The organism is Bartonella saheliensis, assembly GCF_902162175.1.
Genome location: NZ_LR607203.1, coordinates 1 through 57,671, shown reverse-complemented (window position 1 = coordinate 57,671; position 57,671 = coordinate 1). Strand labels below are relative to the sequence as shown.

The following is a 57,671-nucleotide window of genomic DNA, read 5'->3' as shown; positions in this document are numbered from 1 at the left end:
AATAGAGGGAGAGTGACTTCGAGTTGTATGTAAAAAAAGGTAAATAAAAACATAAAAAACACAATGCAAAGCATCGTTTTATTGGTAAGCAATTTTCTAAAATCAGAAAAATGTATTTTATTGCGTGTGTTGGTATCGGTATTGTCTTTTAAGGTACAGTTGAGAAGGAATAACAAACAAAAGAGAAAGCCAACAAAACTAAACAATAAAGGAGGATGAATTTTAAAAATCAGCATTCCAAGCAAGGGGCCTATGGCGGTCCCTATGTTGGAAAAAATGAGTCTTGTCGATAAAATGTCGACTTTGTCAGCTTGAGAGACGTTTTTTACTAAAAAAGATTTTGCAGCAGGAAAATAGATACTGCTTCCTAGTCCAATGAAGACACAGGAGAGGAGCAGGAGGTAAAAATTATGCGTAAAACCAATGAACAGATAGCCTGGAATTCTTATTGCTAAACCCAAAAGCATGGTTTTTTTGATATGGACATAATCGGAAAGTATGCCTCCTAAAAGAGAGCCTGCTCTTTGACACCAAAAAGCAATACCAATGATGGTCCCCACTTCTATCGCACTGAGAGAATTCAATTTGCTTAAATAGATCGCCAAAAAAGGAACGACCATAAAAACACCAACATTGCTCAAAAGTATGGTTATGAGAATGAGTTTTATGCTTGCCTTGAAACTGAGGATTTTCCGTAACATTTCATTTTTCGATTATAAGATTTATTTTATTTGCTCCTGAGAGTGCCTTTCATAGCGCTGTTTTTGAAGTTCGACCAGTGGTAAAAAAATTCTGATACCGATTTTTCATGAGGTTGACGATCTCTTGTTCTTGTAAGGCGCATGGGGGGAGAAGCATTTTTTTGGTATACTGCATGTTTTAAGTATATATGCTTTAATGTTTCTGTTGTTTGGAGGGCGAAAAATATTTGACTTGAGAGTTTTTTTGCTCCAATTCTTTGCCAAAGTCTTGAGGTTTTTTTTCCTTTGTGTGTAGCATATAAGATGATAAATGTTCTCATCAAATTTAGAACATTGGAAACCTATGAGGCCCGTTTCTTGAGTGGTAAGCTTTAAGGGGTTTAATAGCTAAGTCAGGGATTATCTCTTTTATTTTCAAAACAGATTCAGGTTGAAAGGTTTCTCCAAGATAGAATAGTTTTTTTAGAGATTTTAATTTTTACTCCCAAGATACGATAATAAGTTTATCCGCAAAACTTGACAGGCAAATGATGGTATCGATAAAAAATTCTTCGATAGCTGCACTTAAAGTCTCAAGATCAACCATAGAGGCAAATGAATAATATGGTACTTTGAGAAGGCGACAAATTTCATGGGCAAACAAAAATCCGCCCCATAATCTTTCCGCTGTGAGACAATTGGCAACAGATTTTATAGAGAAATCTTTAAAAACAGTTTCGAGTTTTTTTGCAGCAGAGTGTGTTACAAACTCATAATTGAGCACTTATGGCGAAGTGTTGTGGGTACTCTTGTTGTGCCACCCGGTTGCAAAAATGATATATGACATTGTCGCTCATTATTTTTTCGTTTGCATGAGACAGAGGCAAGAGGTAAAAGCTGAGACACCAACAATCATGCAAAAGATGAAAGCAATGTGATTGTTGCAATAGCTGATGATCCATCCACTTGTCCATGAGCCTGTCGCTTGACCAATATTTGAAATAACAAGGATATAACTAAAAAGAATGCTGGCAGAGAGGGAGGCGGTTGTTTTTCCTGCTTGATAGTATATTTCTGGAATCATAACAGATTCATAGATACTGTAGGCAATTAGTGCAGTCACAGCGGTAAGGACTCCACCCATGAGGAAGAATGAAGCGAAACTTCCCATAAGCCATAATAGGTAAAAAGTTGTTTTATCGGAAAGGCTAAGGTGTTTATTGATTATTCCTTGCCAGATACAAATGCTGATTCCAACAATGGAAAAGAAAATTCCACTATAAGGGGCCAGATTGCTGTCAAATTTATTGAGAAGTGTTGTGGTGGTGATAAAAATTCCCATGAGGAATGCACAAAGAAAAGCTGTGACCAGCAAATAAATAATAGAATGATTATATCTTATTGTTTTTAAAGAAGAAAGAAGAGAGGTGTTTGTTTTTTTATTCTTTTCAACGGATGATTTTTTATGGGGGTAGTGATAAACAATTTGAATCGATAGAACACAAAGATACAAACTAATGATTGCAAAAAAAGCCATTAGAAAAGCTGATGCGTTATATTTTATGGCAATTGTTGCAACAAGTGGGGCGATAACAACCGCAGCGTTTTGAAAAAAAGAATAGAGAGTTAATGCGCGTTTAAGAGCATTTCCATTGAGATGTTTTGATAAAATTTCTCTTAAAAATGGCTTTGAAATTGCTTTTGAAAAAGCCATTAAGGTAAAAAAGATCAACCATGCAGAAGGTGTGGTTGACAGGATAATGCACAGGAAAGCGGTACTCCTTAAAATAAAGGCGGTAGCCATTAAAAGTTTGCGCGAAAATCTCTCTAATAAACCCGTTGTGGTTACCATGAGAATGCTTTCGAGGATTACTGATCCAGCGAGATAAAAAGCAACATTTGCAGCAGTTATGAGAGAAGAGCTTCCAAGGATAGGGAGGACAAAGAAATAGGAAAATTCAGAAAGAAAAACTGCGCTATAGATGAAAAAAATTATTTTATTTGTGCCCATGGAATTTCTATAGAAGTGTTGTTAAATGATCAAAGACATTTTGTTGTATCTTTTGAGGAAGTTTTGTCAGCTCTGTTTTTGCTGTACACATTTCATTGCAAGAGTATCCTTCCTGATTTATCAGCCAGTCCACTGCAAGAATATTGTTTTTTCTACGACGTTTTTAGAAACACTGAGCATTTCAGGATAGAACTTTTTTTGCCATATACGCTTATAAAGCAGCTGTTGTTAGGATCGTTTTGTGTCCCCGCGTGCACCATTTCCAATATAGTTGTTTTCTTGAGGTTTGCGGAATTTCATAAACACAGCTTTTCTAATAGGAATTAAATATGACAGAAGGGAAATTGAGAAAAAGGGTGTTTAATTTTAACTCAAGTTCATCAAACAATATACATTTTGCACGCGTTCGCGCAGCTGCATATTGCACACCAAACCTCTTTAGGGAAGATTTTACGGCATCACTTAATGCTGGATGACGTTTTAATCCTAGATTAAGAACATGACATAAAATCAATGTAAGCTTTCCTTGACTTAGCAACAATACTGCGTCCTGATGTTTGCCCAATAATCGTGAGATCATTGAGACCTTGATTTCAGATTTTTTCCTGATAATTTTGACTGTCTCTAATCCACTTTGATAACCAATTGACATCCCGCATTCTTGTTCCTCCCATGAAACTCTTACAAAGAGGATGTACAAATTCCTATAGATTGTCAATATATGAATGATTTTATAAGTTTTTCACGAAATTATATTTTTTAGTGGAAGGTTATTCATGCTCTTGAAATAGAGAAGAAAAATGATTGCGTTCATTAATCATCATTCAATTCTTTCTTAGCGCATGCGTTGATATTTGCCCCCATGGCGTTGTAAAAATCCTCTCTCAATGAGGGTGCGTCGTAATCTAGCAAAATCTACCGTAAAGAGATTGCATATCTTGGAGACTTCTGTTTCGCTATAGATTTTTTCCCTTTGAAAAGTTTCTACAATTTTTATAAGCATCTCTTCTGTTTCTAAGTGGCGGTCGTTTAAATTTTCTCTCTCCCGCACATTTTTATCTTCTAGTGCTTGCCAAAGTGTTCCTTCCGCTTGAAATCCTGTTGGTGTGTTTTGAATAAGACCAAGATTTAAAAGACGGTTGATGGATTTGTGAATGGTTTTGGCATCACAATCGACAGTTTTGAGGATATCAGAAAGATTTTTCGCACCAAGGATAATGGTGGCGTAAATAGCGCGCAATGTCGGTGAGGTCATGGCAGAAATCAATGAATTGCGGGTATTGCGTTTGTGAAGTGCTTCTTTTCCCATAGGCAAAAGATCATTGCGAAGGGGTAGTTCATTGACCTCTAGGAGTTCTGTTTGGAGCGATTGTGTGCGGACAATTTGTTCAGCAGGGGTTCGTTTGCGAATAATACCAAGACCACTTTGGCGATATTTGTGGTTTTCGGGGAGTGTTAAAGCTTCATAGGATCCATCAAGGCGGTAGAGAATTTCCTCCCACAAAGGGGTTCTGACTCGTCGCACCCGTTGCTCTCCATCAACAGCAACGGTTGTGGTCATGGTTGGTTCATGCAGACAGAGATAACCACCAGCGCTGATATATTTCCAAAGCGTGGTAACAAATCGCACATCATCTGCAGGCGTTCCAGCATCAAGCCAAGCAAAATCTATGGGTCCCCAAGATTGGAGCATTTCATCATCAAGAGAGAAGAAATTTTCATGGATAAATGTTACCATGCCTTTTTCAATATGCTCGTCTTGGAGCAGTTTTTGCCATGCTTCTTCAGCGGATTGTCCTTCTACTGAAAAATCATCAATGGTGATCAATCGTGGTTGATAATTCTCAAGGACCCTTGAGGGATCAAGCAAAGCTGTACGTTCTTCCCACGTGGAGGATTCTAAAAGTTTTTTATCCTGTTGCCATGCTTGTTTTGCTTTTTGCAGTGCTTTCGCAATCATGCGTGTGCTATCACCTGCACCGATTTCAAGGACTGTGCGCGGTCTTGCCATTTGAATGAGTGTGTAAATGAGTTCAATACTGTTTTCTGTTCCCATACCAGGTCTTATCAGGGGCATCTTTTGATCCTTATTCTTTTACCAAGCGCAGCATTCCTGTTTTGACAAAAAAAGTGGTTGTTTGTTCCATGGGGTGTTGTTGCATGATGTTATCGTTTTTTGCTTTTAAATATCAAATTTTTGCAATGATTGTTTGCTGTTCCACACCAAGTGGTTTAGCAAAATCCCATTAGTTGATATGGGGGAGAAACAATGATGTTGGTTGGGATTTTATTGTCATGTCCTTTTTGTGCATGGTTTGTGTGAGAGAAAAGATGGCAAAATCTGTTAAGCATGATCACCTTCCTTTTTTTGTAGAGTGTTGTTGACGATAAAGCCTAATATGCCTGTGATCATAGTGGCGATGCCGATGATAAAGAGTGTGTGTTGGGTATGATACACTTTTACAAAACCTGCACTGATAAAACCAATGCACACAGCTGTTTGTATGATGAAAATATAAGCGGGCATTTGGCTGTTTCGCTGTTCTTTTTGGATGGCTTTCATCATAAAACTTGCCATGAGGGCATTTTGCACACCATTGGCAGCCCCAAGAATAAAAAATGACAGCATCATCAGCCATATGAAGTTTGTTAAGGAAAAGCAGAAAATGGCCAAGCCAATGGTTGCAGCAGCCAGTGATGCTCCAGCGGCATTGCCAAGGCGGTGGAAAAGGCTGGAAAAGCAGAGTGGACCAACCACAAGACCAAGACTGAGCATGCTGCTAATTATTCCATAGGTTTGTGCACTGAAGGAGAGTTCGGTACGGATGCGGACAATCGACAACACATTAAGAGCAGAGGTGAGGATGATGGTGATAATAAGGGGGGCAAGAGCATAGACAACCGTTTTTTTACGCAAAAGCCCTGGTAAGTCTAGCCCTTTTTTGCTTTGCTGTGCTACGTTTGTTGTTGGCGCATGCATTTTAAAACTTTTGAAGCAGTATGTGGTGATCAAGGCTGCACAGAGAACCATGATTGAGAGTGCAAAGAGCCCTTTTTGCCCGTTTGATAGACCATATAATACACCCCCTAATAGCGGTCCGGCAATATAACCAAGATTACGAAACGTTTGGATAATACGATTGATGCGGTCTAATTGCTGATCGTTTTTTGCAAAATCAGGCACAGCAACAAGGATAGCAGACCAAAAGAGTGAACCCGCACAGCCCAGGGCAAAAGAAAGGGCAATATAAAGCCAAAACTGGTTGGCGATTGCGGCTGTGGCTATGAAAAGTGCTTCAAACAATAAAACAACAGTAATTGTGTGCGCTGGCTGGAAATGATGCAAAAGACGTGGGGCAATAGGGCCTGCGCAAATTCCTCCCATAAGCCCTGCAAAAAGCAGCATGGAAATGGAGGCTGTACTTTCGGCTAAGTGTAAAGCAAATGTCACTTGAGCCGTTTCATCAGCAAAGCTGCAAACCCCCAAAAGGAGAAAAAGTCCTATTTGGGCGAAAATCATGGATTTTTTCTTTGTCACAATGCTCCCCAACATGCTAAAGCTTTTACAGCTTTTAAAATTTCCTCCCATTCATATTTTTATATGTTTATCATGTTATTTTGTTCTGTCTAGTTTTTTCCTCATGCTTCAATTGAGAAAAGAAGCTTTTTTCATAAGTAGTTTCTGTAGAACGGGTACAATATTCATTTGCGGAGATGAGGCGTTCTTTGATATTAAGTAAGGGCAATGTGAGAGGATTAGAGGTGGGAAAAATGTCTCATATGAGAGACGGTAATACAAAAGAACAGTCAGGAAAGAGTATAAAAAAAGCTGTACAGTCTGTACAGCTTTTTGAAGTGTTTGTTTTATAGAACATAAGCTTTTAAAGGGTGAAAGAATCCTTACGGCTTCTGTAACCATAATAACCAAGAACACTGGAAATTGCAGCGCCTATCAAACTGCCTAAAAAGCCCCACCATCCCATATTCGAGGCTGTGTTTGTGACTTTTGTAGCGGTGTTTTTGGCTCCTTTGATGGCATCCTCCAGATTATCAGAGAGGGTTTCAGCCCGTTCTTCAAGCACTTTTATCGCTTTTGCAGTTTTTTCCTCTGCACTTTGATAAACATGAATGGCTTCGTTGGCGGCTGTTTGTGCATCCGCACGGCTCATGCCATCTTTTGTGAGGGCGTTGATGATATCACTTCGATTAAATTTTTCTGTCAAATCTTCTACACGATCAGAAAGGCGTTCCTCTAGATTTTTCAGAGTGGTACGGTAATGCGAAGGATTCTTTTTAAAAGCTGTGATTGCCTCCCCAATATCACTGAGTGCTGCCTGATAGGATATTTTTAAGCGCTCAGGGTTGAGGGCAGGAATGTCGCTTTTGTTGAGAAGGGTACGCAACTCACTGCCAAGTTGGTCAAAATTGATACCACTGTCGCTGTTTTTGGTTAAAAACTGTGCAAAATCCTCGCTGTTTAATTTTTCCAACAAAGGGGAAATGTTTGTTTTGAAACTATCTATAGTCTTTTCGATCATTGAGCTATTTTCTAGGGCTGCTTTAGCCCCTATTTTTGCGGTGCTTGAAACCACGTGGATGGCTTGAAGGGTCATCAGCAGTGTTAAGAGAGCCCAAGTGAGAAAGCCATGCAGGGTTCCTGAGGATTCAGCAAAACGCCCGGCAACAAAACCGCCCAAGGCAAGGCTTATCAGCATGACGATGAGAGAGCTCATACCAAAAGAAAAGAAAGAACCTTCAAAAGGGTTTGAAGAAGTGAAATCCATTTGGCTCAAGCCTAATGCTGCCACTAGAAAAGAAAGGCAGATTGATGTGGCAAGAGCTGTTAGAAGTCCGGCAAAGATAGCAGACCATGAAATGGGTGGTTGAAAAAATGGATAGTCTGTCTCGAGGGATGTTTTCCCAAGAAAATGTGTATCGAAGGGTGTGTCTTCAGGAATGCGGGTTTCCATATTTTATCTCCTTTACTGATGCTGGAGATAGAATGCTTGCTGCCCCATTATGTTCCAAAATAGATGGTGAGATGCTAAAATGAAGAGAAAAACACTACAATATTTTATGAGAGGAAAAATGTTGAATATATAAACTCTAAAGATCTAATTTACGCCTGAAGAAATGTATGTTTATTCCTATGCTGTATAGTATCATTGAATCTCTTATGTGAAAAATATTTTAAAAATAGAGTTAAAGAGTTAAAAGGTCTGGTGTCAGAGAAAAATAAATATCAACTCAGCACATCATAAGAGCTCACGGCTTAAGTTAAATAAAAAAGCGTATTTATTTTTTATTCTATAATATTTTCACTAAATTAGACGCTAATTTTTATTATGTTTGTCTTAAGTAGAAAGTTTTATGAAATAAGTGCAATATATTGGGTTTTGGGTGTGTTGTAGAAGTCTCATTATGCTCTATGAGCTGATAGAGTTAAACTCTTTACAATAATGATTTATGTTGATACGGTTTTTAAATTATTGTCGTATACACTCTGTTTGTACTATAGCGATTTTGGGGTAGAGGCGTGTGAGGTTGTTTTTCTTCTTTGTGTTTTATCGATCAACTTTGATGGATTGTGTATAAAAAGTTGGATTTCTGCTGTGAAGAGGAGGAGTGCTTTTTCTTATGCCATCAATGGAAAAAACAGCGGAAGGCTGTGGTAGAGTGTGTGTAAAGGAAGATTCTTCATGGATTGAATTTTTGCATGTGAAGCATGGAGAATAGAATTTTATTTATTAAAAAAATAATTGAAATTTTATTTCAAAAAGTAAAATAATAATACTTTTCATCATGATTATTTATCTATATAAGAAAAAATATCATTATATTTTTTAATTTTCAATTAAATACTATTTAATATCTAACTTTAAAAGTGTGATTTTATTTATGAATCGTAAATATACTTTGCCATTTATTATACTTATTGTATGTTTGTCGACAGGGGGATTAATCTCTACTGATATTTTTTTACCAGCACTGGGGGATATGCGTCAGTATTATCAAGTGACACAATCTCAAATTCAAAGCGCAGTGGCTGTTTTTTTGTTTGCATTGGCACTTGGACAGCTTATTTATGGACCTCTAAGTGATAATTTTGGGCGTAAAAAAACACTTCTATTAGGCTTATTCTTGTGGTTATTCACGACAATTGGTGTGATTTATACAGTTCATATTCATGCTTTTCTTGTATTACGTTTCTTGCAAGGTCTTGGAGCTTGTGCGGGGCTTGTCTTAAGTCGCGCGATTATCAATGATTTGTTGGATAAAAAAGCAGCAGGAAAACTTTATTTGATTGTTTTCCCTTTTATTGGAATGTCGCCAGCACTTGCACCTTTCATTGGTGGACTTTTGATACAAGCTTTTCATTGGCAAGCCACTTTTATCTTTTTAGGTTTTTTTATATTTTTAACCATTTTATTATGTTTTTTTGTGCTAACCGAAACTCTCCCCCCCCAAAAGCGACAGCCTTTTTCTCCAGTAGGATTTATGAAGGTATATCTAGACGTTCTCAGAAATAAACAATTTATTTTTTATGCACTTATTCCGTGTTTTTCTTATGCGGCCTATTTTGCTTATATTGTGGAGTCGCCTTTTTTACTCACGACTTTGGGGTTATCGCCGATCTATATTAGTTATAGCTATATTGGTGTCTCATTGCCCTATATTTTGGGAAATTTTTTGGCGCGGTGGTTTTTCGAACGCGAGTCTATGGAAAAGACTGTAGGAAGAGGCTACATTATTTTTGCTATAGGAGGAGGGCTCTTTGCTTTGCAAATGTATCTAAGCCCATGGCCTCTTGTAACAAGTTTTATGGCTATTGCTGTTCTTACTTTTGGCAATGGTTTTTTATTACCTTTAGGGACAGCATTGGCTATTTCATCGCATCCGCAAGCAGCAGGAGCAGCCTCAGGAGTTATGGGCTCTTTGCAATTAGGAAGTGCTGCACTCAGTGCGGCGATTATCGGAGAAATCTCTGGTCATAGCCCACGGGCTATGGCAACTTTATTAGCAGTGTGTTGTATGATTGGTTTTATCATTTATATTCAAAAAGCGCGTCATTTTATGACTTCAGAAATAAGTTGAGTAAAATGATAGAGAGTATTATGCAGGAATATTTCTGATGTTTTACACGCTTTTAAACTCTGTTATTGAGTTATTTTTTATTCAGTTGTTTAATTGAGCGGGATTAAAATTGATCATAAACTTTGTTTGAATTTAACAAATTGGTTGTTATGGGGCAACATAAAGTTTTAACATACCTTTGTATTTTCATGACATTTAGGAGAAAGAGTTTGGGCTCTGATGTGCGTTGAAGCAAGAGGAGGAATAGATCAATGAGCTGTCCTGTTGTTATTCTTTCTCCTGTGATGCCCATTTGGGATGAGGGGGCTTTTTGTGCTCCATTGACAAAGCTCTGCGCAACAAAAGGATTTCAAGTAACGCCGCTGGATACACTCTCGCTTTTTCCTAAGAGTTTTCATTTTTTCAATCATTCTGCTATCGAAATTTTATCTTTTATGATAGAAGAACTCAAAGAGTATTTTAAAGAGCCTGCGGTGTTTGTGGGATTTTCTATGGCTGGAATGTTGGTACAAATATTGGCATCACGGCTTCTTAATGTTCGGGCTGTACTTGCTGTCAATGCACCAGGCTATCCAGATAAGCTTTTGCAACGGCGCCTTGGAGATATTTTGTTTCACTTAGAAAATAATGATTTGGCGGGCGCTTTGGAAATACTCAATGTTTTTATGCATTCTTATGGAGGCACTAAAAAAAGAGTTGCCTTGGAAATTCCGAAAGATCAAAAAAGCATAGCTATTGAACGGATGACAAGGGGATTTAAACTCTTATTGGCATTGGATGCTAGAAATGAGATTGTTAAGTATAGGGGTAAGTTTTTAGCATTGGTGGGTGAAAAATCGCAACTTGCAACAGTTGATAATCAAACAAAAAGCCAATGTGTTAATCATGAATATCGAATAATTTCTGGGGCTGCTACGCGTTTGTGGGATGATAATCCTGTTATGACGAATGCAATCGTTAGCGAATGGATGGAGGGATTATGAAAAAAAGTTCTTGTGCTCTTGGGTAATGGGCTAGGACTAGAAATCGGCAAGGGGCATTGAAGGTTTTAAAGCCCATAAAAATTGTTCATTGAATTCACTTATAGTGATATGGGGCGGGAATGTTGGAAACATGAAGGAAGTTGTCTTCCTTAAACGATTTGGTGAAAAATTTTGGTAAAAATTACTGGATTTTATGCTCTTTTGCTTGCTGTTGTTGCCAGTTAAGGAAATGTCGCAAAAGAGTTTGTTTTTCATTTAAGAGAGTATCGATTTCTATATCTTTTTTCCGTTCTTCTTTAGTGCTAAAAGTTAGGTCTGTTTGCTGATAGATATTCTGTAAGATACATCATTGGTTTTCAGCGGCCTTTTCATTTTTATGTTATCGGAAAAAATATTGAAGGCTTATAGGCTGAATTGGATTTTTGCGGTGTCACTTTTCTAGCACACAATGTTGCAATAAATTTTGCACTTTAGATGAAGAGGATGAGATACAGGCATCATACGATGTTGTTTTTATCTCGCCATTAATCTCTGCTTTTGATGTTAAAATAAATAGTTTTGATTAATTCAATAGAAGAGGATTTATCTGGTTATTCCATTTAAAATACAAAACAAAGATTAATAGTCATTGTAAATTAATATATTATCTTTCATTAGGAGGATATGAAGGAAATTCAGAGACTTGGTGTTCCTCAAGCGTTTTAAATAATCGTTACTTTTTATAAATCAGGAAGAGATAGTGTGAAAAGATAGGAAACAGTATCATTGACAGAAACGCTTTGCAAATTTTATTAAAAAATATGTCCGTGAAAAGTTGATTGCAAATATGTGCTGTTTAGTTATTTGGTCTTAACTTGCTGTAAAAATTTCATAAAGTGTTTCTTTTATGCTTTTATTTAGATTGCGTAATAGTTGTGTGCTCGCTTCGAGAAAATGTTTCTCAATTGGATAGCAGGAACAGCTCTTTTTTCTGTAAGATGTGAAGATTTAAGAGGTGATCATTTTATGCTTTTATTTTCTTTTCAATTAATCATTATGTGGAAAATAATTTGATATGGTGTGTGGGGGTGGAAACAAATTTTTGACGTAATTCATCTTGATAGAAGATTCATTGTAATTTTTTCAACAACTCGTGTCCTAATCTGTTGTGATACGCGGTAATTTTTAAAGCAAAAAAGAAAGGGCTTTTATGTATCGGATTGATTACAACAGTTATCGTTCTGTTAAGAGTTTTAATCGTCGAGTTCGTTTTCTTGTCATGCATTATACGTCTATTGATTTTAAAGCCTCTGTCATGGCTCTTACAGGGGAAAAGGTTAGTGCACACTATCTTGTTCCTGATCCTTCAGAGCAGACATATCGTGAGGCTGGATTTAAGGATATGCGTATTTTTAATCTGGTTGATGAAAACGAGCGTGCGTGGCATGCGGGTGTTAGCGCATGGGCTGGGCATAGTCGTCTCAATGATACATCTATTGGGATTGAAATCGTTAATTTAGCAACAGGTCATTCTGAGTCTTCAGACGAGACCACTGATTTAATGAATCATAATGGCGAGGAGTTTAGCTTTCCTCCCTATAATCCAATACAAATTGATGCCGTTAAAGAGCTTGCATTGAATATTCTGCAACGATATCCTGATATTATGCCAACAGATGTTGTGGGGCATAGCGATATTGCTATTGGAAGAAAAAGTGATCCAGGAGCAGCTTTTCCGTGGAAAGAACTTTATAGGGTAGGGATAGGGGCATGGTATGATGATGAGACCAAAAATCACTATCAAGAACAATTTTCTAAGAGTTTTCCATCTAAGGAGGAGGTTTTGGCAAAGCTGAAATGTTATGGGTATGATATTTCAGCGGCATCTACGGAAATAGGATATAAAAATTTAATTCGAGCTTTTCAGCTTCATTTTCGTCAAGAGAACTATGACGGGATTCTTGATGTTGAAACAGCGGCAATTCTTTATGCATTGGTTGATAAATATTTTTCGTGAATTCAGTTCGTTTGAATTAAAAGATATTTTATGATAACATATAAACGCTTATTTTTTATTGATTGGTTTCATATAAAAAAGAGCGTTCATCGTTTTTTAAATTATATATTATGATATAAGGTGTTTTGTGGAAACATAACTCTATGGAAGACTTTATGATTTATATAGATGAAGTTTTACAGTTTCATTCTGCTTCCTTTAAAAGCATCCAAAGTTAAGATGTTGTGTATAATGGGATCATGCAAGATAGAATGCCTCAAACAAAAAGGGCTTCTATCGCGTGTTTACCTGTTTGTTTCAGCTTTTTTGGGTGTGTATTGCACATATATTTTACAACGGTATTCTTAAAGAGTATAGAATTCTCTGTGAAGTGTATCATCTATTGTGCATCATTATTCTTATGCTTAAATAAAGGAGAAGGTCGGCACCATTCTACACTTTTCTTGCCCTTAATGTTGAGTCGATAACCTTTGACATTTGAAACGATTCATAGGTATTTATCGTTTTTTTATTCAGCTTTTATTGCTAATCCTCTTTGTGATGTGCAAGGGAATAATTTTTCTTGATTCAACACGGAGGAATTGGGAATAAGAGAATCTGATGGTATTCAGGTTTCTTATTCAAGTTGAATAAAGATAAATTATCATTATAAATCAATATGTTGTCTTGCTTTAATGTTTTATTCTATTATGCTGCAAAATACCATCATTGAAGGTCATGATACAAGCGACATAAAGAATACAAAATTTAATTGAAGTATTTTAAAAATAAAGATAGGCAAATATTTAGGATGGGATTTTTCTGTCGTCCTTTATACAAATGAATCATAAATATCCCCTTCAAGTTTCTTCCTAGAGCAATTGAATTATTTACAAACTGATGCTGGTAGGTATTTTTGTGCTTTGAGAGGAGTGAGGTTTCTTGTTCAGTGCAGTTAAACTGAAAATTTGGGATAGAGCTCATCTAAGAAGATCATGCCTTAAATTATAGAGATTAGACTATAATTTACCAAAAGAAAGATCAATTAGATAATAAAGCAGTGAAGGGCACGCTTTAAAGAGCAAGAAAAAGATTGTTTGAATTGATGGCTAACATTCTATGAAGTCTTTTTTATCAAGCTTATAAGGTTAACCATTCTAAAAATATTTTTGTGCAATTAAGTCACCTTTTGTCAGAAGGATTAAGAAAATAAGTATCCGGAAAGGTTGCTTATGATATTTGATTGCAAAAATAAAAACTGGCGACTTATGTCGCCAGTTCTTCAAAGCTCTAGCTTATTAGAATTAGAATGAACGCTGTAAACGGATCATACCTTGGAATGCACTTTTTCCATGAAAGAAAGGTTTTTCATTATCATGTGCATCCTTTATAACGCGATCATCGTTCCAAGAAACGTAGGTCAATTCAGGTGTAATCACAAGACCTGGAACCAGCGTGTATGCAATATTGACAGATGTTGCAAAGGTTTTTACAGCACTATAAGAAATTTGAGCATTTAAATCTGCTTTTGGCGTAAGTTTGTAAGTAGCACCAGCCCAAGCAGCCCATTTACCGCCCCAGTTTGCATAGATCGTTGTGCTGCGTCGTGATAACTCACCATCTGCATTTTCGGTGTAGTAATCAACACCATTTTTATAACCAGCCATTACCCATAGGTTGAAACGGTCGTTAACATTGAAATCTGCACGTATTTTGCCAGCCCACTTTTTATAGTAAGCATCATATGCTGCAACGGCTGAAAAACCACCCCATTTTTGCATAAACTTTATACCCAAAACCACATTAGGGGTGTAATTCTTAATTGCTTTACTTGGAAGCGTATCGTTTGTGATAGGAACAAGTTTCCCATCTTTCTCAATATAGCTGTCTCCTATTGTTCTTTCCTTTGGTGCTTCAGGAAGAGAATCTGCATTATTGCCTACTTCAACTCCGATAATAGCAGAAAAGCCGGCATCACCGTTAAAGGTATAAGAAATAAAATTGGTGCGTGTTGTACCGGCAGGTGCTACGCTGTCGTCATTGAGAACATTTCCATAACCACCAGTCCAGCTGCTGAAAATGGTATCGTCAAGACCTACACGAAATCCACCAAGTTCAATATAAGCGGCTGAAAGTCTTGCACCAGCGCCATTTTTACCATCACCCCAGCTTGAGAAAATTCTCGCATATGAACGAAGGGTTCCCATTTCTGTTTCAGAGGCTGCTTGAAAAACAAGAGTAAGCCGTGATGATGAGCCGTAGGTTTTTCTTTTGTTGTTTAGTTCAGCTTCGGTTGTTGCATCAATATTACCACCGCCAACAAAATCAGCACGAACACTTCCTGACAAACGCATGCAGGTTTCTGTTCCAGGGATATAGAAATATCCTTTTCCGTAGGCATCACAAACGCGAACATATTCTACGGGTTCAGGTTCGGCAACAACTTTTGAAGCAGCATGTGCTCCAGAAATTGCTAAAAAAGCTGCTGTAGAGCTTAAAAAGAGGGATTTAATATTCATATGGGATCTCCAAGGTCCGTTTAATTTTCTTCTAAAGAATATCATTTGCCTAATGCATTAAAGACAAAGGCATAAGTAAAATACGCGGTACTTATTATTCTAGCTATACTAATATTTTGAGAGTTTCAAATATGAAATGAACTTTTTGTAATGTATTCATGTACTATTCGAGAAGATGTTGTAAAAAAGACACAATTTTTGTTTCATTAATTTTTGCTTCCTATGGAGTCAATCAAGAAAAAATTTCAGATAGTTGGGAAAAAAATAGAAAATGTCTTGAACTTTCTATTGATACCATTTATGCAACTCCTTGGAGAGGTGGCCGAGTGGTCGAAGGCGCTCCCCTGCTAAGGGAGTAGGGCTCAAAAGGCTCTCGAGAGTTCGAATCTCTTCCTCTCCGCCATTATTCAGTAAAATCAGTATTTATATAATAAGTTAGAAAACTTTGGTTCTTTTGACTTATCTTTCTTTTTATCCTATCCCAATTTCTGTTGTTTTTTAATTGTTTCTATTGTTAGACACTTTCTATCAGTTGTTTTGATATAGAGCGATGCTCTTTTATTTTTAGTTCAACCAAACAGTGCTTTTATTCGCAAAACCTTATTAGCATTTACATGAACCGTGCGTAGAGCCATAGGTGAGAGCAAGAGTGCGTGGTCTGTTCATTTATGTTGTTCCACAAACCTTACAGTGAGGATTTTTCTTGAGAGAGCGTTCTTCTATGAAGAGCTGGCTGCTCCATATTCCCACGCGGCGATCAGTGGAAAGAAGGCTTCCATAACCACCCAAAAATTTAAGAGCATCATTAGCACACATGGCGGCTGAAAGAGTATTCATAGGAGGAAATGTAGCAACTTTGAAGTTATTATTAATCATAACACAAGCATCATAAATAAGATGGTCACTTTTTGCCGGAAGATTGCCTAGGGATGAGCTGCATGCGTAACAACCAGTTTGCTCGGGTATGTAAAATGGACCAAAGACAGCTATATCATTAACATAGCCAGAATTTATATAGGCTTGTTTATTTTTTACACACCATTCATTGATCCATACTCCTAGCTGATCAGGAGAATCAGCAAAAATAATCCATAAATCAGCTTTGGGTAACTTTTTGATATCTTTTTTTACGCTCATCAACACTTGTATGTCCCCCATTCCTCTTTAACTGTTTCTCCGTAGCAATTTACGTCTAAAAACAGTTGTTTTCAGAACTCATCTTTCTTTATTTATTAAAAAATTGTCTGGCAAGGTCGGTTACTTCGATTACATTATTACGATTAAGAATTAAATTTCTCATCCATAAGGAGTATTGCATGATACATCGTGACTCAATATATAAATCTCACCATATCCGTCAAATGACGATCCTCTTTTGCAAACCGGTATCCTAAATAGAAAATCAATAACCGTTACTTTTATCATAAAAATGACAACCTAAAAGAGCGCTTATTGAAGATATTCTTTAGAGATTACAGATAGAAAAAATGAAGAAGTCAAACATGAGATGAAAGCTTTTATCTCATGACAAATAATGGTGAATTTTAAACTTCACCTACAGTTTTTTGATTCACTGCGCTGTAAGAGAAATCAAATTCCCTCATTTTATGAGAGGAAGTATAATTACTAATTAAAATATTACTTTTGAGTGATTTATAATATTATATAAATTCTTTCTAATTCACGTATAAAGTGATTAAATTTTTTCTATGGATATATAGAACTAAACAGACAAGTTTATAAACACTCTGTTGAATAAATTAGTTTTTATAGATTTATTTTTTGTATAATTTATCCTTTTTATTTTTATCGTAGATTATTCTAAAGAGATTGAATAAATTTCATTTCGAATCTTTTGATGATAATTTAGGTATTTATTTTAAGGTATTTTGTACGAGAAAATAGAAAAATGTTTACAAAAAAAATTCTGTTGAGAGAAGGCTTATTGCTTATCATATTTTTGCTGACATATCTTGTTTCCTCCTCGTATGGTTATACGGGCGTGGATAAATTATTTTGTTCCCAAGTCGTTAAGGAGCGGGATGATGCTGTTCAGAGGCTGGATTCCGTTGAGTTTGAAAAGGAAAATGCGCAACGGGGATGGAATGATACAATGAAGGTATTAGGGATAGCGGTAGAAGATTTGAAGAGAGTAGCTCTTGAACAGCAGGAACTCTATTTGGCATTGCTGAAAACGATGCCAAACAACAAACAACTTACTTATAAATATGAGATAACGCAAAGACGAAACGCTGCAATTTTTGAGCGGCTTGAGAAGGTTTTTACGCTATTTGAACATGTTGAGAAAAGAACAGAAGCCTTTCGCGCTTTAAACAAAATCGATCAATTTAAGGATCAATCTCAGTCATTACATACTTTAGAAGTGGTTTCTAAACATCATGGGCATATTGATGGACTTAATAAAGAACTTGAAAGGCTTAATCACGAAGTTGATCGTTTAAACAAGAAACTTCAAAGTCTGAAAAAAATATCGCGATAAAGAAACAGAAAGTTGTTTATTGATGCAATGGGGAAGAATGCATCAGATGATTAACAACGATGTCATTGAAAAAGGAATAAACGGTGGGATTTGCAATAGTACTTATCATATCCGTTATGATTATTATAGGAACTCTTTGTTTTTTGTGTAACAGGAACTGTGAAAGAGCGGAAAAAGATCGATGGAAAAGATATGGAAAGGCGCGAGAAATACGCTCTGAAAATGAAGAATCAAATGAGACCAGCATAAAAAGAAACACGACCAAAGAAACACAACCATTGCATGAGACACTTCAAAATCTAGATCATAAAGTTTCGAGAGTCTCTTCAGCATTTGACACAGAATCTAGAGTTTTAGCGTTTAAAGAAGCTATGGAACTTTCATTGAAGGATTATAAAATAATCTTCTGCATATTTATAATCAATGTGGCTTTAGGTTCTGTTGTCCGGATGTTAGGTGAAGCCGATAGAGAGTTCGATATTCTTACTCTTATATGTATTTTTATTGCATTCATTTTCTTATGTTTTTTTATAGCTTCTCCGATTATTTTAATTTTACACATACGATTGACAAAGAAATTGAAAAAACAACTTCAGCAATTAGAAGATACTTTTGAGCAGCGAGATAAAGCACTTACAGTACAAAAAAGGAGAAAAAAATGACGGTTTTTATAATATTGTTTTTTCTCGCTACAATAATTATTAGTTGTGTTTTAAACATAGCAATTATCACGCTTTATTATTCTTTTTTTAAGTGTTCGAAATTGTATAAAAAGGTCGTGGCAGAATTAGAAGAAGCGATTAAAGAACGAGATGTGGCACTCGAGGGATTATTCGAGAAAGAACAATAAAAGCAGTACAGAGTTTCAAATTTTTTTGTAGTACCCGTTTTTTAAACATGAAGATGTTTCATACTGATGATTGAATAGATTGTTTCATGTTTTAGATAGAATAAAAAAGAGGGTTTTAAAAATAGAACTCAGATGCGTCTTTAGAATTTTTATCTTCTGTTGCAGATTGGTAAAAGTCTGTACCTATTGATATGGAAACCAAAATCATAGAGCTTTTAGAGCAAGAAAAGACTTTTTTAAAAAAGGAGTTTCTCCTTCTCGAAACAATTCTACAATCGAACTTTCTACTCTGCTGCAACATGAAACTGTTATTATGTGTATGAGCGTTTTAGATGGTTTGACACAAGAGAGCTTTCTAGCACTCAAAAAATTATTAGAATTTATCTAAAATGTATTTTTTAGAGGCATTGAGAAAAATTATTTTCTCAATTTTGTTATAGCATCTCTTGCGTTTAAAAATGGCAAATTACACACAATAAAAAAGAGCATACTGCTCTAGAGAGATCTTTAAATATTTTGATTTTTGAGAAGTATAAATCCTTTGCGTATTAAGGATAATAAAAATATCTTCAAAAGAAGTCTTGATTTAAAATAATTGAGGGACGTATTAAAAAATCCTATACCCTTATGTTTATTTGAATGGCCTTCACATAAAAATGTGTATAAAACAAATAAATTACTATTATTGTTGATGTAAAGTTAAATGGTGCCCGGAAGAGGACTCGAACCTCCACGCCTTGCGGCACAGGTACCTGAAACCTGCGCGTCTACCAATTCCGCCATCTGGGCTTATGAAAATCATCTAAGCGTGTGAAGCAATTCTGTCAATAAAATTATAGAATTTATTTTCTCTATTTAAAATGATTGAATTAACCCTTTGGAGGACATCATGATTTTGAAGGTTTAAGGTGTGATGATTGTCTTTGATGCAATGGTTGAATCGGGATTAAAGGTGTAAAGAATAGGAATACCGGTTGCTAATTCTTGAGATATAATTTGCTCACTAGTGAGACCTTCAAGCGCCATAATAAGAGCACGAAGAGAATTTCCATGTGCTGCGATCAAAACAGTTTGAGAGCGTAAAATATGAGGCTGGATATGATAAAGATAATAAGGCCAAATACGTGCACCAGTATCGCGTAGACTTTCTCCATTCGGGGGGGCAATCGTATAGGAGCGGCGCCACATTTGCACTTGCTCTTGCCCCCATTGTTGGCGTACTTCATCTTTGTTTAAACCAGAGAGATCTCCATAGTTACGTTCATTTAATGCAGAGTTTTTGATCACTTCTAAATTTGATTGTCCCATTTGCTCTAAAATGTGTTGAGCTGTTTTTTGGGCACGCTGTAAAGCAGATGTATATGCGATATCAAACTTTAAACCAGATTCTTTTAGTTTTTTTCCTGCTGCTATCGCTTCAGCATGACCTTTTTCTGTTAAATCAGGGTCTTTCCAACCCGTAAAAAGGTTTTTGAGATTCCATTCGCTTTGTCCGTGACGGATAAGTACAAGTGTGCGTCCCATTATGAATTGCCTCTATTTTATTGATTGTTTAAAATTCATCGTTTAATCCCAAGACATCGAGCATTGAATAAAGACCATTTTCATGGTTTTTGGCCCATAAAGCTGCTTTTAATGCGCCATTGGCAAAGATGGAGCGTTCTTGCGCTGTATGGGAAAGAACAATGCGCTCATGGGAACCGGCAAAAATGACATTGTGTTCGCCAACAACTGTTCCACCCCGTGAACAAGAAAAGCCAATGGAGCCTTTTTCGCGTTTCCCTGTATGGCCAGTGCGTTCGTTGACACGTACATCTTGCAGTATAACATTTCGACCTTCAGCTGCTGCTTGTCCAAGAAGAAGGGCTGTTCCAGAAGGGGCATCAACTTTGTTCGCATGATGCATTTCGTAAATTTCAATATCAAAATCATTGGCTTCTAATGCTTTGGCTGCTTTCTTTACAAGGTTGGCTAAGAGATTTATTCCAAGGCTCATATTTCCGGATTTGACAATTGTTGTATGTTTCGCAAACTCTGCAATTTTTTCTTCTTCTGTTTTGCTAAATCCTGTGGTGCCTATAATATGGACAAGTTTTCTTTGAGCAGCATAGTGAGCATAAAGAATACTCGCTTGGGGTTGTGAAAAATCTACAATCCCTTCTGTGTTTGAAAAAGCTTTTTCGGGATCATCTGTGATGCAAACCCCAAGAGAATCTGAACCAATTAAGGTAGAGGCGTCTTTTCCTACAAAAGGCGAGCCTTTGCGCACAAGAACGGCACAAAGCTCTACATCTTTCCTAAGCTCGGTTGCTGTAATGAGTTCACGTCCCATTCTTCCATTTGCACCAACAACTGTAAGGCGCATTTTTATCTCCTTATGATGCTTTACTGCTCCGTAGTATAGGCAAATTCTTGTCTTCTTTCCAACCGTTCTTTTTCTTAATATAGGGAAAAATTTTTTCCTACTTTAATTTATCCTTTTGTACTGTAAAATTTTATCGTTTAAGGTAAGTAATATAAGATTTACAAATTTACAGAGAGATATTTTTTGTTAGATCATGTGATGGATAGAGTAAAGCTTGCTTGAAAAGCCTAAGAGTAGGTGCACATTGCTTGATACTTTTATTTCTCCCGTTCCTTAATGGGGCACGTTTTTCATGTAAAATAGAATATTTCAAACAAAATACACTTAACTTATGCGCTCGTCTTAAAGAAATAGGGGGTCAATGCTCTTCAAGCTCGTTTTATGATGGTGCGCTTGAAGGGTATAAAGAGAAAATCTCCATAAATAATATAAAATCTATTCTGTACGGTTACTTTTCATAAAAGCATAAATTGGGGGGCACCATCATACGCTTTACTAGCCCTTGGAACTTAAAATGTTCATAGGTATTTTTATACAATTTTTTACACACCAAATATTATCTATCAATAAAAACACATAAAAGGAGGAAAAAGCAGGAAGATGTCTGAAAAGTTGGATTGTTGATACATGGGGGTTGGTTGGATTATTCATTTTTTAGGAAAGCTCGTTGGCAAAAATTGTTATTTTGTAAAAATACATGATAACGCTTTTTTAGTAAGAGTAAGCCGTTATGTATGAGAGTATGTTTTTTCATAGATTGGGAAGAATGGAGGGAAATCTAAGCATTAAGCATTGTTATTTTATTGCCCTCTCTTTCTACTGGTCCTGCAGCTCTTATCTTTAAAGAGGGACTTTAAAATTTTTTGTGAAATATTTTTATCTCTATACTAATCTTTTTATAAAAATGATTTTGGGAGAGCATGATAAGAGGGGTTGAAATAAGAGAGTATGATGGGTTCTTATTTTCTATTCAATAAGATTATGAATCAATCTATTCTTGTATTTTTATAGGCAGGCATAAAAATTTATAAATTGAGAAGTTTTCTTTAGATAAAATTTATTTTTACTTGTGTTTGTGAGAGGAGACTTAGAAATCAAGATCAGCATAGTGAGTACTTGCAACAATTCCGCGGACACGATCTGTTAAAAGAGAACGAAAAGAAGGTCGTGATTTAATTCGCATATACCAGTCTTTGGCAGCGGGGGATTGTTCCCAGTCAATTTCCCCTAGAAAGTCAAGGACAGAAACAGCGGCTGCTGCTGCTAGATCAGCATAGGACAAGGAAGAACCCACTAAGCTATCGCGAGAGGCACACAGCCAATTGAGATAGCTCATATGGGGTGGAATATTGGCTCGTGCATTGCGTAAAATTTGCGAATTGGGAGCGCCTCCGCCAATGGAGAGAGGCATTTCACGTTTATGGATTCTTTCTCGTACAATATGGCGCGTTGCTTCATTTTCAAATTTATTTAAAAACCAGTCGTTAAGACGGCGTACTTCCGCACGATCTAAAGGATTTTCTGGAAAGAGTTTATTTTCTTGTCGTAAACTTCCATGGGTCTCATCTAAATATTCACAGATAACAAAGGGACCTGATAATGGAATTTCGTGTTCATCGAGAAAAACAGGAACATGACCGGCGGGATTGAGAGCAAGAAATTCGTGTCTTCTTGCCCATTCATATTCTTCAATCAGTTGAGTGGTTACACCGTATTCCCCAAGAATGAGGCGTATGAAGCGCGAAGAAGTAGAGAGGGGAGAGTGAAAAAGTGTCAGCATAATTTACACAATTAAATAGAGTGGATAAGAATTCTTTCAAGTCATCCTTTTATAAAGATGCTTGATGAGAAGTACAAGATCATTAGCAGCCGCTGGCAATTATGCTTAATAAATTGTTAATAATATGAATGCCTTCTCTTATGCAATGGTTTGCAAAATAGCAGTACGTAATTCTTCCAAACCATATGATTTTTCTGAAGAGGTTGCAAGGATCTCAGGATAGGCTGCTGGACGTTTGAGAAGCTTTGTTTGTGTGGTCACCATTAATTTTTCCAAAGCATTTGATTTGATTTTATCGCTTTTTGTCAAAACAATTTGGTAAGAAACGGCTGCCTTATCAAGGAGTGTAAGAACGTCTTCATCATTATTTTTGATTCCGTGCCGTGAATCAATCAAAAGATACACACGCTTTAGTGTTGTGCGTCCCCGTAAATAGCTAAAAATCAAATTTGTCCAAGCATCAACCAGATTTTTAGGCGCAGCAGCAAAACCATAACCTGGCATATCTACCAATGCAAAAGGGGGAAGGTCTTCTTTTTGTCCACTGAAGCCATCGGGGACAAAATAATTAAGCTCTTGAGTGCGTCCTGGTGTATTTGAGGTTCGTGCTAAGCCTTTTTGCTGGACAAGTGCGTTGATTAAAGATGATTTTCCAACATTGGAACGTCCCGCAAATGCGATTTCTGGTGGTCCTTCAGGGGGAAGAAAGCGTATTGCGGGGACACCACGAATAAAAACCCAATTGTGAGAAAAAATTCCAGAAAGGAAAGAATCTCTTGTCATTCTTGCACTTCTTTTGGGGACTGCACTTCTTTTTTAGGTGTTTTTTTCCACATGGCTTTCAAATTATCAAAAAGCTCAATTTTAACTCCTTGGCGCTTCATCATGATACCTTGCTGAATGATTGACAATATATTGTTCCATGCCCAATAGATAACAAGACCAACAGGGAAGGAGGCGAGCATAAAAGTAAAGACAACAGGCATCCATGTGAAGATCATCGCTTGAGTTTGGTCTTGAGGAGCGGGATTCATACGCATTTGTAGAAACATCGTTATTCCCATAATCAAAGGCCATGCACCAATCATAAGAAATGCTGGCGTTGTATAGGGCAAGAGACCAAACAAGTTGAAAAGAGACGTTGGATCGGGAGCCGCTAAATCTTGAATCCAGCCAAAGAAAGGTGCATGGCGCATTTCAATGGTGATATAGAGAACTTTATAAAGAGCAAAGAATATTGGAAATTGAACCAACATTGGCCAACAACCAGCAAGGGGATTTATTCTTTCGGTTTTGTACAGTTCTATGATTGCTTGCTGTTGTTTGTTTCGATCATCGGGGTATTTTTCTTTTATTTCTAGCAACCGCGGTTGTATAAGCTTCATGCGCGCCATAGATTTATAAGATTTATTGGCGAGAGGGAAAAGAAGTGTTTTTAAAAGCACTGTGACTAGAAGGATGGCAATACCAAAATTTCCTGTTTGCTTATAAAGAATGTCAATGAGGGCAAACATAGGTTTTGTGATGAAATCAAACCAGCCCCAATCAATTAAGAGAGCAAACTTGTTGATTTTTAGGTCATTTTGATAGTGATTAATGATTTCAACTTGTTTTGCACCAGCAAAAAGGCGATTTGTAACGGTTTTTGTTTCATTGGGGGCTATCGTTAAAGGCGATCCTAGCAAGTCAGATTGATAATGTGTTTGCAAACGATCAAAATAAATAAAACGGCTTGTATATTCTTGATCTTGCGGGGGAATAACCGCTACAGCCCAATATTTATCGGTAATACCAATCCAGCCTCCTGTGACTTTGGAAAAAGTCATGCTCTTTTGTCCATTATCAGGATTTGGATCAAGCTCTGCTAAGGTTTTATATTTTTCAGTTTTGAGCGAATCTCCAGCAATACCGATCATCCCCTCATGAAGTAAATAGGTGGCATTTGTATGTTCTGGTGGTGCTGCACGTGCAACGCGGGCATAGGATGAGAGATAAATCGGTTGATCACTTTCATTGCTGATAGAATCCTCAATGGTAAACATGTAATGATCATCAACAGAAAGGGTACGGCGGAAGATTTGCCCTTGTCCGTTATTATAAATTAAAGTGATGGGTGTTGCAGGTGTTAGGGTTGTATTGTTCCCCTCTATTTGCCACTGTGTATCGGATTGTGGTAAGGCTTTTGCGGGCAAAGATGCACTTGTAAAGCCAAATTCGGCCAAGTAGGTCGTTTTAAATCCTTTAGGATTCAGTAAATCGATTTCCGGTGATTTTTTATCGACGGTTACACGATATCTCTTGAGGAAAAGATCATCAAATTGTGCTCCGACAAGATTAATAGAGCCTTCCAATTCATCTGTTTTGATCGCGATACGCTCTGTTTTGGCTAATACTGCTTTCCGAATTTCAGGAGTCATTGGGTGCTCGATGAGCGATGTTTCTTGATGTGTTGAGGGATCGTCAGAAGAATTCGTCGTGGGAGTAGAAAGGGTTGACTGTTGTTTTGACAATTGCTGTTGTTGCGCGATGACTTGTTGTTTTTGTAACTTTGCTTGTTGGGGAGCAACATGAAGAAATTGCCATGCGATGAGCACTACGAAAGATAAGCCAATAGCGATAAAGAAATTGCGGTTATATTCCATTCGTATTCCCTTGTTGTCGTTGCTGATATTTTGTTTTTGGTTTTATTCGCCGATTTAATTCACTAATCAAAGATGTGAAAGGCGCATATAATGCATCACGATACGCTACAATGACATAGTCAGTCCCTGCTTCCATGTGATTTACTACACCAACTCTCACGGCTTCACGCAAACGCCTTTTGATACGATTACGCTTTACAGCATTACCGTTTTTACGGGTAACAGTGAAGCCTACACGCGCAACAAGAGAAGATTTTCTTTCTGTTGTTTGTTCACGAGATTTAACTTCGAGTAAAAATAAAGGACCACGTCGTTTCTCTCCTGTACGAACAGCCAAAAAGTCTGCTCTTTTGCGAATGCGGCAGGGATGTTTTTTCTTCATAAAAGAACATTTCGCAATTTCACTAAATGCTTAGTAAGCCAAGCATTAGAGGTTCATAACAAAAGTTTCACAACGAAGAAATAATGAGCAGTCCTCAACGGTTGTGAAAATTTAAATGGTTAAGCAGAGAGCCGCTTACGTCCACGAGCACGTCTTGCAGCAATAACTTTACGCCCTCCAGCTGTTGCCATGCGTGCACGAAATCCATGGCGGCGTTTACGGACAAGTTTAGATGGTTGGTACGTACGTTTCATTTATTTAAATACCGCGGAGTGCGGCCCTTCTTAATCTTCGTTTTATGAGCAGTTCTGCGTGTGATGAACAATTTTATCCTATCAGACAGCTGTTAATCCATAAGAAAAAATATGAAAAAAGTCAATCTTAGATTGTTTTTCTCTCACTTGAAAAAATATAAAGCACCTTATAACTGTTTGTGACACTTTTTTTATGATACTTTAGAAAATGTCAGAAAATAGCGATTGAGTCTAAAAAAATAAATGACAAGGGCGTTAAAGACTTACAAAAAAGCGTGACAGATTATTGTATGCTTAATTTAAAAATACTTTGATATGAGAGTTTTTCTCAAGCTTTGTGTTTTATAAAATCCTTATCAGAATATTTATTAAAGTGTTGGCGTACAAACGTGATTAATGGTCTTTTAATAGCAGATTTTATGCCTGAGTTTCTTTATTTAAGGGTGGTTTTGTGTTTTTAAAGAGATAAAATATAAGTCACTTATACTTTATAATTCTTAAACTAAAGTAGAAAATGTTAAGTGATGAACCTGTCCGTATTTTTCGTTCTTATGCTTGTATTTGTTGGTATTTTATAGAGAGGAAAGAGTGTGGATCCTATCACAAGTAAGATTGTCCGTAACGTGTTACGTCAAATCAAAGGACCAGATCTTGAAAGAGATATTGTATCATTGGGGCTTGTTTCAGAAATATTAATTGCTGATGGCAAGGTTTTCTTTTCCATTACAGTTCCTGATGGACGTGTGCAAGAATGGGAAACATTGCGTCGTTCTGCGGAAGAGCTGGTGTGTGCTTTGGAGGGGATCCAATCTGTTGTTGTTACGCTTACAGCAGAAAAAACAACAAAGGTAATACCTCGACGTAGAGCGAATCTCTTGCCTGTGAAAATGCCCATAGAAGGTGTACGTCATGTCATTGCTGTTGCTTCTGGAAAAGGGGGGGTGGGAAAATCGACGATGGCGATCAATATCGCCCTAGCTTTACAAGATTCAGGTTTCAAAACAGGGGTGATGGATGCAGATATCTATGGTCCATCCTTGCCACGTTTGACAGGACTTGTTAACCAAAAACCAATGCTCATGGGAGAAAAAAAGATTCAACCTCTTGAAAAATTTGGTCTTAAATTAATGTCAATGGGATTTTTGGTTGAGGAAGAAAAACCGGTGGTATGGCGTGGTCCTATGGTTATGGCTGCTGTAACGCAATTGTTACGAGATGTTGTATGGGGACCTTTGGACGTTTTAGTCGTCGATATGCCGCCGGGTACAGGGGATGCACAACTAACGCTTGCACAGCAGGTACAATTAACGGGGGCACTGGTTGTTTCTACACCGCAGGATCTTGCTTTAGTTGATGCACGTAAAGCGATAGAAATGTTCATGAAAGTCAATGTTCCTATTTTAGGACTGATTGAGAATATGAGTTATTTTATCGCTCCTGATACAGGAAAACGCTACGATATTTTTGGTCATGGTGGAGCACGAGGAGAAGCTGAACGTCGAGAGGTTCCGTTCTTAGCAGAAATACCGCTTGATGCTGCTTTACGATTTTCTTCAGATGAGGGGATGCCTATTTTTGTTGCTCAGCCTGATGGTGAGCATGCTCAACGGTATCGCACAATTATTGATCAAATAAAAAATAAACTCTTTTGAATGTATATTTGTTTAAGAGTATTTGCTAAAATACAACGACGAAATGTATGAAAATAGTTGCTCCTTTGTAAGGGAAATATGAATTATAATCTGGAAAAATGATTTTCTATGTTTTTACGTAACAACAAAATTCTCAAGAATATATTGATGTTTCTCATGCAAGGTTTGTTTTAAAGAGAATAGCCTCAAGGCAGTTCAACCGTCTCACGAGAGGGCTTGTGAATGGTTATAACGTGAAAACTCTTGTGAAGTGTATAGATCTCATATCATTTTTACTTCAATAAAAGAGAAAACCATATCCATTATGTTTTTTGCTCTCTCAATGTTGTTTCTCCTTTATAATGGACAAACAAATATTTTTTATTTCATGATAAGAAAAAGTAAAATGGGAAAAGATTTATTTCTATTCATGTCTATTAAAAGGATGATGAAATTAAAGGAATAGGTATTTTAAAAGCCCGTTTGCTCTGCTCTTGAAAGATCTATAGCAGACAATTTTATCCATTTATGTTCACAAAAAGCTAAATTAATTGATCCATAGTTCTCTCTTAATTGAGATGAGAAAAAATGTTGGTTAAGTCTTTTTAGAAGCGTTCATTTTTTGTAAAGTTGCCTCAAGAGCCGTTGTTAAAGCTCTTTTTCCTCCTTGATGAGAAAAATAATTTGACAAAAATTCATTTGTTCCCCCCTTTGTTGAAAATTCTTTTTCAAGCAATGCAAAATTAAGAGTGGTAGAACGATCCGTTGCTATAATTTTACGCATTTCATCCGTAAGGTTTCCAAACATCATGGTAAGAAACTCTGCTGATTGCTGTTTTTTCAACCCCTGTGTTATAAACCATTGATGGGCTGTTTCTATAAAATTAAAGTATACGCCCATAAGAGAGCCTGCTGTCATAAAAAGATTAAACTGTTCTTCTTCCTCTAGTACCAATGTGCCCCCCAATGTATCAAATAAGGTGCGTAAAAAGGGGTGATCGGGATAAATTGGTGTCAAATTTTTGCACTCTGCGACAAAAGGTAACGGAACAGCGCGATAAACTTTATGGTTGATCCACGCTTCCACTTCTGCCGCTGTTGCCATAGCGAGAACGGAAATAACTAGTTGCTCTGGACGAAAACGAAGAGAGCGCAAAATGCCTTCTGCAATTTGGTTTGGTAAACAGAGAAAAACACACTCACTCACATCGAGCAACGCTTGATTATTTTCAGCAATTACAACTTTATCATAAGTGCGTGAAAGACGCTCTGCTATTTGTGCATTGCGCGGTGAAACAATAATGGAAGAAACATTAAAGGCGCTTGTCATGAGTCCATCAATTATGCAAGCGCTGATTGTACCTGTTCCCAAAAAGCCAAGTTTCATTTTTATTCCTCAGTTTTATCTTTTAAAAGGAATCTCAACCAACAGTAGAGATGTTTTAACTAACATAAATGCTAATTGAAGAAGCAACGCAGAGCATTGCAAGAATAATCAATCCCAAATAGATTTTTGGTTTGTCAAACAGAACGGCAAAAGCAGAAAACCACCCCACAACAGCTGCAGCTAATGCAAATAAAAAACCTGGTTTATTCATCAGGACAATATGCATTGCCATTAAACCACCAATAATCAGCGCTCCAAAAACAATGAGCAAACCTGTTGCAAACTTTTCATAATCATCCATATTTCGCTCCTTATAGCGCTCAAACGGTTATAGACTTTTTAACGCATATACACATAAAGGCGAAATGTTTTTTATTGAGTATGGTTAAAACGTGGCTCGCCTCTTATTGATCAGAGGTAAAAAATGCGGGGATATGCTGTGGCAAACGCCAAGGTAAAATTGCTATCAAATCAAAGCGTACAGATAAAAGGGCATAATCTTTTTGTCGTGCGAGCCAAATATCGGCTGCTGCCTCAATTCGCCTTTCATTCATACGGGAAACCGCTTCCATTGCTTCTGCCAACGTTGAACGTGCTTTAACTTCAACAATTAATACAAGATTTCCACGTCGTGCAATTAAATCAATTTCCCCACACTTTGTTTTAAAACGCATTGCGGCTATGTGAAATCCTTTGAAACGCAACCACCAAGCGGCTAACTTTTCTGCACGAACTCCTCTATAAAAAGACTTTTGTCTTTGTTTTTTTTGTATCGTCTTACGCATGATTTTACGCATTTTTTAGAAAAATTAACCGCTGAAAAAGTTCCTGCTTTTTAAATCCTGTCTTTTTTGCAACCAAAGCTGCGGCTTGAGCCGCGGAATGTATCTGCGCGTGTTCTAATAATATTTCATCAACTTCTTGATCCGTCATTACATTTAAAGAAGGCGATGATGATTCTCCAACAAGCACAACAATTTCTCCACGAATCTGTGTTTGTTTTTTATAATTCTCCAACAAACTTCCCAAATTAGAAACGTCTACAGTTTCAAACTTTTTTGTTAATTCACGACAAATGGCGGCAGGTCTATCCGCCGAAAAAAGAGTGACCATATCTTGTAAAGTTTCAATAAGACGATGCGGTGATTCATAAAAAATCAAAGTCGCTGGAATCTCTTTTAATTGTTTCAATCGTTTTTGACGCTGTGCTTTGCGGGCACTCAAAAAACCTGCAAAGAAAAAGCTGTCGGTTGGAAGCCCTGTCGGTATCAGAGCAGCTAAAAGAGCGGAGGCTCCAGGGATTGGAATAATTTTATGACCTTCCTTGCGGGCTTCTTCGACTAATCGAAATCCAGGATCTGAAATAAGCGGTGTTCCCGCATCTGAAATGAGCGCTATCGTTTTATTTTCTGCTAAAGCTGCTAAGAGCTTTGGACCTGCTTTTTGCGCATTATGTTCATGATAGAGAAAAGTTTTTTTTTGAATACCGTAACGTTCCAACAAAACACGTGTGACCCGCGTATCCTCACACGCTAAAATATCAACGCTTGCTAGCACTTGCAAAGCACGAAGCGTAATATCTGCAAGATTTCCAATAGGCGTTGCTACAAGATAAAGCCCTGGCTCTATAATGGGGGCTGAATAAGCATGCGCACCTATAAAATATGCTTTTTCACACATGCTCTTTTCTCTTCATCAAATTCCCCTTACCACAATAAGATTTTTATCTATACTCATAAGCTGTTTGTGCTCACTTTTTATCAGTACATTTTTATCATTACAACGGCTTATTTGCTTGTGCCTCCTTACTGAAATAGTTGGTTACTTCACAATAGAATAACTTTTTGTATCGTGAAAGAGTTTAATATATGAAGGTGATCGATAGATTGCTGATCTTAAGGGAAATATCGTGATCCATTGTGTTTTGTCTTTTTTAATTTTAGGAGAATGAACAATGATGATATTAGAGAGAGGTTACATATTGGGATAGAAGGGACCTTCGCTGCCTTGTGGACAAGTCCAGGTAATGTTTTGGTTTGGATCTTTGAGGTCGCACGTTTTACAATGTATGCAATTTGAAGCGTTGATCCTATAGGTTAGATGATCATGAGACTCTAGCCATTCGTAGACAGCGGCGGGGCAATAGCGTGTGGAAGGTCCTCCATAGATTGCATATTCGGAGTCCTTTTGTTTTTCCAATGAGGTTATTTTTAAATGACAAGGCTGATTTTCTTCATGGTGTGTATTGGAAAGGGCAACACTTGTCAGGCGGTCAAAAGTTATAATACCATCGGGTTTTGGGTAAGTAATGGGGTGAAATTTTTCTGCTGGTTCAAGACAGGCATAATCTTCCTTGCCATGGGAGAGTGTTTTAAATAAGGAAAATCCGAACAGTTGTTGCCACCACATATCAAAACCGGCAAGTTTAATTCCATATTTTGTGCCATATTTTGCCCAAAGCGGTTTGGCATTTCGCACTTTATAAAGATCTTTGCCAATGGGTCCTTTTCGCCATTGTTCTTCGATTTCTTTGACTTCATCATGGGCACGACCTTGTGCAAGAGCAGTAGCAATTTTATCGGCGGCTAATATGCCCGATAAGATGGCATTGTGTGATCCTTTGATACGAGGAACATTGACAAGACCAGCAGAGCAGCCAATAAGCACTCCACCAGGAAAGGTGAGTTTTGGTACCGATTGCCACCCACCTTCACTGATTACACGCGCCCCATAGGAAAGACGTTTTGCTCCTTTGAAGACCTCATAGAGTTTTGGATGGGTTTTAAAACGTTGAAATTCTTCAAAGGGAGAAAGATAAGGATTTTTATAATCTAAGTGCACAACAAAACCGATGGAAATGATATTATTTTCTTGGTGATAAAGAAAACCACCCCCGCCGGTATGATTGTCTAAGGGCCAACCGGTGAAATGTTGAACTAAACCGCGTTGGTGTTTTTGCGGTTCAATTTCCCAGAGCTCTTTGAGACCAAGACCAAACTTTTGGGGTTCACGATTTTTGTTAAGGTTGAATGTTTGTATCAGTTGTTTTGCAATGGAGCCGCGTGCGCCTTCCGCAATTAGTGTATATTTTGCCAATAATGCCATACCAGGCATATAATTTTTTCCAGGGGTTCCATCTTTATTACGTCCCATATCCCCGGTGAGAACACCAATGATGGCTCCGTTCTCATTCTGGATGGTCTCTGTTGCGGCAAAACCTGGATAAATTTCTACACCCAGTGCTTCGGCTTTTTTGCTTAGCCAGCGGCAAACATCCCCCAGTGAAACGATATAACATCCGTCATTGGATAAGATTTTTGGGTACAAGATATTGGGTAATCGTGTCGCTTTTTGGGGCTTTAGAAAAAAAAACTGGTCACGGGTAACAGGGGTTGTGAAGGGATGGTCGTGATCACTTCTCCATTTTGGTAAGAGTGTATCAATACCGATGGGGTCGACAACAGCGCCAGAGAGAATATGGGCGCCAACTTCAGTTCCTTTTTCAACAATTGTGACAGAAAGCTCAGGATTAATTTGTTTCAGACGAATTGCAGCAGAAAGCCCTGCAGGACCCGCTCCGACAATGACGATGTCAAATTCCATACTTTCACGCTGGTCATGCAGAGGTGCTTTCATGGCTTATAAAGCTTTCTCCAATTCTGGGACAGTTTGGCGTGGATTGCCCACAAGAGGTAAAACAACGATTTGCATGGCGAAAAGTTCTATTGGTGTTGGTTTTCTATTTGAACAATGACTTTAGTGAAATTTTATCTCTTCCTGTTGAAGATGTTGAGAGGTATTCATAGCTTATAAAGCTTTCTCCAACTCTGGAATAATTTGGTGGAGATCACCGACAAGGGCGTAATTGGCAATTTGCATGATGGGTGCTTCTTCATCTTTATTAATGGCAACGATAACTTGTGCATCCATTATACCGGCTAAATGCTGGATTGCACCGGAAATGCCAACAGCGATATAGAGTTTTGGGGCAACGACTTTTCCTGTTTGTCCAATTTGCCAATCATTGGGAGCATAGCCTGCGTCAACGGCTGCGCGGCTGGCACCTAAAGCAGCATTTAATTTGTTTGCAAGGGGAAGAAGGAGGTCCATAAATTGTTCTTGTGAACCAAGACCACGTCCACCTGAGATAATAACACGTGCAGAGGTAAGATCAGGACGATCACTTTTGTTGGTTTCTGCTTTTACGAAAGAAGAAAGATTGGGATTGGGCGCTGGTGTTATTGTTTTAATGGGTGCAGAATTATTTTGGGAAGGCGTTGGTGTGAAAGAGGCTGTGCGAACGGTGATAATCTTTTTGTGATCATTACTGCGGACAGTTTCAATTGCATTGCCTGCATAAATGGGCCGTTTGAAAGTATTGGGTGAAAGAACGGCAATAATATCTGAAATTTGCATAAGATCAAGAAGGGCAGCTACGCGCGGCATCACATTTTTTCCAGTACTGTTGGATGGTGCCATGATCACCTCATAATCATTGGCTAGTGTAATAATTGTATCAGCCATAGGCTCAGCCAGTTGATGGACTAAATAGTCAGCCTCAGCAATAAGAACTTGTCGTATACCATTAAGTTTAGCACTCTTTTCTGCTATCGTTTTAATGTTTTCTCCGCAAACTAAAATATCGATATCGCCCCCCAGTGCATGCGCAGCGGTGAGTGCTTTTGCGGTTTCTTCTGTATGATGATCGGCTAATAAAAGAATTGCCATAATTTTTTACCTTTTTATGTGAGTACGGCTTTTACTCTAGAGAATATTAAATGCAGTTTTTTTGTTTTAGTGCGCTGACAAGCTCTGCTACATTAGCAACTTTAATCCCAGATTGACGGGGTTTTGGCTCTTCAACACTTAAAATTGTTAGGCGCGCTTTTGTATCGATACCAAGATCAGTAAGAGCTTTTTGTTCAATGATTTTCTTTTTTGCTTTCATGATATTGGGAAGAGAGGTGTAACGCGGTTCATTGAGCCGTAAATCGGTTGTCATAACTACGGGAAGGGGAAGGCAAAGGGTTTGTGTTCCATTATCAACCTCACGTGTAATAGTAGCATGCCCATTTTCTATGTTAAGATGTGAGGTAAAGGTTGCCTGTCCCCAACCAAGAAGAGCGGCGAGCATTTGTCCAGTTTGGTTGCTATCATCATCAATTGCTTGTTTTCCTAAAAAGACCATATTGGGTTTTTCTTCATCAACAATGGCTTTAAGAACCTTAGCGATGCTTAAGGGTTCAAGTGTTTCATCTGTCGTGATAAGAAGTGCGCGATCAGCTCCCATGGCAAGCCCTGTTCGTAAAGTTTCTTGGGCTGCTTCTGGTCCAATTGAAACAAGAACAACTTCTGAAATTTTACCAGATTCTTTTTGACGAATTGCCTCCTCAACGGCTATCTCGTCAAAGGGATTCATAGACATTTTTACATGAGACAGATCAACGCCTGTATTATCGGGCTTGACGCGTATCTTGATGTTATAATCAACCACACGTTTGACAGCGACAATTATCTTCATGATGATCCTCTTTATTTGTATGATCACAAGTTTATAGCAATAATCATAAGAAACCAAATTGTTTAGAATGAAGCCTTATTTATTATAACTTGTGTTCTCTTTCATATAAGCTTTTTTATGTTTACTTGTACTTTCTTATCGTCATTTTCAATCGTCATCTCTTTTGCATTTTTATAATTGCCTTATTTGCTTGAATAAAAAGTAAAAAAAATAATCTGTCTTGGAAGAATATTCTTTTGTCGTTTCATAGGCTTTGTTTATGATGGTGCAATAGGGACTTTATACGATGAAAAATGAAGCGAAAAAATAAAAGTGGGGCAATGATTTTATGCTTTAAATCTTAAGGGTAGAAAAATTAAAGATCTTCTTTCAAATATTTTAGATAAAGATTGGGAAAAATATTTTTAACAAAAATTTTTAGGGAATTCTTAAAGCTCTATTTACTAAAATAGAGCATACTTTCTAATCATTTCTTGTGATTCTTTTCAAAAAGGTTAATGAGGGGTAGGCGTTTGTGAATACGAAGGGTCATACGAACGACCAGGTTGCCAATCAGGTTCGGAGTGATCAACCTTCTTCTTTTATAAAGCAGAAGGAGAGAGTGGGTACGCCTGTGGAAGTAACAATGTCGGATATTGCTCAAAAATTACGCACTGTTTATTCACAAATGCAAATGAAGCCTTCACCTCGTCCTTTGAATCAGCAGGGGATTGTTGAGGAACATTTTAAATCTTACTTAGATGATATTAGTCGGGCCATTTTGGCTGAATATTATATTCGTCGTCAGAGGGAAAAGAGACTTTTTGAGTCTTTAGAGCAGATTAAAATGCTTGTTCAAAATTTACAGAGTGAAAAAAAAAGCTCAGAAGAAGCTGCGATAAAACGAAGGATATCTCATTCAAAATTATCTGATTCTGTTGTACAGAAACTTGCTCAGATGGAGTGTGAGAAAAATCAAGAACGCTTATCCCTTCAAAAGGCGCAAAATTTTTCAGGACAAAAAAGTATAACGCCACTTCAAACAAATGTTGAGAATGTGTTGCAGCAAGAAAATAGAAGTTCTCTATCCAGTGATGCACTTTTGCCAAGCGATGCTTTGAAGTCTTCTTTTAAAAAGACTGAAGGAGCAGCGGAGCATACTGTGATAGAAGAAAAAGGTATAGGGGGTCCAACATCTAACCATTGCTCAGTATCTCATCATTGCATTGAGAATGATTTTTCTCCTCCCTTAAAAGCGCAGTCTCGCAGATATATCTCTTTTTTATCTTATTGGTTTAAAAAAATGCCCTTTGTTTTTTAACCATTGCATTTATAGGTGTGATAACATTATGTTTTTATAGCTTTTTAAAAGGAGCTCATTTTTTTAGTTTTTACGCTGTTTATGTTAATAGATGTGAAATATATTACGCATTCCTAAATTGTGCGAAAGCTATTGCAATTGAAATTATTTTTTTAAACACGCAACAGAGATTATTAGAAAAGAAGAGAGTTGGAGAAAGACTCTCCAATTGCTAAAAAGCCTCAAATTATTTTAAAGGTTCTGCCAGTGAGTATTTATTTGCCAATTGCTGAAATGTCACTCAATATGCTGATCTTGATTGGTATGGGAGTCGTTGCTGGTTTTTTTTCAGGTCTTTTTGGTATTGGGGGTGGTTTTCTCATCACACCTTTATTAATTTTTTATAATATTCCTCCTGCTATTGCTGTTGGAACAGGCGCTAACCAGATGATTGCATCATCTGTAACGGGGGCGATTACACATTTTAGACGACGGACTCTTGATATCAAACTTGGTATTATTTTGGCGATTGGGGGAGGGATTGGTTCATTAGTCGGGATTGCGATTTTTTCTGTTTTGAAAAAGTTAGGTCAACTAGACCTCATGATTTCGCTTCTTTATGTGATTCTTCTTGGAAGTATAGGAAGCTTGATGATTGTTGAAAGTTGGTATGATATGATGCGCAAGCGTAACGCGGGAAAAGCCAATGTTCGTCTTGTAGGTCGACATCGACATAACTGGATTCATCGCTTACCACTAAAAATGCGTTTCCGGACATCTATGATCTATGTCAGTATTATTCCAGTGTTAGGGATTGGTCTCATTGTGGGGTTGTTGTCTTCTATTATGGGAATTGGTGGGGGATTTTTCATGATCCCTGCATTGATTTATCTTCTGCGTGTTCCAACCAGCGTTGTGATAGGGACTTCACTTTTTCAGATTACATTTGTGTCTTCTTTCACGACAATTTTGCAAAGTATAACTCATCAGTCTGTTGATATTGTTTTGGCTTTTTTGTTAATGCTTGGAGGAAGTATTGGTGCACAATATGGAACACGGGCTGGACGGAAGTTAAAGGCTGAACAATTGCGTATGGCCCTTGCATGTTTGGTGTTGATTGTGTGTATGCGTCTTGCTTTTCAATTATTTGTACGCCCTGATAATCTTTTCTCTCTGGATGTTCTTATGAGATAAAAATGGGTAGATTATTTTCTTTATGCATCATTGCAAGTTGCTTTTGTTTTATTTCTTTTTCTACATGGTCACATGTTGGGATGACAGAAAAAACATTCATTGATCAAATTGATCACGAAAGTATCCAAATTATCGTAACAACAAATACGATTACGGTGGATACAAATTTTGCTGGTCGTGATCTCTATATTGCTGGCGTTTTGGAAAATATTGATCCATTATATTCTCAACAGAACCGTTATGATGTTATTGTAAGCTTGGAAGGGCAAAACCGCCCAATGGTCATGCGGGAAAAAAAACGCAATGCCGGTGTGTGGGTTAATGCAGATTCCCTTATTTTTAAAAATGTCCCTCTTTTTTACTCTATGGTTACAACGCGTGAGATTGATGATATTACCAGCATTGAAGATTATAAACGTTTGGGGTTAGGGGTATCCTATTTGCCATTGCAGACAGATGAACAAGATCAGAAAAAAGTACAAATCTTTCGTGATGAACTTACAAAACTGCAAAAAGCTAAAAGCCTTTATTATGAAGAAGTAGGCGGTGTTCGTTTTGGTTCTGATAAACTTTTCACAGCACATTTTCGTTTACCAGCCAATATTCCTGTTGGACATTATAAGGCTCGTGCTTATCTTTTTCGTGATGGGCAGTTTATTGATAGTGCAACAACGACTCTTGAAATTGTTAAAGCGCATATTGCTTATACAATTTTCTATGCGGCGCACAAGTATCGTTTCCTCTATGGTGTGCTTGCGGTGATTATCGCTGTGAGCACAGGATTTTTATGTCGTTTGATTTTTCGAAAAGACTAACACCCAAGAAAAATATTTAAGACGTCTATTTTTTATGAAAAATGCGTAAGATGAGAAAAATAGGCACAACAATAATAGCGCCCGTCATGGTTATGTGGAAGAAGTTTTTAAGCGTTACAAATCCTGTTTCCCATAAAGATTGAAGAAAATCTATTATTTTTTGTATGAGGTTGTGAGGTGTCCATCCAAAAAATTTCATTACAATACCCATGAAGAATGAAAGGATAAGTAATTTTAGACTGACACGACTGAATGTTTCTTTGAGAAATACATAAAAAGAATTTGATAATTTTTTCTTTCGGCTCATTTAAATATACTTTCGAATCTCTAGAATTATCACTGGACAGTAATATTCTTATCATAAAGAAAAAACATTTTCTCACTTTTTCATTAGCTTTGTACTGGTGTAATATCGATGTTTGTTGTTGGAATATACGCGTATTCTAGTATATTTTAGCGGTATTTCCATGAGACTTTCTTTATTAGATAAAAAAATCCATTTCCTCTAATAATTTGTAAGGGAATTTTTAGAACATTTTGGTATTTTGCATTAGAGCAAAAGTTTCTATTCGTTGAAGATTTTATAATGGACTTATTATTATCCTCTGTATAGAAATAATATTTCAAGGAAATTTACTTAAAAAAAGACTATCTATTCTGGTAATGCTATGCTTATATAGGTATTATATTTAGATATTTCAATCGTAGTGAATTGAAAAGATATTTTTTGCTGAAAAATGCAAGCAATGAATTGAGTGTTGTTAAAGGAGCAGATGTATTAAAATAGGATATTGAAAAAAGTTTTTTCTGTACGAGCAGGTGAGTAAATATCAGGGGTTTGTGGTGCTCATGCTCTTTTTGCTTTGAAATAAGATATAATGAGGACCTCGTTATTGAGTGGAAAATTCAAAATTCATTTTTTAGAAGGCGGAGAGGTGCTTAATATTGAAAAATGGGTGGGTTTTTCTGTTTTGTTGAAAAAGTAGATTGTTATTAAGGTTCTTTATTATTGAGATGCTTGTGCTAATAGGAGGAGTGCTTTGATGACGGGAAAAACGCTAGAAGAAAAAAGAAGAGACGAGCTTGCTTGACAAGAGAGAAAGAGTTTCTGTCTTAATAGTTTTTGATGGTAGATGTTGTGATATCATCAGTAGATTTTATTATTGGTTATACCATCTATTGTATATTAATTGTTTTTCTGTGCATATGGGAGGGATAGCTTATAAGCGTGGCAGGAAGAGTAGTTAGTAAGGAGTGTTGTCTGAAATTTTAAACCTTTGTTTCTCAGAGCCTATGGTTCATCTAATCTTGTTATTTTGCCCATTCTTATTGCATGGGGAATTATACAATAAACGTTAAAAGGAAAAGTCTATGAACTTGAAAAGAAAAATATTAAAAAGTAGCGGCTCTCTTGTTTCTCTTCTTATGGCACTTGGAGTGGTTGCACAACAAGCTTCAGCTAAAACACCCGCTGATACTCTTGTGATGGCTTGGAATATGGATGCAATCAGCACATTTGATCCCGCGCAACTCACGGATGTTTATGGAAGTGAAATTATTCGCAATGTTTGTGATAATTTGGTGAGTGGTGCGACAGATAATCCCGCTAAAATGGTTCCATCTTTAGCAACGCATTGGGATGTTTCAGGGGATGATCATAGTACGGTGATTACCTTTCATTTGCGTGATGGTTTGAAGTTTAATGATGGGAGAGTAGCTAACGCTAATGATCTTGTTTGGGGGATGAGGCGGGTTGTTAAATTGAAGATGGGGAATGCAGCCATTTTTAATGAATATGGCATTACAGAGCAAAATGTTGATGATGCTTTGCAAGCGCCTGATGAAAAAACAGTGGTGATGAAATTTGATAAGCCTTATCCAGCAGAGCTTATTCTTAATAATATTGTTGCAAGTCCTGCGACAGCTTTGCTGGATCGTAAAACAATTATGAAGCATGAAAAAGATGGCGATTTGGGCAATCAATATTTAAAAACACATGCTGCTTGTGTTGGTCCTTATCAGTTAAAAAGTTGGCGCCCTGGAGAAGCTCTTTTGTTGCGTGCAAGCTCCCATTATTGGGGAGAAGCACCAAAATTAAAGCAGATACTCATTCGCCATGTTGCTGAGCCTGGAACACAACGTTTATTGTTGCAAAAACATGATATCGATGTTGCTCGTAATTTGACCCCTGAAGATCTTGCAGATTTACAAAAAACAACAGATGTTAAAATCGAAGAAGTGTTAGAGCCATCGATGATGTATTGGGGCTTCAACATGACAAATCCCATTTTTGCAAAGGAAAAAGTACGCTTGGCGATGCGCTATCTCATAGACTATGAAGGTCTTGGTAAGAAGCTTCTCAAGGGTGTTGGTATTCCACGGGCAAGTTTTATTCCTCTTGGCAACCTTGGGGCTTTGGATGAAAAAGAAGGGCAACCCTTTAAGCTTGATATTCAAAAAGCCAAGAAACTTTTAGCAGAGGCTGGTTACCCAAACGGATTTGAAGCAAATTTTCTTGTTTCAAATGCTCCTTATACTTTGCTCCTTGCCCAGTCAATCCAAGATAGTGCAGCACAGGCGGGTGTGCGTCTTAAAATTGAGCGTTTGGCAGGGACACAGTTGTTTTCCAAACTTTATGCACGTAGCTTTGATACGATTTTTGTCGGATGGAATAATGATTCTGCGGATCCTCATACAATGGCTTCGCGTCTTGTTTATAATCCGGATAATCGGTTTGAGGCAAAAAATACAGCCTACCCTAGTTGGCAGCATGGGTATTTTGATGCAGAGATGAATCAAAAAGTTGAAGAGGCTTTATTTCAAAAAGATCCACAAAAACGGGCAAAAATATATGCTGATTTACAACGTGAATTGATGCAAAAAGGCCCTTATGCGTTTATCTATCAGAAATATACTGTTATCGGGATGACACCTAATGTCAAAAAGTGGGTTTGGAATAGTGCCCCACAAATTTTTTATAATAAAATTGAAAAATAAGTGTGTCTTCAATGCTCTCAAATAAATAAAGAGTATTATCATAATCTATTCGGCGTTTTGTATAAGTTTTCGAGCTTTACAATACGTCGAATTTATGGATGATGAGTGTGTATGTTGTTGAATATCTTTTCAAGACATTCTATGAAGAGTTTTTTCTCATTGGGGATGTTTTTTGGTGGATATTAAGACTGAACATTTCGACTTCTCTGAATTGAAAAGAGGCAATTTATTTGTTGAAAAAATCAGTGTAGCCAATGTTGTATAATTTAATATTGCTGGGGTAAAAGGATTTACATGTTGAAGAAACAACTCTTTATGGAAGTATATTGGGAGGGTGTGGAATATTAGTTTTTTATGGTGTCCGTCTTTTCTTTGCTTTGAAAGATGATGAGATGACAATTGGAAGATGTTGTTTTACAGTGAGTGAAGTAAAGACTTGCAGAAGGGATAAAAGTCGTTGTGCTTAGCAAATTAACGAATTTTCCTGTTTTACCGGAGTTTCAAATTCTTATGAAGGCTCTTTTTTATTAAGAGACTTGAGCCAAGAGGGGGGGGCTTTGATGACATTCAAAAATGTTAGAAGAGGCAACCTTTCTCAGTAAGAGAGAAAAGGAATTTTGGTCTTATAGATTTCAATCGTAGATATTAAGAGATCATGGATGGCTCTGTTATTGGTGGGGGGCATCGTATATCCGTGTGTTTTCTTTTGTATGGTTTGGTTTATAAGTGTGGACAAGAGGAATGATTGACAAGAGGTTTTGGGGGAAAGGTTTTAAAGCTTTATCTTTCGGTGCTTATGGTTCGTTCCATTTTATTATTTTGCGTGTTTTTGTAGCATGGAAAATTTATACAATAACCTTTAAAGGGAGAAATTTATGAACTTAAAAAGAAAAATATTCAAAGGGAGCAGTTCTTTTGTTTCTGCTCTTATGGTCTTGGGGATGGTTGTACAACCAGTTTCAGCAAAAACACCGGCCGATACCCTTGTAATGGCTTTGAATCTTGATTCAATTGAGACTTTTGATCCTGCGCAGATCAATGAACGTTATGGCAATGAAATTATTGGCAATATTTGTGATAATTTGATCGATTCTGCAACAGATGATGCTGCTAAAGTTGTTCCTTCTTTGGCAAAAAGTTGGGATGTTTCGGATGATGGCAAAGGGACAGTACTGACTTTTCATCTGCGTGATGGTCTGAAATTTAATGATGGCCGTCCTGCTGGTGCCCATGATCTTGTTTGGAGTATGAAGCGGATTGTTAAGTTAAAATTGTCTGCAGCGGCAATGTTCAACGAGTATGGAATTACAGAACAAAATGTTGATTCTACTCTTCAAGCCCCAGATGATAAGACCGTGGTGATGAAATTTGATAAGCTTTATCCAGCACAGCTCATCCTTAGCCATATGGTTACGCTTCGTCTTGCTGCTTTGCTTGATCGTGAGACAATTATGAAACACGAACAAGATGGTGATATGGGCAATCGCTATTTGGCAAGCCACGCTGCTTGTGTTGGTCCTTATCAGTTAGTGAACTGGCGTTCTGGAGATGCGATTTTGTTGCGGGCAAGCGCTCATTATTGGGGAGAAACACCCAAGTTGAAGCAGATTCTCATTCGTCATATTGCAGAGCCTGGAACACAACGTTTATTGTTGGAAAAACATGATATTGATGTGGCCCGTAATGTAACGCCAGAGGATATAGCCGATCTTCAAGCAACAACAGATGTTAAAGTCGAAAAAGTGTTGGCACCATCCATGATAATATGGGGCTTTAATGCAACAAACCCCATTTTTGCCAATGAAAAAGTACGTTTGGCAATGCGCTATCTTATCGATTATGATACCTTAGGGAAGACTCTTCTTAAAGATGTTGGTATTCCACGGGCAAGCTTTATTCCCATTGGGAATCTTGGTGCTTTGGATGAAAAAGAAGGACAACCCTTTAAACTTGATCTTCAAAAAGCTAAGCAGCTTTTAACGGAAGCAGGTTATCCAAATGGTTTTGAAGCTAATATTTATGCAGGGGCTTCTCCCTATCCTTTTGCTTTGCCTATTGCTCAGTCCATTCAAGACAATGCAAAAAAGATAGGTGTGCGCTTTAAGATTGAACATTTTGTGGGGACGCAGTTGTTTTCAAAACTTTATGCCCGCAGTTTTGATACAATTTTTGTTGGATGGAATAATGACTCTGCGGATCCTCATACAATGGCTTCACGTCTTATTTTTAACCCCGATAATCAGTTTGAAGCAAAAAATACGGGTTACCTTAGTTGGTGCCTTGGCTATTTTGATGAAGATATGAATAAAAAGGTAATGGAAGCCTTGTTTGAAAAAGATTCACAGAAGCGGGCGCAAATGTATGCTGATTTGCAGCGTGAATTTATGCAAAAAGGACCTTTTGCCTTTATCTATCAGACATATAGCATTATCGCTATGACACCTGATGTTAAAAAATGGGTGTGGAATAGTGCACCACGTATTTTTTATAATGCCATTGAAAAATAAACACGTTTTAAATGCTGTAACATACAACAATGAACGTGATGATGATATCTTCGGTGTTTTGCACAGGGCTTAAAGGCTTTGCAAAATATCGGAGTTTATCGGTAAAATACATTATAGAATAATTCTCACATACTCTTCTTGAAAGAAGGGCTATAAATTTTTATTAAATGTGTATATATAGGTATTAGGATTGGAGATTTCAATCTTAAGTGAAGTAAAAAATAATAAATTTTTTGTTCAAGAAGTAGCATACTGAACATAAGCAGAATTTAGTATTTTTTAGAAAAAGCGGGGACCTTAAAATGTGCTGTTTTCTTTAAAAAATGATGAAATGCTGGGATTATCCTTTGTATGGGGTCCTGAAAATACTCAAGTTTCCTTGTGAGGAAGGAGAAGAGTGGCATTGTTGGAGAAACTATGCTTGTGAGGATTATTAAAGGGTGATTGAGGTTTTAAAGCAGCCGAAGTTGATGCTCTGAAGGCTCTTTTGGGAAAATCACAAAAAGACTTTTAAAGCAGAAGTTCTGTTTGATGCGATAAAGAAGATCTTTGGCTTGTATGTTCAAAGTTACAGGTGTTGTGACATCACCAATAGACGCTGTCATTTGTGGTGTCACTCATCGTTTATCCAATCATTTTTCGTTGTCTCTTTTGTTTGAGCTATCAATATCGCTCAAGCGGTTGCTCCTACTGCTTAAAGGTTTGATATTTTGTCTTGAGGAGGTGTGTTTTAAAAGCCTGGTCTTTTTATTTTTACACGTTTTTATTGCGTGAGGAATTTATATAATAAACTCTAAGGGGAAAAATCTATGAACTTAAAAAGAAAAATATTCAAAGGGAGCAGTTCTTTTGCCTCTGCAATTATTGCTTTTGGGATGTTAGTGCAACCAGTTTCAGCTAAAACACCGGCCGATACCCTCGTGATGGCTTGGGATCTTGATGCAATTAGTAATTTTGATCCTGCGCAGCTCAATGACCGGTATGGCGCTGAAATTGTTGTCAATGTTTGTGACAATTTGGTCGATTCTGCTAAAAATGATGGAAGTAAAATTGTTCCTTCTTTAGCAAAGAGTTGGGATGTTGCAAGTGATGACCAGAGTACAGTGATTACTTTTCATCTGCGCGATGATTTGAAGTTTAATGATGGTCGACCTGCTGGTGCTCGTGATCTTGTTTGGGGGATGAGGCGAGTTGTGAAATTGAAGCTGTCTAATGCAGCAACTTTTAATGAATATGGTATCACCGAACAAAATGTTGATGAGGCTTTTCAAGCACCTGATGAGAAAACGGTAGTGATGAAATTTGATAAACCTTATCCAGCAGAGCTTATTCTGAGCAATATTTCCACTAATCGTACTGTTGCTTTGCTTGATCGTGAGACACTGATGAAACACGAACAAGATGGTGATATGGGTAATCGCTATTTAGCAAGTCATGCTGCTTGTGTTGGTCCTTATCAGTTAGAAAGTTGGCGTCCTGGAGAAGGAATTTTATTGCGGGCAAGTTCCCATTATTGGGGAGAGGCACCCAAATTAAAGAAAATCTTAATTCGTCATATTGCAGAGCCTGGAACACAACGTTTATTGTTGGAAAAACACGATATTGATGTGGCTCGTAATTTGACACCAGAAGATATAGCTGATCTTCAAGCAACAACAGATATTAAGGTTAAAAAAATATTGGCTCCATCTCTGATTGTATGGGGATTCAATGTGACAAATCCTATTTTTGCCAATGAAAAGGTACGTTTAGCGATGCGCTATCTTATCGATTATGATACTTTGGGAAAAACTCTTCTTAAAGATGTTGGTATTCCACGGGCAAGCTTTATTCCTCTTGGTAATTTTGGAGCTTTGGATGAAAAAGAAGGGCAACCCTTTAAACTTGATCTTCAAAAAGCCAAGCAGCTTTTAACGGAAGCAGGGTATCCAAATGGTTTTGAAGCTAATATTTTTGCTGGAAAATCTCCTTATCCTTTTGCTTTGCCTATTGCTCAGTCTATTCAGGACAATGCAAAAAAGGTCGGTGTGCACTTTAAGATTGAACATTTTATTGGAACGCAGTTGTTTTCAAAACTTTATGCACGCAGCTTTGATACCATTTTTATAGGATGGAATAACTCTTCTTCCGATCCTCATACAATGGCTGCACGTTTTATTTTAAACCCTGATAATCGGTTTGAAGCTAAAAACACAGGCTATCCTAGTTGGTGCCATGGCTATTTGGATGAAGATATGAATAAGAAGGTGAAAGATGCTCTTTTTCAAAAAGATCCACAGAAGCGGGCACAAATGTATGCTGATTTGCAGCGTGACTTCATGAAAAAAGGTCCCTATGCTTTTATCTATCAGACATATAACATTGTCGCTATGACACCTGATGTAAAAAAATGGGTGTGGAATGGTGCACCACGTATTTTTTATGCTTCCGTTGAAAAATAAGCTTGTTTTCAATGTGATAACTTATAAAAATACGATCATGATATCTTCGACGTTTTGCGTGTGATTTAAAAGCTTTGCAAAACGTTGGAGTTTATTGCTAACAAATCGATCTGTTGTATAGGGAAAACTTTCTCAAGATATAGCTCTTTTAGAAAGATATTTTTTCTCATTAAATTTTTATGGATGTTGAGATTGAATATTTTTACTGTCGTTGATAAAATTTTGGATAAAATAATCAGTATATTTAAAACCTTGATGATTTTAGTCATCAGTTTGAGACTAAGGATAGAGGTTGTTTTCTCATTGCTACCATGGATATGGGGTGAAGCAATAAGTTAAAAATTAAAGATGCGTTGTTTTGAAAAGATCCACAAAATAGGCGTAAAGAATTGAAAAATGGTAGGTTTGTTTGGTGAAAAGACAACTGCAACGAATGTTGCGGAATTTACTGTTTCTGAAATAGCAGGCGCTTTAAAGCGTGTTGTTGAGGAAAAGTTTGGGTATATACGGGTGCGTGGGGAGATCTCGGGTTACCGCGGTGCTCATGCTTCGGGACATGCTTATTTTTCCTTAAAAGATGATAAAGCGCGGTTGGAAGCTGTTATTTGGCGTGGGTTTATGGAAAAGCTCAAATTTCCGCCTGAAGAAGGGATGGAGGTTATTGCTGTCGGCAAGCTTACGACTTATCCAGGGTCATCGAAATATCAAATTGTCATTGAGTCTCTTGAACCAACAGGGGTTGGTGCTTTGATGACTCTTCTTGAAAATCGTAAGAAAAAATTTGCAGAAGAAGGTTTATTTGATGAAGCAAAGAAAAAGCCTTTGCCTTATATGCCTCGGATTATAGGTGTTGTAACATCACCAACGGGGGCTGTTATTCGTGATATTATTCATCGTATATCTGATCGTTTTCCGTTGCATATTTTAGTTTGGCCTGTCCGTGTTCAGGGGGAAACAAGTGGGAGTGAAGTGGCTGCTGCTGTTGAAGGTTTTAATGCACTTTCTTTAGGGGGACCAGTTCCAAAACCTGATCTGCTTATTGTTGCACGGGGAGGGGGAAGTTTAGAAGATTTATGGGGGTTTAATGACGAAGTTGTTGTTCGTGCTGTTTATGCTTCTGATCTTCCCGTTATTTCTGCTGTTGGGCATGAAACAGACTGGACTTTGATTGATTATGTCGCTGATTGGCGCGCTCCAACCCCTACAGGAGCTGCAGAAAAGGCTGTCCCTGTTAAGCTTGATCTTGAAGTGAGTGTTGCGTCACTTGGGGCACGTTTACGTAAAGGACTTGCGCGTTCTTTTGATTTTCATCAACAAAAGCTGCGTGCAGCTAAGCGAGGTCTTCCTACTGTCGACCAACTTTTTGCTCTACCGCGGCGTGGTTTTGATGAAATTTCAAGTCGGTTACAGCGTGCTCTTTGTGCGAGCTACGATAAAAAACGTTTTTCTTTTCAAGCACTTCATCTCCGTCTTTCGCCTCGTTTATTAAAGAGTGAAAAAGCACATCACCACACAAAAGAATATACGGCACGCCTTCATCGTGCTTTTATGCGTAGTGTAGAAAAACAACACGCGGCGTTAGAGTTGGCATGTAGGCTTTTAAAAAGCACTTCTTATCAGAATATTTTAGAGCGTGGTTTTGTTTTGGCTTTGGGGCAAGATCATAAACCTATTAAACGGTTGGCACAGTTTCCTGAAAGTGGACAAATAAATTTACGCTTTTTTGATGGAGATATCTGTGTTGCGACACAAGAGTCTGTTTCCCCGATACGTTCAAAACACAAGAAGATAAAATCGCCAAGTGATGATCAAGGAACGCTCTTCTAATATGGTAAATATGGTACTTGATGAAGGACTTCTTAAGGGAAGGGATGGAAAAGTTCGTTGCGCATGGGCAGGAACGGATCCACTTTATTGTTCTTATCATGATAACGAATGGGGAAAACCTATTTTTGAGGATATCCCTCTATTTGAAAAAATTTGTCTTGAAGGTTTCCAAGCGGGACTTTCTTGGTTTACGATTTTAAAAAAACGCTCTTCTTTTCGAGAAGCATTTGATCACTTTGATTTTGAAAAAATCAGTCATTATAATGCGCTAAAGGTGCAAACGTTGATGCAGAATAAAGGCATTGTTCGTCATCAGGGAAAAATTCGATCAGTGCTTAATAATGCCTTGAGAGCACAGGAAATTATAACCGAGTGGGGAAGCTTATCTCACTATTTCTGGTCTTTTCAGCCCCCACAATCGGAGCGTTATGAAAAGATAGATTTTCAAACATTGTTGGAAAATCCTATCACTCCAGCTTCTCTTCGACTTTCTCAAGATTTAAAGAAGCGTGGCTGGACGTTTGTTGGTCCCACGATTTGTTATGCTTTTATGCAGTCTGTAGGGATTGTCAATGATCATCTTGAAGGGTGTTTTTGTCGATAAATTAAGTTTCTGTCATAAGAGCAGTGATCGACTCGGATAATCATCGAATTGTTTCATCAATATGCAGATGGTACAACTAACCTGTATAAGATAATCGAAGCATACAAATGATACAATAGTGATGATTTTTTTATTATTGTTGGTCATTAAAACAACAAAGATATACTTTTGAGAATGAAAAAACAAATGCAAAAAAGAGTAATATCTTAACTATTTTGATCTGGAGTTAGATAAGGGTGATATTTTATATATAAAGGAGGATACCATTGGGTTTCTAATTCATGTGCTTTCTTTAAAAAACATTTCGCTCCTTAAACTCATTTTGCGGCGGTATTGGTGAATGCTATAACAGTGAAGTTATTGAGCATCACTATCTTACGCTTATGAAGGAATGAGCCGGTATCATCATACACACTTTGCCAACTCTAAAATATTGCGATAACGTTTGGTATTTGAAATGGCTTAGAAAAGGTATTTTATTTTCCGTTAATGACATAGGCGTTATGATAAGTAATGAATATTTTATTCATGTTTATTGATGAATGCAAAATGGTTTTTAGATGGGGGATGGTGTTGCATTGTTATATTTTGCTTGGGTTGATCGTTAGTTTATTCGTGTAGTGCCCATTGTTCAGGACCTTCCTTAAAAGTTCCCTAGGTCATACAAAATAAAATACTGCGATGAAAAATTGACGTTAAATAACTCAAGTTGCTTGTGTTAGGGGTTATTATCTGATAGCGTTCCTTCATTAGAGAGGAGTTTTGCTGCGTGTGAGCTCCAGTTTTGGGGAGGGTGCTTAAGCTCAGGTAGGCTGGTATTTAAGACATTTCTCATTGAATCTCTGTATGTTGCTGTTGGAACTAAGTGTTTTAATACAGCAGGTTGTTTGCTATTCTATTTTTATAGTGGCAAAGCAATGATGCAAATTAAAGTTTAGAAGGATTTATATTCGTTATGTCTTTGGGGAAAATTGTATTATGAAATTTTGTTTTGATAATTAATTAGAGGGTGATAGAGCTTATTATCGCGTGCAAAGAGATATTACGAAAAGAATGTGATATTGGTTGGTAAAACATATATTCTATGTTCACTATAGTTTGATTAAGACTGTTAATCTGTAAATTTATTAAAGTTAATGAAATTTTAAAGTATATTACTTTGTATAAGTAATGAAAATGAAAATGTATTTGTTTAATCTTTATAATTATAAATATTGCCCTTTATGATTATAAGTTTGCATGTCATTTCAGTGTCATTCATTGATAAAAAATAAAGGGGAAATTTTATGAACTTGAAGACAAAAATATTGAAAAGGAGCAGTTCTCTTGTGTCTGCTCTTATGGCAGTGGGAATGGTTGCACAACAAGTTGCAGCAAAAACGCCAGCGAATACCCTTGTGATGGCTTGGAATCTCGATGCGGTTAGTACGTTTGATCCTGCTCAAAGTAATGATGTTTATGCAAGTGAAATTATTGAAAACGTTTGTGATAATTTGGTCAGTACTGCGACAGATGATCCAACGAAAATAGTTCCGGCATTAGCAACACATTGGGATGTTTCAGGGGATGATCACAGTACGGTAATCACCTTTCATTTGCGTGATGGTTTGAAGTTTAATGATGGGAGAGCAGCGAACGCTAATGATCTTGTTTGGGGGATGAAGCGGGTTATCAAATTAAAAATGGCCGATGCGGCAACTTTTAATGAATATGGTATTACAGAGAAAAATATTGATGATGCTTTGCAAGCGCCTGATGAAAAAACAGTGGTGATGAAATTTGATAAGCCTTATCCAGCAGAACTTATTCTTAATAATGTTGTTGCAAATCACGTAACGGCTTTGCTGGATCGTGAGACCATTATGAAGCATGAAAAAGATGGCGATTTGGGCAATCAATATTTAAAAACACATGCCGCTTGTGTTGGTCCTTATCAGTTAAAAAGTTGGCGTCCTGGAGAAGCTCTTTTGTTGCGGGCAAGTTCCCATTATTGGGGAAAAGCACCAAAATTAAAGCAGATACTCATTCGTCATGTTGCAGAGCCTGGAACACAACGTTTATTGTTGCAAAAACATGATATTGATGTTGCTCGTAATTTGACCCCTGAAGATCTTGCAGATCTACAAAAAACAACAGATGTTAAAGTGGAAAAGGTATTGGTTCCAAGCATGATGTATTGGGGGTTTAATACGACAAATCCCATTTTTGCTAAGGAAAAAGTACGCTTGGCGATGCGCTATCTCATAGACTATGAAGGTTTTGGCAAAAAGCTTCTCAAGGGCGTTGGTATTCCACGGGCAAGTTTTATTCCTCTTGGTAACTTTGGGGCTTTGGATGAAAAAGAAGGGCAACCCTTTAAGCTTGATATTCAAAAAGCCAAGAAACTTTTAGCAGAGGCTGGTTATCCGAACGGATTTGAGGCCAATTTCCTCGTTTCAAATTCTCCTTATACTTTAGCTCTTGCTCAGTCACTCCAAGATAGTGCAGCACAGGCGGGTGTGCGTCTTAAAATTGAACGTGTGGCAGGGACACAGTTGTTTTCAAAGGTGGATGCCCGAGCTTTTGATACGACTTTTATCGGGTGGAATAGTGGGTCTACGGATCCTCATACAATGGCTTCACGTCTTGTTTATAATCCAGATAATCGGTTTGAGGCAAAAAATACAGCCTACCCTAGTTGGCAGCATGGGTATTTTGATGCAGAGATGAATCAAAAAGTTGAAGAGGCTTTATTTCAAAAAGATCCACAAAAACGGGCACAACTCTATGCCGATTTACAACGTGAATTGATGCAAAAAGGCCCTTATGCATTTATTTTTCAGAAATATAATGTTATCGCGATGACACCTGATGTCAAAAAATGGGTTTGGAGTAGTGCACCGCGTGTTTTTTATAGTGAAATTGAAAAATGAGCGTGTCTTTTCGTGTCATCAAAGATAAAAGAGCTTGATCATAATTGTATGATGAAAATATTTTTCCATATAGAAGCCCTTCAGCCTTTTAAAGAGGGTGGAATTGTGAGGGATTGTGTCGTATGAGATTGAGGTCACTCATAGGGAGGGATGGATATGGGAAGTTATAGTGGGGGGGCTTTGTTTATGTTACAGATTCTCTTCATCTCGAATATAGACTGCTATATGAGAGAATTATTTTATAGATACTTAGTTTGGTTAAATAAAATCGATGTTTGATACCATGCTGTTTAAAAGATGAAAAACTAAGATCACAACCACTTTGTATGAAAAGGTATAAGAATACAACAGGAAGAGATAAAATGGAGAAAAAAGAATGTTGAAAAGAATCTGTATTGTATTAAGCACGATAGGGTTTTTAAATGGGGCTATAGGATCAGCATTTAGTACTTCATCTAAAGATATATTGGTGATGGCATGGAATATTGATTCAATTAGTAGTTTTGATCCAGCGCAAACCGTTGAGGTTGTGACAAGTGAATTATTGACGAATATTTGCAGCGCGCTCGTGCAATATGATGAGCATGATCCTACAAAAATTCGTCCTGCTATGGCAAAATCTTGGGATGTTTTGGATAATGGCAAAAGAATAGTTTTTCATCTTCGTGATGATTTAAAGTTTGATGATGGAAGAAAAGCAACGGCACAAGATCTCGTATGGTCGATGCGCCGGATTATTAAATTGGGATTAGGGTATTCTCAGTTTTTGAAGGACTATGGCTTTACTAAAGACAATATGGAAACGCATATTCAAGCCCTTGATGATAAAACTTTGCAGCTAAAGGTAGATAAACCCTATCCTATTCAGCTTATATTGACAGCTATTGCACAATCCTATGCTTCTGCTTTGCTTGATCGGAAAACAGTTGAAGCAGAAAGTATTAATGGTGACATGGGCAATAAATACTTGGCTACCCATACCGCCTGTGTTGGACCTTATAAATTGGTACGCTGGTCTCCTGGAGAAAAAGTTGTATTGGAAGCAACACAACATTATTGGGGAGATGCGCCCAAATTGAAGCAAATTGTTGTACAGCATGTTGCGGATTCAACAAGCCAAAGACTTCTTTTGGAAAAAGGGGATGTGGATATAGCGCGTGATCTTTCTTCGGAGGATGTTTTAGATATTGAAAAGCAGGGGGGAGCAGTCAAAATTAGCCGTGTTCTGCGACCTCAAATTATTTATTTGTCGCTGAATAATAAAAATACAATTTTTGCTAACGAAAAGGTGCGTTTGGCACTTCGTTACTTGGTTGATTATGAGGGTCTTGGAAAGACTGTTTTAAAGGGTATTGGTATTCCACGTGCGAGCTATATGGCTTTAGGAATTCCTGGCGCTTTGGATGAAAAAGAAGGATTGCCTTTTAAGTTAGATTTGGAAAAAGCAAAACAGTTAATTACTGAAGCTGGTTATCCTAACGGTTTTAAAGCTAATCTTTTAGTGGGTAGCCTTAGTTATATGTCGTCTGTTGCTCAGTCTATTCAAGCGAATGCACACAAAATTGGCGTTGAGCTAACACTTGAAAAAATGGCACAAAATCAATTGTTAAATCGTGTGCGTGGTGGAAATTATGATAGCGCTATTATGGGGTGGGGAAGTTCTGATCCAGATGGGCATCCTGCTTCGTTAAATCATGTTTTTAATCCTGATCCAACATTTACAAAAAAGCATAATATGTATTTAGCTTGGCGTGCTGGATATTATGATGAAAATATCAATAAAATGGTGATGGATGCTTTGTTTGAAAAAGATCAAAATAAGCGTCTTTTGCAATATCGTGCTTTACAGAATTATGTATTTGAACATGGCCCTATGGTTTATTTGTTTCAGACATATTATACTGTTGGGATGGGGCCTGATGTTAAAAAATGGGCTTGGAATAGTTTTAGGCTTTACTACAACGATTCAGAAAAATAAAAAGAAGCATGTTATGGAGTTCTTCTCCATAACATGCTTAATAAGAAATTGTTTCATTCTATAAAAAGGTGTTCGCTTTATATTTTATCGCTACAGAGGGGATTTTTATAATGGTTTTGCCACTTTCAGAGACTGAAAGAGCTGTATCAGAAAAGCAGAAAAAATTATTTTTATGGGACTTTTTGTTCAAGGGATTAAAACTTCTTATTTCAGTTTTTATCACATTGCTTGGATTGGTGACGATTACTTTTTTTCTTGGTCATCTTCTTCCTCTCGATCCTGTTCTATCTATTCTTGGTGATAATATCAGTCAGGAAGCTTATGATGCCATGTATTATAAGTTGGGTCTTGATAAGCCGTTGATTGTTCAATATTGGAAGTATCTTCATAATGTATTTTTATTTGACTTTGGAGATGCTTTAACGTCTGGGCGTCCTGTCTTAGAGGATATTATGCGTGTATTTCCTGCAACATTAGAGCTTGCAACTGTTGCTATTGTTATTGGTACAACTCTTGGAATCCCCTTTGGGGTTTTTGCAGCAATGTATCGCGATTCATTTATTGATTATGTTGTCCGTGTTTTTACACTTTTGAGTTATTCTACGCCGACATTTTGGCTTGGGCTCATGGCGTTATTAATATTTTATGCTAAGCTTAGCTGGGTTGGTGGTCCAGGACGACTTGATTTTCTTTATGAATATTCTTTTGAACCCAAAACAGGATTTTTTCTTTGGGATACTGCTATCCAAGGACAATGGGAGGCTTTTGGGAATGTCTTTAGTCATATTATTACGCCTGCTTTGATCTTGGCTTTCGGGGCTATGGCTTATATTAGTCGTATGACTCGTGGGTTTATGATTGAGCAACTTAATCAGGAATATATCATTACGGCACGTGTAAAGGGATTATCGTGGGCGCGAACGGTTTGGGGGCATGCCTTTCGGAATGCTGCTGTTCAAGTTATTACCGTTGTTGCACTTTCTTATGCTTTTTTATTAGAAGGGGCTGTTTTGACGGAGACAGTTTTTGCTTGGCCTGGTTTTGGACATTATTTGACAAATGCTCTTCTCGCTGGAGATATGAATGCAGTTGTAGGATGTACTTTACTTGTAGGATTTATCTTTGTTGCTATTAATTTATTTTCTGATTTGCTTTACCGCATTTTTGATCCAAGGACACGTTGAATATGACAGTCAGTAATCATCATAAATCGCCATCATCATCTTCTTTGAGCTCTTGGTTAAACGATCCTGTTCCACGGTCCATAATTCAAGCAAATATACAAAGAATTTATCACGCACTGGTTAAATTTTTTCATAACTTTTCGGCTGTATTTGGTCTGCTTATTATTTGTATTATTATCGTATGTGCGCTTTTTGCTCCTTGGATTGCGACGCACGATTTTCTGAGCAACGATCTGGGGCATCGGTTGCAGCCCCCCTCTATGGCCCATTATTTTGGAACAGATGAATTAGGACGTGATATTTTTAGTCGCCTGGTTTTTGGTTCTCGTATTACTCTTTATGTTGTCTTTCTTACAACCATTATTGTCGGGCCAATAGGGCTTATTGTTGGTACTGTCTCTGGTTATATGGGAGGATGGGTTGATACTGTGCTCATGCGCATTGTTGATATTTTTCTTGCTTTTCCAGGTTTGATTTTAGCTCTCGCCTTTTCAGCGGCATTGGGACCAGGGATAGAAAATGCTTCTATTGCAATTTCAATTGCAGCATGGCCACCAATTGCACGTTTAGCGCGCGCAGAGACTTTGACAATACGTTCTTCTGATTATGTTTCTGTGGTTCGTCTTCAGGGTGCTTCTGCGTTGCGGATTATTTTGTTTCATGTTGCGCCCATGTGTATTCCTTCAGTGATTGTACGATTAACTTTAGATATGTCTGGAATTATTTTAACAGCTGCTGGCCTTGGGTTTTTAGGGTTGGGAGCACAACTTCCAAGTCCTGAATGGGGGGCGATGCTTTCTTCTGGACGGGAATTTATGATGACAAATTGGTGGTTAGCTGCAATACCAGGCTGCGCAATATTATTTGCAAGCCTTGCTTTCAATTTGTTGGGTGATGGTCTTCGTGATGTATTGGATCCACGCAATGGGTAATAAATTATTAGAAGTAGAAGATTTACGTATTTCTTTTCCTACAACGCGCGGCATGGCAGAAGTTGTGCGCGGTGTTAGCTTTTCTGTCGGAAAAGAAAAAATTGGTATTGTTGGTGAATCTGGGTCTGGAAAATCGATGACTGGACGGGCAATACTAAAGCTTAGTCCAAAATCAGCCATTGTTAAAGCTAAAAAAATGCGCTTTGAGGATGTCGATTTATTGACGGCAAGTGAACCTCAGATGCGAAAAATCCGCGGTAAGCGTATTTCAATGATTTTACAGGACCCTAAATATTCGCTTAATCCACTCATCCGGATTGGGGAACAGATTATGGAGGCTTACCGTATTCATTACCGTGTTTCAAAAGCTGAAGCACGGGGGCGGACCATATCTATGTTAGAATCTGTTCATATTCGTGATCCTGAACATGTGATGCGCCTCTTTCCTCATGAAATATCTGGGGGGATGGGGCAACGTGTGATGATTGCAATGATGCTCATTCCAAAACCTGATTTAATTATTGCTGACGAGCCAACATCTGCGCTTGATATTACGGTCAGACGACAAGTTTTATCTGTATTAGATGAACTTGTGACAAAGTCTGGAACGGGGCTTATTTTCATTAGTCATGATTTGAATATGATTGCTGATTTTTGTGATCGTATTTTGGTGATGTATGCGGGACGTGTTCTAGAAGAGTTGCCTGCTTCTGATTTGTCTCACGCTTGTCATCCTTATACAAAGGCTTTGCTCGCCAGTTTGCCACGGCTCGATAATCCTGTTGATGTTTTGGCTGTTCCTGAGCGTGATCCTGATTGGTTGTATAATCCTACGATTGTTAATGGTGTTGAGGAGGTTCCTCATGACAAATTGTGAGAACATTATTGATGTTTCTAATTTATCTGTAACGTTTGGGCACAGACACAAGGCTGTAACCGTTGTTAAAAATGTTAATTTTCACATTAAGCGTGGTGAAGCTTATGGTTTAATTGGTGAGTCCGGATGTGGAAAATCAACTATTTTGAATACATTGGTGGGGCTTATTCCAGAATATAGTGGAAAGTTTCTTTTTGATGGAGAAGAGGTCGCAAAAAAAAGGGATAAGAGTTTTCTGCGTCGTATTCAAATGGTTTTTCAAGATCCTTATGCATCTCTTCATCCAAGAAAAATGGTTCATACGGTTCTCTCTGAATCGCTCAAAATCCATGGCATGGATAATCAAAGAGAAAGGGTGGAGGATGCTTTAGATTCTGTTGGCTTAAATTCTTCATTTCTTTATCGTTATCCCCATGAATTATCTGGAGGGCAGCGTCAACGTATTGCGCTTGCTCGTGCTTTAATTATCGAGCCAGAGGTTTTGTTGCTTGATGAGCCAACATCTGCATTGGATGTATCGGTACAGGCTGAAATTTTAAACTTATTGAAATCGTTACGTGCGAGAAAAAAGCTTACTTATTTGATGGTATCCCATGATCTTGCTGTTGTTGCACATATTTGTGAGCGGGTTGGTATTATGCATAAAGGGATTATTCTTGAAGAACTTAGCAATGATGAATTGCGTAATTTACATGCACAACATGATTATACAAAAGCATTTTTTGAAGCCAGTATTGAGCCTATCGTTCATAGAGAACAAAGAGCGTGATATCGTTTTTTTGCTTTGAAGTTTTTGGAGATGTTTGGCGGCTTTGTTGAAAGGCAAGGGAGGATAATAGGATTTTTTTTGGGTTATGAATTTGCTGGATAGTGCTTGAGCTATAATATTTAAAATCCTATTAGAACTCTAGTTTTGAAACATATAAGTGATTTAACATAAATTCTTTGTTTGATAGTGTTGTCCTGTTTTTTGCTTATCATTTTATGTTTAGTCGTTTTATTTTAAGATTTTAAGCATTAAATGTGTGAGAAATAACAGAAGAGAATAATAGTTGTGTGTTCCGGAAAATCTTCTTATTATTTTATAATATCATCTTATTTTTTAGTTATGTTCTTTTTACAGTTTTAGGCATTACGCATGGAAAATGCTAAGCTTTATTCTTTATAAAAGAGAAGTTTTTGTAAAAAATTTCCAATGATCAATGACAGTCTTCAAATATTTTGCTGTTTTCTATTTTAAAAACCGTTAAAAAAATAAATCGTCATAAACTAAAAAAGGCAGCATATTGTGCTGCCTTTTTTGTTACATTGAATAGAATGACTATTTTACAGTTTTTCTTCAAAACTGATAGCGTATTCCGCCTGAGAAGCTTGCTCCCGATATACCGGTTTTTTGCAGCTTTTGTTGATAACTCACATCAGCATGAAGGGAGAGGTTCGTGGATAATTGTGCATTAATACCAAGTCCACCTTCAATCGCAGCTCCCATAGCATCAAGTTTATAATCCTTATCAATATGGAGCGCTTGATCATCCCCAAAGGTTTTGAT

General features: G+C 37.4%; 45 protein-coding genes, 2 tRNA genes and 1 pseudogene (1 of these 48 running past the window's edge). 21 read left to right on the top strand and 27 right to left on the bottom strand.

What is annotated here, in order from left to right:
• The 7 genes from FS875_RS04635 to FS875_RS04605 form a co-directional block, all read right to left on the bottom strand.
• On the bottom strand, positions 1-701 hold the 5' portion of the coding sequence (locus FS875_RS04635) for an MFS transporter (RefSeq protein ID WP_144753704.1). 469 nt of this gene lie to the left of the window's left edge; only the first 701 of its 1,170 coding nucleotides appear in the window; the start codon lies at positions 699-701; its stop codon lies beyond the left edge, outside the window.
• Positions 702-1,179: 478 nt separating this feature from the next.
• Positions 1,180-1,464, bottom strand: coding sequence for a hypothetical protein (locus FS875_RS04630; protein ID WP_144753699.1), 285 nt, complete (start codon positions 1,462-1,464; stop codon positions 1,180-1,182).
• Between the two features lie 72 nt (positions 1,465-1,536).
• Positions 1,537-2,691: an MFS transporter gene (locus FS875_RS04625; protein WP_144753696.1), complete on the bottom strand. Its 1,155-nt coding sequence runs from the start codon at positions 2,689-2,691 to the stop codon at positions 1,537-1,539.
• Between the two features lie 313 nt (positions 2,692-3,004).
• On the bottom strand, positions 3,005-3,343 hold the full coding sequence (locus FS875_RS04620; protein ID WP_144753693.1) for a hypothetical protein: 339 nt from the start codon (positions 3,341-3,343) through the stop codon (positions 3,005-3,007).
• A 183-nt stretch (positions 3,344-3,526) separates the two neighbouring features.
• Positions 3,527-4,768, bottom strand: coding sequence for a DUF2087 domain-containing protein (locus FS875_RS04615; RefSeq protein ID WP_144753690.1), 1,242 nt, complete (start codon positions 4,766-4,768; stop codon positions 3,527-3,529).
• Positions 4,769-5,035: 267 nt separating this feature from the next.
• Positions 5,036-6,229, bottom strand: coding sequence for an MFS transporter (locus FS875_RS04610; protein WP_144753687.1), 1,194 nt, complete (start codon positions 6,227-6,229; stop codon positions 5,036-5,038).
• A 343-nt stretch (positions 6,230-6,572) separates the two neighbouring features.
• Positions 6,573-7,661, bottom strand: coding sequence for a TIGR04086 family membrane protein (locus FS875_RS04605; protein WP_144753684.1), 1,089 nt, complete (start codon positions 7,659-7,661; stop codon positions 6,573-6,575).
• Positions 7,662-8,589: 928 nt separating this feature from the next.
• Between FS875_RS04605 and FS875_RS04595 the strand changes: the two genes are divergently transcribed.
• From FS875_RS04595 to FS875_RS04585, 3 genes are all read left to right on the top strand, one after another.
• Positions 8,590-9,786, top strand: coding sequence for a multidrug effflux MFS transporter (locus FS875_RS04595; RefSeq protein ID WP_144753681.1), 1,197 nt, complete (start codon positions 8,590-8,592; stop codon positions 9,784-9,786).
• A 251-nt stretch (positions 9,787-10,037) separates the two neighbouring features.
• Positions 10,038-10,769 carry an alpha/beta fold hydrolase gene (locus FS875_RS04590; RefSeq protein ID WP_144753678.1) on the top strand — a complete coding sequence of 244 codons (732 nt, stop codon included), beginning with the start codon at positions 10,038-10,040 and terminating at the stop codon, positions 10,767-10,769.
• Between the two features lie 1,189 nt (positions 10,770-11,958).
• Positions 11,959-12,765, top strand: a complete 807-nt coding sequence (locus FS875_RS04585) for an N-acetylmuramoyl-L-alanine amidase (RefSeq protein ID WP_144753675.1) — start codon at positions 11,959-11,961, stop codon at positions 12,763-12,765.
• 1,283 nt (positions 12,766-14,048) lie between these two features.
• Here FS875_RS04585 and FS875_RS04580 read toward each other — a convergent pair.
• A complete protein-coding gene (locus tag FS875_RS04580) occupies positions 14,049-15,263 on the bottom strand; it encodes a porin (protein WP_144753672.1) in 1,215 nt (404 codons plus the stop codon).
• Between the two features lie 312 nt (positions 15,264-15,575).
• Here FS875_RS04580 and FS875_RS04575 point away from each other — a divergent pair.
• Positions 15,576-15,666, top strand: a tRNA-Ser gene (locus tag FS875_RS04575).
• Between the two features lie 263 nt (positions 15,667-15,929).
• Here the strand turns inward: FS875_RS04575 and FS875_RS04570 are convergent.
• On the bottom strand, positions 15,930-16,400 hold the full coding sequence (locus FS875_RS04570; RefSeq protein ID WP_246067850.1) for a ThiF family adenylyltransferase: 471 nt from the start codon (positions 16,398-16,400) through the stop codon (positions 15,930-15,932).
• 865 nt (positions 16,401-17,265) lie between these two features.
• On the opposite strand from FS875_RS04570, the gene FS875_RS04565 reads away from it, so the two are divergent.
• Positions 17,266-17,763, top strand: a complete 498-nt coding sequence (locus FS875_RS04565) for a hypothetical protein (protein WP_246067849.1) — start codon at positions 17,266-17,268, stop codon at positions 17,761-17,763.
• A gap of 83 nt (positions 17,764-17,846) precedes the next feature.
• On the top strand, positions 17,847-18,425 hold the full coding sequence (locus tag FS875_RS04560) for a hypothetical protein (RefSeq protein WP_144753667.1): 579 nt from the start codon (positions 17,847-17,849) through the stop codon (positions 18,423-18,425).
• 892 nt (positions 18,426-19,317) lie between these two features.
• Here FS875_RS04560 and FS875_RS04555 read toward each other — a convergent pair.
• From FS875_RS04555 to rpmH, 8 genes are all read right to left on the bottom strand, one after another.
• Positions 19,318-19,402, bottom strand: a tRNA-Leu gene (locus FS875_RS04555).
• Between the two features lie 114 nt (positions 19,403-19,516).
• Complete coding sequence (locus FS875_RS04550; protein ID WP_144753665.1) at positions 19,517-20,137, bottom strand: 2,3-bisphosphoglycerate-dependent phosphoglycerate mutase; 621 nt, start codon at positions 20,135-20,137, stop codon at positions 19,517-19,519.
• A 28-nt stretch (positions 20,138-20,165) separates the two neighbouring features.
• Positions 20,166-20,978: a 4-hydroxy-tetrahydrodipicolinate reductase gene (dapB, locus tag FS875_RS04545; protein ID WP_144753663.1), complete on the bottom strand. Its 813-nt coding sequence runs from the start codon at positions 20,976-20,978 to the stop codon at positions 20,166-20,168.
• Between the two features lie 1,087 nt (positions 20,979-22,065).
• Complete coding sequence (locus FS875_RS04540; protein ID WP_144753661.1) at positions 22,066-22,758, bottom strand: glutathione S-transferase family protein; 693 nt, start codon at positions 22,756-22,758, stop codon at positions 22,066-22,068.
• A gap of 138 nt (positions 22,759-22,896) precedes the next feature.
• The gene (gene yihA, locus FS875_RS04535; RefSeq protein ID WP_144753659.1) at positions 22,897-23,541 is read right to left on the bottom strand and encodes a ribosome biogenesis GTP-binding protein YihA/YsxC; all 645 of its coding nucleotides are present in this window, start codon (positions 23,539-23,541) and stop codon (positions 22,897-22,899) included.
• Positions 23,538-25,400: a membrane protein insertase YidC gene (gene yidC / locus FS875_RS04530; RefSeq protein ID WP_144753656.1), complete on the bottom strand. Its 1,863-nt coding sequence runs from the start codon at positions 25,398-25,400 to the stop codon at positions 23,538-23,540. The genes yihA and yidC overlap by 4 nt, the downstream gene beginning before the upstream one ends.
• Positions 25,390-25,782 carry a ribonuclease P protein component gene (gene rnpA, locus FS875_RS04525; protein WP_144753653.1) on the bottom strand — a complete coding sequence of 131 codons (393 nt, stop codon included), beginning with the start codon at positions 25,780-25,782 and terminating at the stop codon, positions 25,390-25,392. Before rnpA ends, yidC begins: the two co-directional genes overlap by 11 nt.
• A 119-nt stretch (positions 25,783-25,901) precedes the next feature.
• A complete protein-coding gene (gene rpmH / locus FS875_RS04520) occupies positions 25,902-26,036 on the bottom strand; it encodes a 50S ribosomal protein L34 (protein WP_005864709.1) in 135 nt (44 codons plus the stop codon).
• Positions 26,037-26,626: 590 nt separating this feature from the next.
• Between rpmH and FS875_RS04515 the strand changes: the two genes are divergently transcribed.
• Positions 26,627-27,688, top strand: coding sequence for an Mrp/NBP35 family ATP-binding protein (locus tag FS875_RS04515; protein ID WP_144753650.1), 1,062 nt, complete (start codon positions 26,627-26,629; stop codon positions 27,686-27,688).
• A gap of 574 nt (positions 27,689-28,262) precedes the next feature.
• Here FS875_RS04515 and FS875_RS04510 read toward each other — a convergent pair.
• The 7 genes from FS875_RS04510 to FS875_RS04480 all read right to left on the bottom strand — a co-directional run bounded on the left by FS875_RS04510 (position 28,263) and on the right by FS875_RS04480 (position 34,575).
• Entirely contained in the window at positions 28,263-29,054 is a 792-nt protein-coding gene (locus tag FS875_RS04510; protein ID WP_144753647.1) for a pyrroline-5-carboxylate reductase, read from the bottom strand.
• A 55-nt stretch (positions 29,055-29,109) separates the two neighbouring features.
• Positions 29,110-29,355, bottom strand: a complete 246-nt coding sequence (locus FS875_RS04505; RefSeq protein ID WP_144753644.1) for a hypothetical protein — start codon at positions 29,353-29,355, stop codon at positions 29,110-29,112.
• A 103-nt stretch (positions 29,356-29,458) separates the two neighbouring features.
• Entirely contained in the window at positions 29,459-29,827 is a 369-nt protein-coding gene (locus FS875_RS04500; RefSeq protein WP_207999969.1) for a YraN family protein, read from the bottom strand.
• Between the two features lie 16 nt (positions 29,828-29,843).
• A complete protein-coding gene (gene rsmI, locus FS875_RS04495; protein WP_144753638.1) occupies positions 29,844-30,734 on the bottom strand; it encodes a 16S rRNA (cytidine(1402)-2'-O)-methyltransferase in 891 nt (296 codons plus the stop codon).
• Positions 30,735-31,028: 294 nt separating this feature from the next.
• Entirely contained in the window at positions 31,029-32,690 is a 1,662-nt protein-coding gene (locus FS875_RS04490; RefSeq protein WP_144753635.1) for an electron transfer flavoprotein-ubiquinone oxidoreductase, read from the bottom strand.
• 171 nt (positions 32,691-32,861) lie between these two features.
• Complete coding sequence (locus tag FS875_RS04485; RefSeq protein WP_144753632.1) at positions 32,862-33,782, bottom strand: electron transfer flavoprotein subunit alpha/FixB family protein; 921 nt, start codon at positions 33,780-33,782, stop codon at positions 32,862-32,864.
• Positions 33,783-33,828: 46 nt separating this feature from the next.
• Positions 33,829-34,575 carry an electron transfer flavoprotein subunit beta/FixA family protein gene (locus FS875_RS04480; protein WP_144753629.1) on the bottom strand — a complete coding sequence of 249 codons (747 nt, stop codon included), beginning with the start codon at positions 34,573-34,575 and terminating at the stop codon, positions 33,829-33,831.
• Between the two features lie 514 nt (positions 34,576-35,089).
• On the opposite strand from FS875_RS04480, the pseudogene FS875_RS04475 reads away from it, so the two are divergent.
• The 3 genes and pseudogenes from FS875_RS04475 to FS875_RS04465 all read left to right on the top strand — a co-directional run.
• Positions 35,090-35,940, top strand: a pseudogene (locus FS875_RS04475) (hypothetical protein); the annotation flags it as partial.
• A gap of 181 nt (positions 35,941-36,121) precedes the next feature.
• A complete protein-coding gene (locus tag FS875_RS04470) occupies positions 36,122-37,048 on the top strand; it encodes a sulfite exporter TauE/SafE family protein (RefSeq protein WP_144753626.1) in 927 nt (308 codons plus the stop codon).
• Between the two features lie 2 nt (positions 37,049-37,050).
• Positions 37,051-37,863, top strand: coding sequence for a TIGR02186 family protein (locus FS875_RS04465; protein WP_144753623.1), 813 nt, complete (start codon positions 37,051-37,053; stop codon positions 37,861-37,863).
• Positions 37,864-37,888: 25 nt separating this feature from the next.
• On the opposite strand, the gene FS875_RS10460 is transcribed toward FS875_RS04465, so the two are convergent.
• Positions 37,889-38,170, bottom strand: a complete 282-nt coding sequence (locus FS875_RS10460; RefSeq protein WP_144753620.1) for a DUF6460 domain-containing protein — start codon at positions 38,168-38,170, stop codon at positions 37,889-37,891.
• Positions 38,171-39,234: 1,064 nt separating this feature from the next.
• Here FS875_RS10460 and FS875_RS04455 point away from each other — a divergent pair.
• Both FS875_RS04455 and FS875_RS04450 read left to right on the top strand, forming a co-directional pair.
• The gene (locus tag FS875_RS04455) at positions 39,235-40,860 is read left to right on the top strand and encodes an ABC transporter substrate-binding protein (protein WP_144753617.1); all 1,626 of its coding nucleotides are present in this window, start codon (positions 39,235-39,237) and stop codon (positions 40,858-40,860) included.
• An 875-nt stretch (positions 40,861-41,735) separates the two neighbouring features.
• The gene (locus tag FS875_RS04450; RefSeq protein ID WP_144753614.1) at positions 41,736-43,367 is read left to right on the top strand and encodes an ABC transporter substrate-binding protein; all 1,632 of its coding nucleotides are present in this window, start codon (positions 41,736-41,738) and stop codon (positions 43,365-43,367) included.
• A gap of 452 nt (positions 43,368-43,819) precedes the next feature.
• Here FS875_RS04450 and FS875_RS10130 read toward each other — a convergent pair whose 3' ends face one another.
• Positions 43,820-43,984: a hypothetical protein gene (locus FS875_RS10130; RefSeq protein ID WP_166428882.1), complete on the bottom strand. Its 165-nt coding sequence runs from the start codon at positions 43,982-43,984 to the stop codon at positions 43,820-43,822.
• 192 nt (positions 43,985-44,176) lie between these two features.
• On the opposite strand from FS875_RS10130, the gene FS875_RS04445 reads away from it, so the two are divergent.
• The 9 genes from FS875_RS04445 (at position 44,177) to FS875_RS04405 (ending at position 56,891) form a co-directional block, all read left to right on the top strand.
• Positions 44,177-45,808 (top strand): ABC transporter substrate-binding protein, encoded by a 1,632-nt coding sequence (locus tag FS875_RS04445; protein ID WP_144753611.1) that lies wholly within the window; start codon positions 44,177-44,179, stop codon positions 45,806-45,808.
• A gap of 396 nt (positions 45,809-46,204) precedes the next feature.
• Complete coding sequence (gene xseA / locus FS875_RS04440; protein WP_144753609.1) at positions 46,205-47,635, top strand: exodeoxyribonuclease VII large subunit; 1,431 nt, start codon at positions 46,205-46,207, stop codon at positions 47,633-47,635.
• Positions 47,613-48,239 carry a DNA-3-methyladenine glycosylase I gene (locus FS875_RS04435; RefSeq protein ID WP_144753710.1) on the top strand — a complete coding sequence of 209 codons (627 nt, stop codon included), beginning with the start codon at positions 47,613-47,615 and terminating at the stop codon, positions 48,237-48,239. The genes xseA and FS875_RS04435 overlap by 23 nt, the downstream gene beginning before the upstream one ends.
• A gap of 1,286 nt (positions 48,240-49,525) precedes the next feature.
• The gene (locus tag FS875_RS04430; RefSeq protein ID WP_144753605.1) at positions 49,526-51,151 is read left to right on the top strand and encodes an ABC transporter substrate-binding protein; all 1,626 of its coding nucleotides are present in this window, start codon (positions 49,526-49,528) and stop codon (positions 51,149-51,151) included.
• 376 nt (positions 51,152-51,527) lie between these two features.
• Positions 51,528-53,129 carry an ABC transporter substrate-binding protein gene (locus FS875_RS04425; protein WP_144753602.1) on the top strand — a complete coding sequence of 534 codons (1,602 nt, stop codon included), beginning with the start codon at positions 51,528-51,530 and terminating at the stop codon, positions 53,127-53,129.
• A 110-nt stretch (positions 53,130-53,239) separates the two neighbouring features.
• On the top strand, positions 53,240-54,313 hold the full coding sequence (locus FS875_RS04420) for an ABC transporter permease (RefSeq protein WP_144753584.1): 1,074 nt from the start codon (positions 53,240-53,242) through the stop codon (positions 54,311-54,313).
• 2 nt (positions 54,314-54,315) lie between these two features.
• Positions 54,316-55,245 carry an ABC transporter permease gene (locus FS875_RS04415; RefSeq protein ID WP_144753582.1) on the top strand — a complete coding sequence of 310 codons (930 nt, stop codon included), beginning with the start codon at positions 54,316-54,318 and terminating at the stop codon, positions 55,243-55,245.
• Positions 55,238-56,122, top strand: a complete 885-nt coding sequence (locus FS875_RS04410; protein WP_144753579.1) for an ABC transporter ATP-binding protein — start codon at positions 55,238-55,240, stop codon at positions 56,120-56,122. Before FS875_RS04415 ends, FS875_RS04410 begins: the two co-directional genes overlap by 8 nt.
• On the top strand, positions 56,109-56,891 hold the full coding sequence (locus FS875_RS04405) for an ABC transporter ATP-binding protein (RefSeq protein WP_144753575.1): 783 nt from the start codon (positions 56,109-56,111) through the stop codon (positions 56,889-56,891). The genes FS875_RS04410 and FS875_RS04405 overlap by 14 nt, the downstream gene beginning before the upstream one ends.
• 570 nt (positions 56,892-57,461) lie before the next feature.
• Here the strand turns inward: FS875_RS04405 and FS875_RS04400 are convergent.
• Positions 57,462-57,671, bottom strand: a 210-nt coding sequence (locus tag FS875_RS04400) for an autotransporter outer membrane beta-barrel domain-containing protein (RefSeq protein ID WP_144753572.1), incomplete at its 5' end; no start/stop codon positions are given.

What these genes read in the sequence shown, in the direction of transcription:
- yihA (WP_144753659.1), bottom strand. Translation starts at nt 23,541, where the DNA reads ATGACAAGAGATTCTTTCCTTTCTGGAATTTTTTCTCACAATTGGGTT.
- FS875_RS04405 (WP_144753575.1), top strand. Translation starts at nt 56,109, where the DNA reads ATGACAAATTGTGAGAACATTATTGATGTTTCTAATTTATCTGTAACG.
- FS875_RS04620 (WP_144753693.1), bottom strand. Translation starts at nt 3,343, where the DNA reads ATGTCAATTGGTTATCAAAGTGGATTAGAGACAGTCAAAATTATCAGG.
- FS875_RS04415 (WP_144753582.1), top strand. Translation starts at nt 54,316, where the DNA reads ATGACAGTCAGTAATCATCATAAATCGCCATCATCATCTTCTTTGAGC.
- FS875_RS04445 (WP_144753611.1), top strand. Translation starts at nt 44,177, where the DNA reads ATGAACTTAAAAAGAAAAATATTCAAAGGGAGCAGTTCTTTTGCCTCT.
- FS875_RS04435 (WP_144753710.1), top strand. Translation starts at nt 47,613, where the DNA reads ATGATCAAGGAACGCTCTTCTAATATGGTAAATATGGTACTTGATGAA.
- FS875_RS04430 (WP_144753605.1), top strand. Translation starts at nt 49,526, where the DNA reads ATGAACTTGAAGACAAAAATATTGAAAAGGAGCAGTTCTCTTGTGTCT.
- FS875_RS04585 (WP_144753675.1), top strand. Translation starts at nt 11,959, where the DNA reads ATGTATCGGATTGATTACAACAGTTATCGTTCTGTTAAGAGTTTTAAT.
- FS875_RS04425 (WP_144753602.1), top strand. Translation starts at nt 51,528, where the DNA reads ATGTTGAAAAGAATCTGTATTGTATTAAGCACGATAGGGTTTTTAAAT.
- rpmH (WP_005864709.1), bottom strand. Translation starts at nt 26,036, where the DNA reads ATGAAACGTACGTACCAACCATCTAAACTTGTCCGTAAACGCCGCCAT.
- FS875_RS10460 (WP_144753620.1), bottom strand. Translation starts at nt 38,170, where the DNA reads ATGAGCCGAAAGAAAAAATTATCAAATTCTTTTTATGTATTTCTCAAA.
- yidC (WP_144753656.1), bottom strand. Translation starts at nt 25,400, where the DNA reads ATGGAATATAACCGCAATTTCTTTATCGCTATTGGCTTATCTTTCGTA.
- FS875_RS04605 (WP_144753684.1), bottom strand. Translation starts at nt 7,661, where the DNA reads ATGGAAACCCGCATTCCTGAAGACACACCCTTCGATACACATTTTCTT.
- rnpA (WP_144753653.1), bottom strand. Translation starts at nt 25,782, where the DNA reads ATGAAGAAAAAACATCCCTGCCGCATTCGCAAAAGAGCAGACTTTTTG.
- FS875_RS04625 (WP_144753696.1), bottom strand. Translation starts at nt 2,691, where the DNA reads ATGGGCACAAATAAAATAATTTTTTTCATCTATAGCGCAGTTTTTCTT.
- FS875_RS04595 (WP_144753681.1), top strand. Translation starts at nt 8,590, where the DNA reads ATGAATCGTAAATATACTTTGCCATTTATTATACTTATTGTATGTTTG.
- FS875_RS04540 (WP_144753661.1), bottom strand. Translation starts at nt 22,758, where the DNA reads ATGCTGACACTTTTTCACTCTCCCCTCTCTACTTCTTCGCGCTTCATA.
- FS875_RS04550 (WP_144753665.1), bottom strand. Translation starts at nt 20,137, where the DNA reads ATGGGACGCACACTTGTACTTATCCGTCACGGACAAAGCGAATGGAAT.
- FS875_RS04580 (WP_144753672.1), bottom strand. Translation starts at nt 15,263, where the DNA reads ATGAATATTAAATCCCTCTTTTTAAGCTCTACAGCAGCTTTTTTAGCA.
- FS875_RS04615 (WP_144753690.1), bottom strand. Translation starts at nt 4,768, where the DNA reads ATGCCCCTGATAAGACCTGGTATGGGAACAGAAAACAGTATTGAACTC.
- FS875_RS04590 (WP_144753678.1), top strand. Translation starts at nt 10,038, where the DNA reads ATGAGCTGTCCTGTTGTTATTCTTTCTCCTGTGATGCCCATTTGGGAT.
- FS875_RS04455 (WP_144753617.1), top strand. Translation starts at nt 39,235, where the DNA reads ATGAACTTGAAAAGAAAAATATTAAAAAGTAGCGGCTCTCTTGTTTCT.
- FS875_RS04490 (WP_144753635.1), bottom strand. Translation starts at nt 32,690, where the DNA reads ATGAAAGCACCTCTGCATGACCAGCGTGAAAGTATGGAATTTGACATC.
- dapB (WP_144753663.1), bottom strand. Translation starts at nt 20,978, where the DNA reads ATGCGCCTTACAGTTGTTGGTGCAAATGGAAGAATGGGACGTGAACTC.
- xseA (WP_144753609.1), top strand. Translation starts at nt 46,205, where the DNA reads ATGGTAGGTTTGTTTGGTGAAAAGACAACTGCAACGAATGTTGCGGAA.
- FS875_RS04450 (WP_144753614.1), top strand. Translation starts at nt 41,736, where the DNA reads ATGAACTTAAAAAGAAAAATATTCAAAGGGAGCAGTTCTTTTGTTTCT.
- FS875_RS04410 (WP_144753579.1), top strand. Translation starts at nt 55,238, where the DNA reads ATGGGTAATAAATTATTAGAAGTAGAAGATTTACGTATTTCTTTTCCT.
- FS875_RS04465 (WP_144753623.1), top strand. Translation starts at nt 37,051, where the DNA reads ATGGGTAGATTATTTTCTTTATGCATCATTGCAAGTTGCTTTTGTTTT.
- FS875_RS04485 (WP_144753632.1), bottom strand. Translation starts at nt 33,782, where the DNA reads ATGGCAATTCTTTTATTAGCCGATCATCATACAGAAGAAACCGCAAAA.
- FS875_RS04510 (WP_144753647.1), bottom strand. Translation starts at nt 29,054, where the DNA reads ATGAAACTTGGCTTTTTGGGAACAGGTACAATCAGCGCTTGCATAATT.
- FS875_RS04570 (WP_246067850.1), bottom strand. Translation starts at nt 16,400, where the DNA reads ATGAGCGTAAAAAAAGATATCAAAAAGTTACCCAAAGCTGATTTATGG.
- rsmI (WP_144753638.1), bottom strand. Translation starts at nt 30,734, where the DNA reads ATGTGTGAAAAAGCATATTTTATAGGTGCGCATGCTTATTCAGCCCCC.
- FS875_RS04505 (WP_144753644.1), bottom strand. Translation starts at nt 29,355, where the DNA reads ATGGATGATTATGAAAAGTTTGCAACAGGTTTGCTCATTGTTTTTGGA.
- FS875_RS04480 (WP_144753629.1), bottom strand. Translation starts at nt 34,575, where the DNA reads ATGAAGATAATTGTCGCTGTCAAACGTGTGGTTGATTATAACATCAAG.
- FS875_RS04420 (WP_144753584.1), top strand. Translation starts at nt 53,240, where the DNA reads ATGGTTTTGCCACTTTCAGAGACTGAAAGAGCTGTATCAGAAAAGCAG.